The 55,036-nt window shown below is 72.3% G+C and carries 54 protein-coding genes and 1 tRNA gene (1 of these 55 only partly in view); 24 read left to right on the plus strand and 31 right to left on the minus strand.

All coding sequences use genetic code 11. The annotated features are described in order from the left end of the window. Positions 1–226 precede the first annotated feature (226 nt). Positions 227–787, minus strand: coding sequence for a DoxX family protein (locus tag ACZ6NC_RS27485; RefSeq protein WP_465736438.1), 561 nt, complete (start codon positions 785–787; stop codon positions 227–229). A gap of 147 nt (positions 788–934) precedes the next feature. On the opposite strand from ACZ6NC_RS27485, the gene ACZ6NC_RS27490 reads away from it, so the two are divergent. Further along, positions 935–1,252 carry a barstar family protein gene (locus ACZ6NC_RS27490; protein ID WP_465736439.1) on the plus strand — a complete coding sequence of 106 codons (318 nt, stop codon included), beginning with the start codon at positions 935–937 and terminating at the stop codon, positions 1,250–1,252. 22 nt (positions 1,253–1,274) lie between these two features. After that, positions 1,275–1,907 carry a MarC family protein gene (locus tag ACZ6NC_RS27495; protein WP_465736440.1) on the plus strand — a complete coding sequence of 211 codons (633 nt, stop codon included), beginning with the start codon at positions 1,275–1,277 and terminating at the stop codon, positions 1,905–1,907. A 45-nt stretch (positions 1,908–1,952) separates the two neighbouring features. Here the strand turns inward: ACZ6NC_RS27495 and ACZ6NC_RS27500 are convergent, their stop codons facing one another. Beyond that, positions 1,953–2,495 (minus strand): NADPH-dependent FMN reductase, encoded by a 543-nt coding sequence (locus ACZ6NC_RS27500; RefSeq protein ID WP_465736441.1) that lies wholly within the window; start codon positions 2,493–2,495, stop codon positions 1,953–1,955. 66 nt (positions 2,496–2,561) lie between these two features. Continuing rightward, on the minus strand, positions 2,562–2,996 hold the full coding sequence (locus ACZ6NC_RS27505) for an Lrp/AsnC family transcriptional regulator (protein WP_465736442.1): 435 nt from the start codon (positions 2,994–2,996) through the stop codon (positions 2,562–2,564). Between the two features lie 200 nt (positions 2,997–3,196). Here ACZ6NC_RS27505 and ACZ6NC_RS27510 point away from each other — a divergent pair, with 200 nt between their 5' ends. From ACZ6NC_RS27510 to ACZ6NC_RS27520, 3 genes are all read left to right on the plus strand, one after another. Continuing rightward, on the plus strand, positions 3,197–4,027 hold the full coding sequence (locus tag ACZ6NC_RS27510) for a tryptophan 2,3-dioxygenase (RefSeq protein ID WP_465736443.1): 831 nt from the start codon (positions 3,197–3,199) through the stop codon (positions 4,025–4,027). A 128-nt stretch (positions 4,028–4,155) separates the two neighbouring features. Continuing rightward, entirely contained in the window at positions 4,156–5,382 is a 1,227-nt protein-coding gene (gene kynU / locus ACZ6NC_RS27515) for a kynureninase (RefSeq protein WP_465736444.1), read from the plus strand. A 276-nt stretch (positions 5,383–5,658) separates the two neighbouring features. After that, positions 5,659–6,150 (plus strand): F0F1 ATP synthase subunit B family protein, encoded by a 492-nt coding sequence (locus ACZ6NC_RS27520; RefSeq protein WP_465736445.1) that lies wholly within the window; start codon positions 5,659–5,661, stop codon positions 6,148–6,150. A gap of 58 nt (positions 6,151–6,208) precedes the next feature. On the opposite strand, the gene ACZ6NC_RS27525 is transcribed toward ACZ6NC_RS27520, so the two are convergent. Further along, the gene (locus ACZ6NC_RS27525) at positions 6,209–7,153 is read right to left on the minus strand and encodes a hypothetical protein (RefSeq protein WP_465736446.1); all 945 of its coding nucleotides are present in this window, start codon (positions 7,151–7,153) and stop codon (positions 6,209–6,211) included. 64 nt (positions 7,154–7,217) lie between these two features. Between ACZ6NC_RS27525 and ACZ6NC_RS27530 the strand changes: the two genes are divergently transcribed. Then, positions 7,218–7,844 carry a TetR/AcrR family transcriptional regulator gene (locus tag ACZ6NC_RS27530; protein ID WP_465736447.1) on the plus strand — a complete coding sequence of 209 codons (627 nt, stop codon included), beginning with the start codon at positions 7,218–7,220 and terminating at the stop codon, positions 7,842–7,844. Between the two features lie 110 nt (positions 7,845–7,954). Here ACZ6NC_RS27530 and ACZ6NC_RS27535 read toward each other — a convergent pair whose 3' ends face one another. Continuing rightward, on the minus strand, positions 7,955–9,433 hold the full coding sequence (locus ACZ6NC_RS27535) for a choice-of-anchor A family protein (protein ID WP_465736448.1): 1,479 nt from the start codon (positions 9,431–9,433) through the stop codon (positions 7,955–7,957). A gap of 290 nt (positions 9,434–9,723) precedes the next feature. Here ACZ6NC_RS27535 and ACZ6NC_RS27540 point away from each other — a divergent pair, with 290 nt between their 5' ends. The 3 genes from ACZ6NC_RS27540 (at position 9,724) to ACZ6NC_RS27550 (ending at position 11,931) form a co-directional block, all read left to right on the plus strand. After that, the gene (locus tag ACZ6NC_RS27540; protein ID WP_465736449.1) at positions 9,724–10,434 is read left to right on the plus strand and encodes a 4'-phosphopantetheinyl transferase family protein; all 711 of its coding nucleotides are present in this window, start codon (positions 9,724–9,726) and stop codon (positions 10,432–10,434) included. A gap of 149 nt (positions 10,435–10,583) precedes the next feature. After that, entirely contained in the window at positions 10,584–11,066 is a 483-nt protein-coding gene (locus tag ACZ6NC_RS27545; protein WP_465736450.1) for a DUF2269 family protein, read from the plus strand. Positions 11,067–11,100: 34 nt separating this feature from the next. Next, positions 11,101–11,931, plus strand: a complete 831-nt coding sequence (locus tag ACZ6NC_RS27550; protein WP_465736451.1) for a helix-turn-helix domain-containing protein — start codon at positions 11,101–11,103, stop codon at positions 11,929–11,931. A gap of 17 nt (positions 11,932–11,948) precedes the next feature. On the opposite strand, the gene ACZ6NC_RS27555 is transcribed toward ACZ6NC_RS27550, so the two are convergent. Beyond that, a complete protein-coding gene (locus tag ACZ6NC_RS27555) occupies positions 11,949–12,386 on the minus strand; it encodes a hypothetical protein (RefSeq protein WP_465736452.1) in 438 nt (145 codons plus the stop codon). Between the two features lie 174 nt (positions 12,387–12,560). Beyond that, positions 12,561–13,568: an Lrp/AsnC family transcriptional regulator gene (locus ACZ6NC_RS27560; RefSeq protein WP_465736453.1), complete on the minus strand. Its 1,008-nt coding sequence runs from the start codon at positions 13,566–13,568 to the stop codon at positions 12,561–12,563. 126 nt (positions 13,569–13,694) lie between these two features. Here ACZ6NC_RS27560 and ACZ6NC_RS27565 point away from each other — a divergent pair, with 126 nt between their 5' ends. Beyond that, positions 13,695–14,507 carry an inositol monophosphatase family protein gene (locus ACZ6NC_RS27565; protein ID WP_465736454.1) on the plus strand — a complete coding sequence of 271 codons (813 nt, stop codon included), beginning with the start codon at positions 13,695–13,697 and terminating at the stop codon, positions 14,505–14,507. A gap of 52 nt (positions 14,508–14,559) precedes the next feature. On the opposite strand, the gene ACZ6NC_RS27570 is transcribed toward ACZ6NC_RS27565, so the two are convergent. The 6 genes from ACZ6NC_RS27570 to ACZ6NC_RS27595 all read right to left on the minus strand — a co-directional run bounded on the left by ACZ6NC_RS27570 (position 14,560) and on the right by ACZ6NC_RS27595 (position 21,219). After that, a complete protein-coding gene (locus ACZ6NC_RS27570) occupies positions 14,560–15,447 on the minus strand; it encodes an amidohydrolase family protein (protein WP_465736455.1) in 888 nt (295 codons plus the stop codon). Beyond that, complete coding sequence (locus ACZ6NC_RS27575) at positions 15,444–17,078, minus strand: acyl-CoA dehydrogenase family protein (RefSeq protein ID WP_465736456.1); 1,635 nt, start codon at positions 17,076–17,078, stop codon at positions 15,444–15,446. Before ACZ6NC_RS27575 ends, ACZ6NC_RS27570 begins: the two co-directional genes overlap by 4 nt. Beyond that, the gene (locus ACZ6NC_RS27580; protein WP_465736457.1) at positions 17,062–17,691 is read right to left on the minus strand and encodes a TetR/AcrR family transcriptional regulator; all 630 of its coding nucleotides are present in this window, start codon (positions 17,689–17,691) and stop codon (positions 17,062–17,064) included. The genes ACZ6NC_RS27575 and ACZ6NC_RS27580 overlap by 17 nt, the downstream gene beginning before the upstream one ends. Positions 17,692–17,912: 221 nt before the next feature. Then, entirely contained in the window at positions 17,913–19,391 is a 1,479-nt protein-coding gene (locus tag ACZ6NC_RS27585) for a S28 family serine protease (RefSeq protein WP_465736458.1), read from the minus strand. 139 nt (positions 19,392–19,530) lie between these two features. Then, positions 19,531–20,472, minus strand: coding sequence for a S1 family peptidase (locus ACZ6NC_RS27590; RefSeq protein WP_465736459.1), 942 nt, complete (start codon positions 20,470–20,472; stop codon positions 19,531–19,533). 117 nt (positions 20,473–20,589) lie between these two features. Continuing rightward, a complete protein-coding gene (locus ACZ6NC_RS27595; RefSeq protein WP_465736460.1) occupies positions 20,590–21,219 on the minus strand; it encodes a TetR family transcriptional regulator in 630 nt (209 codons plus the stop codon). Between the two features lie 154 nt (positions 21,220–21,373). Here ACZ6NC_RS27595 and ACZ6NC_RS27600 point away from each other — a divergent pair, with 154 nt between their 5' ends. The 3 genes from ACZ6NC_RS27600 to ACZ6NC_RS27610 all read left to right on the plus strand — a co-directional run bounded on the left by ACZ6NC_RS27600 (position 21,374) and on the right by ACZ6NC_RS27610 (position 22,986). Further along, complete coding sequence (locus ACZ6NC_RS27600) at positions 21,374–21,529, plus strand: hypothetical protein (RefSeq protein ID WP_465736461.1); 156 nt, start codon at positions 21,374–21,376, stop codon at positions 21,527–21,529. A 73-nt stretch (positions 21,530–21,602) separates the two neighbouring features. Next, entirely contained in the window at positions 21,603–21,932 is a 330-nt protein-coding gene (locus ACZ6NC_RS27605) for a DUF4190 domain-containing protein (RefSeq protein WP_465736462.1), read from the plus strand. A 145-nt stretch (positions 21,933–22,077) separates the two neighbouring features. After that, the gene (locus ACZ6NC_RS27610; RefSeq protein ID WP_465736463.1) at positions 22,078–22,986 is read left to right on the plus strand and encodes a metallophosphoesterase family protein; all 909 of its coding nucleotides are present in this window, start codon (positions 22,078–22,080) and stop codon (positions 22,984–22,986) included. A 160-nt stretch (positions 22,987–23,146) separates the two neighbouring features. Here the strand turns inward: ACZ6NC_RS27610 and ACZ6NC_RS27615 are convergent, their stop codons facing one another. The 7 genes from ACZ6NC_RS27615 to ACZ6NC_RS27645 all read right to left on the minus strand — a co-directional run bounded on the left by ACZ6NC_RS27615 (position 23,147) and on the right by ACZ6NC_RS27645 (position 33,631). Beyond that, the gene (locus ACZ6NC_RS27615; protein ID WP_465736464.1) at positions 23,147–25,726 is read right to left on the minus strand and encodes an ABC transporter permease; all 2,580 of its coding nucleotides are present in this window, start codon (positions 25,724–25,726) and stop codon (positions 23,147–23,149) included. Then, on the minus strand, positions 25,723–26,478 hold the full coding sequence (locus tag ACZ6NC_RS27620; RefSeq protein WP_465736465.1) for an ABC transporter ATP-binding protein: 756 nt from the start codon (positions 26,476–26,478) through the stop codon (positions 25,723–25,725). Before ACZ6NC_RS27620 ends, ACZ6NC_RS27615 begins: the two co-directional genes overlap by 4 nt. Next, positions 26,475–26,771: an SHOCT domain-containing protein gene (locus tag ACZ6NC_RS27625; protein WP_465736466.1), complete on the minus strand. Its 297-nt coding sequence runs from the start codon at positions 26,769–26,771 to the stop codon at positions 26,475–26,477. Before ACZ6NC_RS27625 ends, ACZ6NC_RS27620 begins: the two co-directional genes overlap by 4 nt. A 289-nt stretch (positions 26,772–27,060) precedes the next feature. After that, complete coding sequence (locus ACZ6NC_RS27630; RefSeq protein ID WP_465736467.1) at positions 27,061–27,738, minus strand: response regulator; 678 nt, start codon at positions 27,736–27,738, stop codon at positions 27,061–27,063. Then, positions 27,735–29,123, minus strand: a complete 1,389-nt coding sequence (locus ACZ6NC_RS27635) for a sensor histidine kinase (RefSeq protein ID WP_465736468.1) — start codon at positions 29,121–29,123, stop codon at positions 27,735–27,737. The genes ACZ6NC_RS27630 and ACZ6NC_RS27635 overlap by 4 nt, the downstream gene beginning before the upstream one ends. A gap of 180 nt (positions 29,124–29,303) precedes the next feature. Beyond that, entirely contained in the window at positions 29,304–31,832 is a 2,529-nt protein-coding gene (locus ACZ6NC_RS27640; RefSeq protein ID WP_465736515.1) for an ATP-dependent Clp protease ATP-binding subunit, read from the minus strand. 440 nt (positions 31,833–32,272) lie between these two features. Further along, complete coding sequence (locus ACZ6NC_RS27645; protein ID WP_465736469.1) at positions 32,273–33,631, minus strand: outer membrane protein assembly factor BamB family protein; 1,359 nt, start codon at positions 33,629–33,631, stop codon at positions 32,273–32,275. Between the two features lie 165 nt (positions 33,632–33,796). Here ACZ6NC_RS27645 and ACZ6NC_RS27650 point away from each other — a divergent pair, with 165 nt between their 5' ends. From ACZ6NC_RS27650 to ACZ6NC_RS27665, 4 genes are all read left to right on the plus strand, one after another. Next, positions 33,797–34,324, plus strand: a complete 528-nt coding sequence (locus ACZ6NC_RS27650; protein ID WP_465736516.1) for a peptidoglycan-binding protein — start codon at positions 33,797–33,799, stop codon at positions 34,322–34,324. A 15-nt stretch (positions 34,325–34,339) separates the two neighbouring features. Next, on the plus strand, positions 34,340–34,609 hold the full coding sequence (locus ACZ6NC_RS27655) for a hypothetical protein (RefSeq protein WP_465736470.1): 270 nt from the start codon (positions 34,340–34,342) through the stop codon (positions 34,607–34,609). Beyond that, entirely contained in the window at positions 34,606–34,938 is a 333-nt protein-coding gene (locus tag ACZ6NC_RS27660) for a hypothetical protein (RefSeq protein WP_465736471.1), read from the plus strand. The genes ACZ6NC_RS27655 and ACZ6NC_RS27660 overlap by 4 nt, the downstream gene beginning before the upstream one ends. 528 nt (positions 34,939–35,466) lie before the next feature. After that, the gene (locus ACZ6NC_RS27665) at positions 35,467–35,775 is read left to right on the plus strand and encodes a hypothetical protein (RefSeq protein ID WP_465736472.1); all 309 of its coding nucleotides are present in this window, start codon (positions 35,467–35,469) and stop codon (positions 35,773–35,775) included. A 69-nt stretch (positions 35,776–35,844) separates the two neighbouring features. On the opposite strand, the gene ACZ6NC_RS27670 is transcribed toward ACZ6NC_RS27665, so the two are convergent. Next, positions 35,845–36,897 (minus strand): transcriptional regulator, encoded by a 1,053-nt coding sequence (locus ACZ6NC_RS27670; RefSeq protein ID WP_465736473.1) that lies wholly within the window; start codon positions 36,895–36,897, stop codon positions 35,845–35,847. Between the two features lie 446 nt (positions 36,898–37,343). Between ACZ6NC_RS27670 and ACZ6NC_RS27675 the strand changes: the two genes are divergently transcribed. Beyond that, on the plus strand, positions 37,344–37,583 hold the full coding sequence (locus ACZ6NC_RS27675) for a hypothetical protein (protein ID WP_465736474.1): 240 nt from the start codon (positions 37,344–37,346) through the stop codon (positions 37,581–37,583). A gap of 250 nt (positions 37,584–37,833) precedes the next feature. Here the strand turns inward: ACZ6NC_RS27675 and ACZ6NC_RS27680 are convergent. Then, positions 37,834–37,905: transfer RNA gene (locus ACZ6NC_RS27680), tRNA-Val, on the minus strand. A gap of 209 nt (positions 37,906–38,114) precedes the next feature. On the opposite strand from ACZ6NC_RS27680, the gene ACZ6NC_RS27685 reads away from it, so the two are divergent. The 3 genes from ACZ6NC_RS27685 (at position 38,115) to ACZ6NC_RS27695 (ending at position 40,316) form a co-directional block, all read left to right on the plus strand. Further along, the gene (locus ACZ6NC_RS27685) at positions 38,115–39,449 is read left to right on the plus strand and encodes a hypothetical protein (protein ID WP_465736475.1); all 1,335 of its coding nucleotides are present in this window, start codon (positions 38,115–38,117) and stop codon (positions 39,447–39,449) included. 154 nt (positions 39,450–39,603) lie between these two features. Next, positions 39,604–40,074 (plus strand): DUF4442 domain-containing protein, encoded by a 471-nt coding sequence (locus ACZ6NC_RS27690; RefSeq protein ID WP_465736476.1) that lies wholly within the window; start codon positions 39,604–39,606, stop codon positions 40,072–40,074. A 20-nt stretch (positions 40,075–40,094) separates the two neighbouring features. Then, positions 40,095–40,316 (plus strand): FmdB family zinc ribbon protein, encoded by a 222-nt coding sequence (locus ACZ6NC_RS27695; RefSeq protein ID WP_329487465.1) that lies wholly within the window; start codon positions 40,095–40,097, stop codon positions 40,314–40,316. 112 nt (positions 40,317–40,428) lie between these two features. Here the strand turns inward: ACZ6NC_RS27695 and ACZ6NC_RS27700 are convergent, their stop codons facing one another. The 3 genes from ACZ6NC_RS27700 to ACZ6NC_RS27710 all read right to left on the minus strand — a co-directional run bounded on the left by ACZ6NC_RS27700 (position 40,429) and on the right by ACZ6NC_RS27710 (position 45,295). Then, on the minus strand, positions 40,429–41,364 hold the full coding sequence (locus tag ACZ6NC_RS27700; RefSeq protein ID WP_465736477.1) for an HAD family hydrolase: 936 nt from the start codon (positions 41,362–41,364) through the stop codon (positions 40,429–40,431). Positions 41,365–41,369: 5 nt separating this feature from the next. Next, a complete protein-coding gene (locus ACZ6NC_RS27705; RefSeq protein WP_465736517.1) occupies positions 41,370–43,943 on the minus strand; it encodes a phosphoribosyltransferase in 2,574 nt (857 codons plus the stop codon). A 140-nt stretch (positions 43,944–44,083) separates the two neighbouring features. Next, complete coding sequence (locus tag ACZ6NC_RS27710; RefSeq protein ID WP_465736478.1) at positions 44,084–45,295, minus strand: HpcH/HpaI aldolase/citrate lyase family protein; 1,212 nt, start codon at positions 45,293–45,295, stop codon at positions 44,084–44,086. A 457-nt stretch (positions 45,296–45,752) separates the two neighbouring features. On the opposite strand from ACZ6NC_RS27710, the gene ACZ6NC_RS27715 reads away from it, so the two are divergent. Next, positions 45,753–46,886, plus strand: a complete 1,134-nt coding sequence (locus tag ACZ6NC_RS27715; protein WP_465736479.1) for a TerD family protein — start codon at positions 45,753–45,755, stop codon at positions 46,884–46,886. A gap of 99 nt (positions 46,887–46,985) precedes the next feature. Here the strand turns inward: ACZ6NC_RS27715 and ACZ6NC_RS27720 are convergent, their stop codons facing one another. Further along, complete coding sequence (locus tag ACZ6NC_RS27720) at positions 46,986–47,726, minus strand: Tellurium resistance (protein ID WP_465736480.1); 741 nt, start codon at positions 47,724–47,726, stop codon at positions 46,986–46,988. Between the two features lie 377 nt (positions 47,727–48,103). Between ACZ6NC_RS27720 and ACZ6NC_RS27725 the strand changes: the two genes are divergently transcribed. Then, positions 48,104–49,369, plus strand: a complete 1,266-nt coding sequence (locus tag ACZ6NC_RS27725) for a DUF2637 domain-containing protein (RefSeq protein WP_465736481.1) — start codon at positions 48,104–48,106, stop codon at positions 49,367–49,369. 109 nt (positions 49,370–49,478) lie between these two features. Here the strand turns inward: ACZ6NC_RS27725 and ACZ6NC_RS27730 are convergent, their stop codons facing one another. The 5 genes from ACZ6NC_RS27730 to ACZ6NC_RS27750 all read right to left on the minus strand — a co-directional run bounded on the left by ACZ6NC_RS27730 (position 49,479) and on the right by ACZ6NC_RS27750 (position 53,346). Next, positions 49,479–50,585 (minus strand): DUF475 domain-containing protein, encoded by a 1,107-nt coding sequence (locus ACZ6NC_RS27730; RefSeq protein WP_465736482.1) that lies wholly within the window; start codon positions 50,583–50,585, stop codon positions 49,479–49,481. Positions 50,586–50,654: 69 nt separating this feature from the next. Next, positions 50,655–51,230, minus strand: coding sequence for a TerD family protein (locus ACZ6NC_RS27735; protein WP_465736483.1), 576 nt, complete (start codon positions 51,228–51,230; stop codon positions 50,655–50,657). A 210-nt stretch (positions 51,231–51,440) separates the two neighbouring features. Next, on the minus strand, positions 51,441–52,016 hold the full coding sequence (locus ACZ6NC_RS27740) for a TerD family protein (RefSeq protein WP_465736484.1): 576 nt from the start codon (positions 52,014–52,016) through the stop codon (positions 51,441–51,443). A 196-nt stretch (positions 52,017–52,212) separates the two neighbouring features. Further along, complete coding sequence (locus ACZ6NC_RS27745) at positions 52,213–52,671, minus strand: peroxiredoxin (RefSeq protein ID WP_465736485.1); 459 nt, start codon at positions 52,669–52,671, stop codon at positions 52,213–52,215. Positions 52,672–52,911: 240 nt separating this feature from the next. Further along, the gene (locus tag ACZ6NC_RS27750; protein WP_396319602.1) at positions 52,912–53,346 is read right to left on the minus strand and encodes a DUF3052 domain-containing protein; all 435 of its coding nucleotides are present in this window, start codon (positions 53,344–53,346) and stop codon (positions 52,912–52,914) included. A gap of 516 nt (positions 53,347–53,862) precedes the next feature. Here ACZ6NC_RS27750 and aceE point away from each other — a divergent pair. Continuing rightward, positions 53,863–55,036, plus strand: partial view of a pyruvate dehydrogenase (acetyl-transferring), homodimeric type gene (gene aceE, locus ACZ6NC_RS27755; protein WP_465736486.1) — the 5' portion only. 1,577 nt of this gene lie beyond the right edge of the window; only the first 1,174 of its 2,751 coding nucleotides appear in the window; its start codon is at positions 53,863–53,865; its stop codon lies off the right edge, out of view.

The following is a 55,036-nucleotide window of genomic DNA, read 5'->3' on the forward strand; positions in this document are numbered from 1 at the left end:
TCCTCCTCTCCCCTCCCCCCCCCCCCCCCCCCCCCCCCCCCCCCCCCCCCCCCCCCCCCCCCCCCCCCCCCCCCCCCCCCCACCGGCCGCCACCGGACGGGGGCGGTTTCAGGCCAACAGCGTCCAGCCGACAGGCCTCATAGCAGCAGGCTTCACGACAGCGGACTTCGCGACAGCGGACTTCGCGACAGCGCGCCCGGGACCGCGGGGCTCGGGACAGGCAGGCTCAGGACAGGCCCGAGCCCTCCTGCTCCTCCGCCTCCACGGCGGCGCGCTCCTCGCTCAGCCGCACCGCGTGCCGACGGCGGGCCACCACGCCGTACGCGGAGGCCGCGCTGGCGGCGAAGGCGAGCAGGCCCACCCACGGGCGGTCGAAGGCGTGGCCGGTCAGGTGGTCCAGCGAGTACCGCCCCGGGCCGGCCAGGCCCAGCGCCAGCCCGGTCGCGCCCAGGAAGGCCGGGTACTCGTAGCCGCCGGACATCACGAAGAAGCCGGCCGGGGCATGCACCGCGACCGCCCCCGCCATGGTGCCGGCCACCACCGCACCGGCCGCCGGCGTGGCCAGCCCGGCCACCAGCAGGGCGCCGCCGCCCGCCTCGCCGAGGCCCGCGGCCAGGGCGCTCTGCCGCGCCGGATGGAAGCCCATCTGCTCCATCGCCTGGGCGGTGACCTCCAGGCCGCCGCCACCGAACCAGCCGAACAGCTTCTGGGTGCCGTGTGCGATCAGCACCCCGCCGACGGCGCCGCGCAGGGCCAGCAGGCCCAGGTCCTTACGGTTCAGACACATGTCGAGTCCTCGTTCCAGCGGAGGGTGATCCGGCTTCCATAGGAGCCGAAAGGGCGGGCCGGCTCGACCCGGGACCGCCATCCGGGCGAATATCGAGAGGGGAGGGAATACCCGGGCGTACAGGGGGCGAGCAGGAATGGAGGGCGGATGACCGTCACCCGGCCGGAGCGGCCCACCTACGTGCTGGACGGCCGCGGGATCACCGACCGCGCCGCCTTCTACACCGCCCTCGGCGCCGCCCTGAACGGGCCCGGGGGCTACTACGGTTCCAACCTCGACGCGCTGGCCGACTGCCTGCGCGGCGGGTTCGGCCCCACTCCCCCGTTCACCCTGCTCTGGCAGGACGCCGGCACCGCCCGCCGGCACCTGACCGGCACCGTCTTCCTCGGCGAGCGGCGGCTCGACTACTTCGACGCGATCCTCGCCACGCTGCGCGCCGAGGGCGTGGCGGTCGAACTGCGATGATCAGCCCGGCCATGCTTGGCGCATGTTCGTCTTCAACCTGAGCAGCGCCTTCATCGCGTTCTTCGCCGTCGTCGGCCCTCCGAAGGTCCTGCTGTCCTTCGCCCGGCTGGCCGGCACCCGCACCACGAAGGAGCTCCGGCGGCTGGCGGCCTGGTCCACGGCGATCTCCGCCGTCATCGGGCTGGTGCTCGCCTACACCGCCGACGCGGTCACCTCGCTCTTCCACATCAGCGACCAGTCGCTGCAACTGGCGGGCGGCGCGATCTTCTTCATCTACGCCGTCGCGCTGGTCCTCGGCATCCACCTCGGCGCCGGCGACGACGAGGACGAGCACCTCGCCAACCCGATGGTGGACGGCATCCGCGAGCTGCTGCTGCCGTACATCGCCAGCCCACTGGCGGTCACCGCGGTGCTGGTCGCCTCGCTCACCAAGGACGACTGGGGGTGGCGCACCACCGTCGCCGGGGCGTACATCGCCGTCGTGGTGATCAACTACTTCTGTGTGGCGGCACTCGCCCCGCTGATGCAGCGCACCCACCGGACCTCGCTCGAGGTGCTCTCCCGGCTGCTCGGCCTGTTGCTGGCGGCGGTCGGCGTGGAGCTGTTCCTCAACGGCCTGGCGGGGCTTGGCCTGCACCTGCCGGACGGGCACTGAGCCCGGCCGGCAGGGATCGGCGGTCCTTCGGCGAACGGCCCGGGGTCAGCCGGCCGCCAGGCGGGCCAGCACCTCGCCGATCCGGTCCCGGACCAGCGGGTCCGTGGCCAGCCCGTCCGGGCCGACGCCCGAGCGGTCCAGCGGAATCCGCACGCAGGCCTCGTCCAGCACGGCGGCGCCGGTGTAGCCGAGCACGGTGCGCAGCGTCGCCTCGGCGCCCTGGCCGCGCCCGGGGGCGGCGGCGTTGATCCAGGCGGCAGGTTTGTCCGAGATCTCGGTGCCGCCGACCGTCCAGTCGAGAAGGTTCTTGAACGAGCCGGGCAGCGTGCCCGCGTACTCGGGAGTACAGATCAGCAGGGCGTCGGCGGCCGCGATGGCGGCCCGCAGGTCGGTGACCGGCCCGGGCAGCGGGTCGGTGTCGTCGTCGGGGTTGAAGTGCGGCAGTCCGGCCAGGCCCGTGTAGTACGTGGCGGTGACGCCCTCGGTGGAGTGCGCGACCGCGGCGGCGGTGCGCAGCACCGTCTCGTTGGTGGAGCCGGCGCGCAGGCTGCCGGAGAGCAGCAGGATGTGACGGTCGTCGTTCGGCATGGCGAGGAACCTACCGTTCCACCGGAGCTGACGTTCCGTCGGGCCGCCGTGCGGGACGGGCCCGGCTCAGGGGGCGACCACCGGGCGCCAGGGCACCGGGCTGGAGAGGATCATCGAGCTGGCCGGCTGCCCGTACGCGCCGAGGCGGTCGATCAGCGCCTCGAAGTCGACCATCGCCGGCACCGCGACCAGCAGCACGCAGCAGGCGCCGCCGGTCACCCGGTGCAGCTGGAGCACCTCCGGCCAGCGGGCCACCTCGGGGTCGCGCAGCACGCAGCGGGGGCCGTAGCACTGCAGCTGGACCAGCGCGGTGATCGGCAGCCCGGCCCGGGCGGGGTCGACATGGGCGTGGTAGCCGCTGATCACCCCGTCGGCCTCCAGCCGGCGCACCCGTTCGGCGACGGCGGGTGCGGAGAGGCTCACCCGGCGGGAGAGTTCGTTGTACGAGAGACGGGCGTCGGCCTGGAGTTCGGCCAGCAGGCGGCGGTCGACGGCGTCCATGGGGGCTCCCGGAGGGTCGTGGTCGGCGGGCATTGTGTGGCCGGATCCAGCCGTTTCGCGATCATAAAGCAGATCGGCGGAAAGACCTCTCGAACGACAAGTCCCGGTGCCGTAGCGGTGCCCGGAGCCCATTCAAGAGCGGGTGGTGGCCGCCGCACAATGGGGCCCCGCAACGGTGCGGGTCTTCAGGAGGGATCGGGATGGGGCACGACGCGGTGGAGAAACCGAACCTGTCATTCGGCCGGGGCGGCGAACCGGGTCACGGCACCCCGTACGCCCGGTACGTGCGGCTGGCCGAGCTGCACAGCCTGCAGAACCCGCGCAGCAAGGTGCCGGCCGAGCTGTCGTTCATCGTCGCCACCCAGGTGATGGAGCTGCTTTTCGGCCTGCTGCGGCACGAATGGACGCTGGCCCAGCAGGCGCTGCGCGAGGACGACCTGCCGGCCGCGCTGGCCGCGCTGCGCCGTGGCACCCACGTCCAGGACGTGCTGGTGGAGTCCTGGGACCTGCTGGCGACCATGACACCGCAGGAGTTCAACGCGTTCCGCTCGGTGTTCGGCGAGGCCTCGGGCTTCCAGTCCTCGGCCTTCCTGCACCTGGAGTTCCTGCTCGGCAACAAGAACGCCGCCCTGCTGCGGATGTACGACGAGGTGCCGGAGACGCACGCCGAGCTGAGCGTGGCGCTGCGCTCCCCCGGCCTCTACGACGACGCGCTGGCGCTGCTCGCCCGGCGCGGGCTGGCCGCGCCGCACGAGCCCTCCGAGCAGCGGCACCGCGCCGACCCGGCGGTGGAGGCGGCCTGGCGGCAGGTCTACACCGACCCCGAGTACGCGGCACTGCAGCCGCTCGCCGAGGCGTTGCTGGACGTCGCCGAGCGGGTGACCCGCTGGCGCCAGCGGCACCTGGCGGCGGTCAAGCGGGCGATGGGCGCCAAGCCGGGCTCGGGCGGCTCCAGCGGCCTGACCTGGCTGCGCAAGGCCGCCGAGCAGGACGTCTTCCCCGAGCTGTGGACCGTCCGGGACGAGCTGTGACCGGGCGGGACGCGAACGGGCAGGATGCGGCCGGGCGGGATGCGAACGGGCGAGCTCCGGACGGACGTGCCGTGACCGGGCGAGATGTGACCAGAGGACTGGACGAGAGAGTGGGCGAGAGGCCGGGCATGATCACGCGCGAGGAGTGCGCGGCGCTGGACGCCGTCGACCCGCTGGCGGCGTTCCGCAAGGAGTTCGCGCTGCCGGAGGGTGTCATCTACCTGGACGGGAACTCGCTCGGCGCGCTGCCGGCCCGCACCCCCGGGCGGGTGCGGCAGGTGGTCGAGGAGGAGTGGGGCCGGGAGCTGATCCGCAGCTGGAACGAGGCCGGCTGGTTCGAGCAGCCCTACCGGCTGGGCCGCCGGATCGCCCCGCTGATCGGGGCCGGGCCGGCGGAGGTGGTGGTCTGCGACACCACCTCGGTCAACCTGTTCAAGGTGCTGACGGCCGCGCTGCGGCTGCGCCCCGGCCGGCGCACGGTGCTCGGCGACGGCGCGGCGTTCCCGACCGACCTCTACATCGCCGAGGGCGTGACCGGGCTGTTCGAGGGCGCGCGCAGCGTCCTGGTCGCGCCGGAGGAGCTGGACCGGCACCTGGACGGGGACGTCGCCGTCGTCGTCCTCTCCCACGTGGACTACCGCACCGGCGAGCTGCTGGACATGCCCGGGATCACCGCCCGGGTGCAGGCCGCGGGCGCCCTGATGATCTGGGACGTCTGCCACTCGGTGGGCGCGCTGCCGGTCGGGCTCGGCGCGAGCGGCGCCGACTTCGCGGTCGGCTGCACCTACAAGTACCTGAACGGCGGCCCCGGTTCGCCGGCCTTCCTGTACGTGGCCGAGCGCCACCTCGCGGCCGGGCCGGAGCAGCCGCTGAGCGGCTGGTTCGGGCACGCCCGCCCGTTCGCCTTCGAGCCCGGGTACGACCCGAAGGCGGGCATCGGCCGGTTCCTGACCAGCTCGCCCTCGCTGCTCGGCCAGGCCGCGCTGGAGTCGTCGCTGGACGTCTGGGAGCGGGCCGACCTGGCCGCGGTGCGGGCGAAGAGCCTGGCGCTGACCGATCTGTTCATCGCCCTGACGGAGGGCCTGGACGGGGTCGAGGTGGCCACCCCGCGCGAGCACGCCCGGCGCGGCAGCCAGGTCGCGCTGCGGCACGCCGACGGCTACCCGGTGGTGCAGGCGCTGATCGCGCGCGGGGTGATCGGGGACTTCCGCGCCCCGGACCTCATGCGGTTCGGCTTCACCCCGCTCTACCTGTCGTACACGGACGTCTGGGACGCGGCGCAGCAGCTTGCCGAGGTGCTGGAGAGCGGCGAGTGGCGGGAGGAACGCTTCTCCCGGCGCGGCGAGGTGACCTGACCCCCGACGACTCCTCCCCTGTCACCGGCGCCGAGCTCACCGTCGACGGCGACTGGACGGCCGGCCCGACCGTCGAGTAGGTCATGGGCCGGTGAGGTCGAGCAGGTGAGTCGATCCGGTGGGCCGGGATCAGTGATCGCGGGCCAGGAGCTCCCGGGCCGGCGATCCACCCACACCCACACCTCCGCACCCCACCCGCGACGGCGGTTTGCCGCCAAAGCGACGGGGCAGGTAGACATTTGAGTGATCGTCATACCATCGGAGGGGTGTATCGACATGGCAATCGGCCCACTGAAGCCCGAACCCGCCGAGGTCCTCGTCGCCCTGGCCTGCTTCTTCCTGATGGTCTGGCTGCTGGGCCGCAAGGTGCTGCCGAGGATCGAGCACGTGCAGGCCGAACGGCGGGATGCGACCGAAGGCCGGCAGCAGCGCGCGGAGGCGATCCGCGACGAGGCGGAGCGGACGTACGCGGCCTACCGGCAGGAGCTGGCGGACGCGCGGCACGAGGCGGCGCTGATCCGGCAGGAGGCGGCCGAGCAGGGTGCGGCGATCATCGCGGCGGCCCGCGAGGAGGGCATCCGGGAGCGCGACCGGCTGGTCGCCGAGGCGGACGCGCAGATCGCCGTCGACCAGGCACTCGCGGCCGTCACCCTCCGCCAGGAGGTCGGCGAGCTGGCCGTCGAGCTGGCGGGACGGGTGGTCGGTGAGTCCGTGGCCGCCGTCGCCGCCGGGCGCGGCACGGTGGAGCGTTTCTTCGACGAGCAGTAAGCCGTGATGCCGGACGGCCCCTCGCCCACCACGGGCGGGGGGCCGTCCGGCGTTGCCGTCAGGGCGAGGTCAACTCCTGGACCAGCTGCCGGTAGACGGCGAAGGCCGGCTTGCGGGTGTAGTCGTCCCGGAGCAGGCCGAAGCGGTCGAAGGCCCCGGCACCCGCACTGTCCGCGTCCCGCAGGCTGAAGAACGCATAGCCCTCGATGGTGAGTTCGGCGGCGAGACCGGCGATCGTCCGGACCACCTCCTCCACCACCTCGGCCTGCCTACGCTCGCTCCGGTCCGGGCCGGTCGGCCAGCCGTGCTCACAGATCCGGACCGGCACGGACGGACCGATGCCGGCCTTGGCGAGGGAGTCCCGCCGGAAGCCGGTGAGCACCGCGGTGACCGCCTCCGCCAGCCGCTGCGGCGGGACGGGCCGGAAGACGTCGGGAAAGAAGTCCAGGCCGACGTAGTCGAGCGCGCGGTGGAAGCGCTCGTCGGCGAGGGCGCCGAGCTCCGGCCAGAAGGTGTCCGCGGGGTCGAAGTTCAGCGCCGCGTTGAAGCCGACGGCGAGGTCGTGGCCGCAGGCCAGCGCCTCCTCCTTGGCCGCGATCACACCCTGCACCAGCGCCTGGCGGACGTTGGGGGTGCTGCCGTCGAGCGCGGGCATGTCGACGTTGGGCTCCTCGCAGATCTGCAGGACGGCGATCCGGTGCCCCTCGGTCCGGACGGTCCGCCGGACGAAGTCCAGCCAGCCGTCCAGGCTCCCGCTCGGCTCGCGGAACTGGAGGACGAGGTCGAGTCGGCGGCCCTCGACCGCATAGCGCTCCGGTTCGGCCGGGGTCTGCACCCCCTCGGGGTGGTGGCGGTAGGCACGCACCAGGAACGCGGGCGCCGCCCCCTGGAGTTCGCGGAGAGCAGTGGCGATCAGGGCCGGGTCGTCGGGACGGACGGGTTCGATCACGCCGGTGTCGTCGCCGAGCAGACCGCCGGGGTAGATGCCGAAGGTGAAGGTCATGACGCCACCGTAACCGATATTTTTGGTGTCACTGCAAATTTAGCGTGACACTATGATTTTGGGCATGGGACTTCGCGCACTCAAGAAGCAGCAGACCCGGACCCTGCTGGCCGACACGGCGATGGGCCTGTTCGCCGAGCGCGGGTTCGAGCAGGTCACCGTGGTCGAGGTGGCCCGGGCGGCCGGGGTCTCGGCCAACACGGTCTTCAACTACTTCCCCACCAAGGAGGACCTCTTCTTCGACCGGCAGGAGGAGGTGGTCGCCCACCTGGCCACGGTGGTGCGGGAGCGCCCGGCGGGCACGTCCGCCGTCGACGCCGTCCGGGCCGACCTGCTGGCCGGGCTCGCGGCGGGCGAGCCGACGTACGGGCTGAGCGCCGAGGCGGCGGTGTTCTGGCGGGTGGTCGCGGAGAGCCCGGCCCTGCGGGCCCGGCTGCTGGAGCTGGGCGAACGCGCCGAGGCGGCGCTCGCGGCGGCGCTGGCCGAGGAGTCGGGGGCCGGCCCGGACGACCCCCTGCCACGGGTGCTCGCCGGCGCCGTCGCGGGGGCGCACCGGGCGGTGATGGCGGAGATCCGGCGCGGCATCGTGGCCGGCGAGCCGGCCGGGACCGTCCGCGCCCGGGTCGAGGCGGCGGTCGGGGAGGCCTTCGGCCTGCTGGGGACGGGGCTGGCGGACTACCCGGCGCGGTGAGCGCCCCCCCACAGCGCGTCAGGCCGCCCGGTCGGGTGACCGGGCGGCCTGACGGCGTCCAGCTGTCACGCGCAGTTGCGGCGGTCAGCTGCGGCGGTCAGCCGTGGCCGTCAGCTGTGGCGTCCGCGTCGGCGGGCGGCCAGGACGGCGAGACCGCCGAGGCCCAGCACGCCGACGCCGGCCAGACCGAGGACGACCGGGGCGTTGCCCGCACCGGTCGTCGGCAGCTCACCGCCGCCGCCGGTCGACGCGCCGGCGGTCGGCCAGTGGCTGGTGGGGCCGTGACTGGTCGGGTGGTGGCTGGTGGGGCCGTGACTCGTCGGGTGGTGGCTGGTGGGGCGGTGGCTGGTCGGGTGGTGGCTGGTGGGGCCGTGACTCGTCGGGTGGTGGCTGGTGGGGCGGTGGCTGGTCGGGTGCGTGGTCGGGCTGGTCGGCGCGGCGCTCGACGAGGTCGGCGCCGGCGACGTCGGGGTCGGTGAGGTGGGGGACGGCGAGGTGGGGGACGGCGAGGTGGGGGACGGCGAGGTCGGGGACGGGCTCGGCGACGTCGGGGACGGGCTCGGCGTCACGTCGCAATCCGGGAGGTCCCCGTCGAACGGGTAGCTGTGGATCTCGTAGCCGCCGGTGCCGGTCTGGATCAGGTTGCCCGCCAGGTACACCCGCCCGTTGAGGCCGGCAAGGGCGATGGTGGTGGTGCCGCCGGCATTGCCCGCCATGACCGAGCCCTGGAACTGCGCGCCGCCGAGGAGGCGCGCGTTGGTGGACGTGGGGAAGTTCCACATCAGCTTGGAGCGCATCTCGGTGGTCTGGTCGCCGGGCAGGCCGGTGCCGGTGTAGGTGTTGATGATCGCGTCGTCCGGCAGGACGTTCACGACCACGGTGGCACCGGCCGGGATGTCGGCGAAGACCAGGCCGATCTGCCGGGTGGCCGAGCCCAGGTTCCGGGTGACGTTGAAGACCTGCTTCATGCTGGTCCCGTCGCCGGTGAAGGTCGCCTCGCTGTTGGTCACCGCGACCGCGCCGGTGGCGGTCGCCTTGGCGACGCAGGCGGAGAGCTCCTCGATCCGGGTGAGCACCGACCGGTAGGGCGCGGCGGCGTCCGGATCCTTGACCGCCCGGCCGGTCGGGTCGATGTTGACGGTGCCGGACAGCGTGCCCGCGTACCGCAGGTTGCCGAAGGCCTGGCCGTTGGAGTCGCTGCCGCCGATGAGGATCCGGTTGCCGGGCTTGACGTCCACCTTGCCGCCGACGGTGACGAAGTCGCTCCCGTTGGGCGGCACCACGCGCGAACCGACGCCCACCACGCCCATGTTGAAGGTGCCGCCGCCCTGGCTCTTGTCGACGGTGAGGTTGCCGAGGGTGACGATCTTGCCCTCGGCCTCGGCGGCCCGGCCGTGCACGGTGTAGTCGCCACCGGTGAAGACGTTGATCGTGGAGTCCCGGCCGGCGAAGTCGCCGTTGTGCGGCGGCGACGGCCAGGTGGCCGGACAGTCGGGCCCGGTGCAGGCGCCGAGCGGCGGCGCCAGCGGTGCGGCCGAACCGACCGTCAGCACGGCGGCCAGCGGCAGTGCGGCGACGACGGTGGCCACCGCCACCCGGACGGCCCGGCGTCTGTGGGCCTCCGGCGCTCTCTTCGTGGCGGTTGTTCGGTGATCCGGCGTACCGGTGCCCTGACCCATCGACACGTTCCTCCGCACAGGGAAAAGGCAGGTCAGACAGCCTGCCGCAACTCGGTTGATCCTGCGTTAATTCCGATTGATTCGGGATAATTAACACTAAATCGGATAATTCATACCCTGTAGACCCTCAGGATCGATCCGAGAACCATCCGTCCGGGCCAGTCACCGCGTGCCGGCTGCGCCGCCGCTAGGTTGGCACCATGACTTCCGAGGACCAGGATCCGCACGCCCCGCTCGCCGCCGTCGCGGCCAGTGCCGACGTGCTGCGGCACCCAGAGGCCGGCGAGCACCTGCTCACCGCGCTGGAGCGCGAGCGCGCCGCCCGGTTCCGGCGCGACTCCGGACGGGCCGACTTCACCGCCGCGCACATCCTGGTCCGGCTCTGCGCCGCCCGGCTGCTCGGCATCCCGGCCGCCGGGCTGACGCTGGCCCAGAACTGCCCCGACTGCGGAAAGGCCGACCACGGCCGCCCGTACCTGCCGGACCACCCGGACGTCCACGTCAGCCTCTCGCACACCAACGGCGTCGTCGCGGCCGCCGCCGGACACCATCCGATCGGCGTGGACGTCGAGCTGGCCACGCGCAGCGGCGCGCTCCTCGACGTCGCCGGGCGGGTGCTCGGCCCGGCGGAGCTGCGGCTGGTCGAGGCGCACCCGGAGCCGGGGGTGGCGTTCCTGCGGCAGTGGGTGCGGAAGGAGTCGCTGATCAAGCTGGGGCGGACCAGCCTGGACGGGCTCGCCGCCGTCGATCTCTCCGCCCTGCCGCTCGACGTCCCGGCGGACCGGCCGCTGCGCAGCCGCTACCAGGACCTGCATCTGCTCGACTGGATCGACGCAGCGCACGGGGCGGCCGTCTCGGCGGTGAGCACCGCGGCGCCGCGGGTCGTGCTGCTGACACCGCCGGCCGGCTGACCGGGCCCGGCAGGAGGCCTGACCCCGACCCGCGGGGCCCCGGATAAGCGGTGTTAGCGTGCCTGCTCGGGGCGCGGAACCCGACGCCCCGGCTGCCCGCGCGGCGTCCCCGGCGCGCAGCCCCCGTTGGATCAAGAGGTGCCCCCGCCATGGCCAAGTTCCTGCTGAGCCTGCACGTCCTCGCCTCGGTGCTGTTCATCGGCCCGGTGGCGGTGGCCGTCAGCATGTTCCCGCGCCAGGCGAAGGCCGCGCTGGCCGGCGGACCGGACCGGGCCGCCGAGGCCGGCACGCTGCGCCTGCTGCACCGGATCACCCAGGTCTACGCGCTGCTGGGGATAGCCGTCCCGGTGATGGGCATCGGCGTCGCCCAGGTGATGGACGTGCTCGGGCAGTCCTGGCTGATCGTCTCGATGGTGCTCACCGCGCTCGCCGCGCTCTCCCTGCTGCTCTTCGTGCTCCCCGCGCAGCAGGCGGCGGTGGACGCGCTCGACCTCGACGGCGGGGCCCCGGAGCACGGCAAGGCCGTCCAGGGCCTGCGGCTGCTGCCGATGACCGCCGGCGTCTTCAACCTGCTCTGGGCGGTGGTCGTGGTGCTGATGATCATCCGGCCGGGTTCGACCACCGGCGCCTGACCGGCCGGAACGGGTCACGCGGTACGGTCCTGCCATGACGACGGCGGGGATCGAGACCGGCACGGGGACGGGCGTGGGCGCGCTGCTGCGCGGCTGGCGCGAGCGGCGGCAGCTCAGCCAGCTGCAACTGGCGCTCCGGGCCGACTCCTCGGCCCGGCACATCAGCTTCATCGAGACCGGGCGTTCCCGCCCCAGCCAGGAGATGGTGCTGCGGCTCGCCGAGCAGCTGGACATCCCCGTGCGCGAACGCAACTCCCTGCTTCTGGCCGCCGGTTACGCCCCGCACTACCCCGAGACGCCACTGGACGACCCGGCGATGGACGCGCTGCGGGCCGGGATGGAACGGCTGCTCGCCTCGCACGACCCGTACCCCGCACTGGTGGTCGACGGCACCTTCCGGGTGCTGGCGGCCAACCGCTCGCTCGGCCTGCTGCTCTCCGGCGTCGCCCCGCACCTGCTGGAGCCGCCGCTCAACGCTATGCGGATCACCCTGCACCCCGAGGGGCTGGCGCCGCGCATCGTCAACCTTCGGCAGTGGCGGCGGCACCTGCTGGAGCGGATGGAGCGTCAGGTCGGTCTGGTCCGCTCCGAACCGCTGCGGGCCCTGCTGGACGAGGTCGGCGCCTACCCCGAGCCGGCCGGAGGTGCGCCCGACGACGGCGTGGAGGACATCACCGAGCTCTTCCCGTTCGCGCTGCCCATGCGGGTGGCGTTCGAGGGCCGGGTGCTGTCGTTCCTCTCCACCATCGCGACCTTCAACACGCCCCTGGACGTGACCGTCTCCGAGCTGGCCATGGAGACGTTCCTCCCGGCCGACGCGGAGACCGTCGCCTTCCTCCAGGCGGCGGTGCCCGCCGATCGTTAGCGGGTGCCCGCCGATCGTCAGCGAGTGCCCCGGTCGAGCCCGCGCAGGGCGGTGAACTGCAGGACGGCGAACAGCGCCACGGCGCCGGCCTGCAACGGGATCCAGACCAGCCCGGCGGTGCTCGGCTCCAGCCAGACCTCCATCGCGACCAGGCTGAGCACCGTCCAGACCACGTTGATGTCGATCACCGCCTGCACGGCGAGGCGGGCCGGCCTGCGACGGGCGGCCAGGACGCCGACCGCCAGCCCGAACACCGCGAGGACGGCACCCAGCTCGACCAGGGTGGAACCGCCGACACCGAGCAGGTCGCCGAGCGGACCGGAGAAGGCCAGGTAGGCGAGGCCGTTGCCGCCGCTGACCACCGCGTCGAGCGCGAGGAAGCGCCGCAGGTTCTGCTGGGCCTGACGGTTGGGGGCGGCGGTGCGGCGGGCGGCGGTGAGGTTGTTCGCGGACATGACGGATCAGCCTCCGGAGGGGGGTCGGGTCCCGGTGCGGTCGGCGCGACCGGGTGCTCCACACTCTGCCCGGCCGGTTCCGGGGCGTCGATTACCTCCGAGGTAATGGCCCAGGTCAGGAGCCGGGTCCGGGCCGGGGCCACAGGCCGGGCTGGGTCAGGGGGCCGACCCGGGTCAGGGCCGTGGCCGCGGGCGCTGCAACGGGACGCCCGCCCGTTTGACCGCGCGGGCGACGATGGCTGTCTCGGCGCGGTCGACGCCGAGCGGGCCGAGCGTCCCGGTCAGGAAGTGGTAGAGGCCGCCGTGGTCCGCGCAGAACAGGGTGGCCATCAGGTTGGCCGGGCCGCTGGTGGCGAAGACCCCGTGCACCCGGGGGTGGCGGGCCAGCGCCGTACCGACCTCGGCGAGCCGGCCCGGCGGGACGTCCAGCCAGAGGTTGGCGTCCACCGCCATGCCGAGCAGCCGTGGGTCGACGGTGGCGTGGGTGCGGAGCAGACCGGCGGCGGTGAGCCGGTGCAGCCGGCGGCGGACGGTCGATTCCGGCGCGCCGACGGCCGCCGCCAGGGCGGCGTGGGACTGCCGGGCGTCGGCGGAGAGTCGGGCGAACAGGGCCCGGTCGAGCGCGTCCAGCGGCGGCCTCTCCCGGGGGCCGTCAGCGGGCGGCGGGGCCGGGGCCGCAGGGGTCAGCGCGGTCACCTCGGCCTCGTCCAGGTAGCCGGCCTGCCACTGCCCCGCGTCGGAGAAGGCGTGCAGCACCGCGTGCGTGGTGGTCTCGGTGACCGCCGCGGTGGCGGGCAGCTGCCCGTACAGCAGCCGGTCCCGGGAGCCGGCGTCGCTCAGCATCACCGCGCCGACCTCCTGGCCGCCGAGCATGACGTCGACGAACGGTACGTCCGGGCGGTCGGCCAGGGCCTGCGCGATGGTGTCGACCTTGCCGCGCAGCACCCGGACCCGTAGCAGCAACGCGCCGACGGCGGCGTCCTCGACATCGGGCATCCGGACCACGCGCAGCAGACCGGCCTGCTGCATCCGGGCCAGTCGGCGGGTGACGGTCCGGGCGGAAACACCGAGCACCTCGGCGATCCGGCCGGTCTCGGCCCGGCCGTCGACCTGCAGGGCGCAGACCAGACGGCGGTCCAACGTGTCCAGCACGGTGTCCGGATCAGCAGTCGAGAGGTCCATGAAGTCCGATCTCCGTCAGTTCTGGTCGCCTCACCGTCCTGTTCGGCAACAACGACGGTACTCCTTGGCCAGGACGGCCGGAAGATCCGGTTTCCGGCCCACGGCGGACAGGACAGGAGAACGGCGATGAACGACGAGGTCCAGGAGCTGAGGGAGCTGCTGCCCGGGGTCGAGGCGGCGGTGCGGGAGGTCGGCGCGCGGCTGACGGCGGTGCGCCCGGCCGAGCCGACCCCCGGGCGGACGGTCGCGGAGGCGATGGCGCACTTCGCCGACCTGGACGGCCCGGCCTCCGCCCACCTGCGGGCCCGGCTGGGCGAACTGCGGCCGCAGGCGGGCTGGGTGACGGACGAACTGGAGGGCGCGGTGCCGGCCGAGGGCGAGTGGTGGCTCTGCGACGCCACCGACGGCGCCGTGCAGTACCTGCTCGGCCAGCAGCAGTGGGCGGTCACCGCCACCCTGGTCCGGGACGGCGTCGCGGTACTGGCCGTGGTGCACGCGCCGGAGCTCGGCGGGCGGACGTACCGCGCGGTGCGGGGCGGCGGCGCCGAGCTGGACGGGCGGCCCGTCGCCCCGCTGGAGCGCGAGCTGCCGGTGGCCGTCGCCGGGACCAGCCAGCCGCCGCTGGTGGCCTCGGACCGGGTGGCGCTGCGCCGCGCGGGCGAGTCGCTGACGGCGGTGCTGGGCTCGGTGCTGGCAGTCCGCAACCTCGGGCCGACCTCGCTGCAGGTCGCCCAGGTCGGCTCCGGGCAGTTGACGCTGTTCTGGGAGTACGGGGCGGACGCGGGCAACCTGCTGCCGGGCGCGCTGATCGCGGCCGAGGCTGGCGCGACGGTGACGGACGCCGCCGGGGCGGCCTGGACGGCCGGCTCCGACAGCTTCCTCGCCGCCGCGCCCGGGCTGCACGGGGACGTGCTGAAGGTGCTGCGTTCGGTCGGGTGACCGCGCTGGCGTCAGCGGCCCGGGCAGGCTGAACCGCGTGGCCGTACCGGGGTCAGCGGCCGGCCAGGCCGAACAGCGTGGCCGCGTTGTCGTGGCAGACCGCGCGCAGCCACTCCTCCCCCAGGCCCAGCCGGTCCAGCGCCTCCAGCTGGTGCACGTACCGGTACGGGATGTTGGGGAAGTCGCTGCCGAGCAGGACGCGGTCCCGGAGGGCGCGCAGGCGCGGCAGTTCGGTGCGGGGGAACGGGTCGTCGGCCTCGACGAAGTCGGTGAACGCCATCGTGGTGTCCAGCCGGACGGACGGGTGCCTCTCGGCGAGGTCGAGGAAGTCGCGGTACTCGGACATGCCGAGGTGGGCGACCACCAGGACCAGCCCCGGGTGTCGGTCCAGCACCTCCCCGATCGGGCCGGGGCCGGTGAACTTGCCCGCCACCGGACCGGATCCGCAGTGGACGACCACCGGGGTGCCGGTCTCCGCGAGCAGCCCCCAGACCTCGTCCAGCCGGCGGTCCGTCGGGTCGTAGCCGCCGACCTGGAGGTGTGCCTTGAACACCCGGGCGCCGTCCTCGACCGCCCGCGCCACGTAGGACGGCGCCTCGGGCTCGGCGAAGAAGGTTGCGGTGTGCAGGCAGTCCGGGGTCCGGGCGGCGAAGTCGGCGGCCCAGGCGTTCAGCCAGGCGGCCATGCCGGGCTTGTGCGGGTACAGCATGGACGTGAACGCCCGGACGCCGAACTCCCTCAGCCGCTCGACGCGTTCGGCCTCGGCCTGGCGGTAGGTGATCGGCCAGGGGCGGTTGATGAGCGGGCCGGCCGCGTCGAAGTACGCCCACACCTTGTCGAGGACGTTCTTCGGCATGAAGTGGGTGTGCACGTCGATCAGGCCGGGCAGGCCGAGGCCCTGCCAGAAGGCGCGGACGTCCGCCGCCTCGTCGTCGCTCATGCGGGCACCGGGCGGGCGCGGTCGATGATCGCCCCGGCGTCGAGGCCGGAGGGCAGGGTGCCGAAGGCGGCGCCGTGGTCGCCGCCGAGGCGGGAGGCGCAGAAGGCATCCGCCACTGCCGGGTTGCCGTGGCGGACCAGCAGCGAGCCCTGGAAGGCCAGCGCCATCGACTCGACCAGCCGGCGCGTCCGGAACTCCATGTCGCTCAGGTCGGCGAGCTGCTTGCGGAGTTCGGCGACGGCGGCATCGAGCCGGCGGTCCGCGCCGGCGGCCGCGTCCAGCTCGCCGAGGAAGGCCTCGACGGTGTCCGGCCGCTTGGCCATGGCGCGCAGCGCGTCCAGGGCGGCGACGTTGCCGGAGCCCTCCCAGATCGAGACCAGCGGCGCCTCCCGGTAGAGCCGGGGCATGCCGGACTCCTCGACGTAGCCGTTGCCGCCCAGGCACTCCAGCGCCTCGGCCGCGTGCGCCGGACCGCGCTTGCAGACCCAGTACTTGGTGACGGCCAGCCCCAGGCGTCGTACCAGTGTCTCGGTCTCGTCCCCGGCGAGGGCCCGGTCAGTGGCTTGGGCCAGCCGCATCGCGACGATCGTGGCCGCCTCGGACTCCACCACCAGGTCGGCGAGCACGTTGCGCATCAACGGCTGGTCGACCAGCGCCCGGCCGAACGCGTGGCGGTGGACGGCGTGGTGGACGGCCCTGGTGGCGCCGAGGCGCATGCCGGAGGCGGCGCCGATGGTGCAGTCGAGGCGGGTCATGTTGACCATCTCGATGATGGTCGGGACGCCCCGGCCCTCCTCGCCGACCAGCCAGCCGACCGCGCCGTCGTACTCGATCTCGGCGGACGCGTTGGACTTGTTGCCCAGCTTGTCCTTGAGCCGCTGGAGGTGGAGGCGGTTGCGGCTGCCGTCCGGGAGGATGCGCGGCAGCATGAAGCAGCTGAGCCCGCCCGGCGCCTGGGCCAGCGTCAGGAAGAGGTCCGACATCGGCGCCGAGGTGAACCACTTGTGCCCGGTCAGCCGGTAGGTGCCGTCCGTGTGCGGGGTGGCGGTGGTGGTGTTGGTGCGGACGTCCGAGCCGCCCTGCTTCTCGGTCATCGACATGCCGGCGATCAGCCCGCGCTTGCCGTGCGGCTCGCGCAGACCGAAGTCGTACTCGGTGGCGGCCAGCAGCGGCTCCAACTCGGCCGCGAGGGCCGGGGTGGCGCGTAGGGCGGGCACGGCGGCGTACGTCATCGAGACCGGGCAGGTGTGGCCGGCCTCGACCTGGCCCCAGACGAAGAACTTGGCCGCGCGGGCGGCGTGCGCGCCCGGTCGGTCGTCACGCCAGGGCGCGGCGTGCAGGCCGTGGCCGACGGCGGTGCGCATCAGCTCGTGCCAGGCGGGGTGGAACTCGACCTCGTCGATCCGGTGGCCGAAGCGGTCGTGGGTGCGCAGCACGGGCGGGTTCTCGTTGGCCAACCGGCCCCACTCTGCGGCCTGTTCGGAGCCGGCCAGCCGGCCCAGTTCGTGCAGCTCCGGCTCGGCCCAGCCGGCGCCGGCCCGGTGCAGGGCGGCGAGCAGGGCCGGGTCGGCGGCGGTGTCGTGTCCGTACGGCAGGGGCACCTGGTTGGTGACCTCATGCGTCGCTGTCATCGCGTCCTCCCAGGGCACGCAGGGTGAAGGAGACCAGGGCGGGGACCACCTCGGGCGGGGTGTCCCCGGTAGCGGGTGTGTGGGCCTCGGCGAGCGGGCCGGCCAGGGCCTCGCCGACCGCGCCGACGATGCCGGCGGCCGTCAGCTCCGGGTCCTGCCCGGGCAGCCGGCCGGCCGCCACGGCAGCGGCGATCTCGGTGGCGATCACGTCGCGGAACGCCCGTCGGAACACCAGGCGTTCGGTGTCCACGACGGCGTCGGCCGGTTCGACCAGCAGCGCGTAGGCGAGCCGCGGCGCGCGCAGGGCGCGGGTGGCGAAGGTCTCGACGACGACGGCGATCCGCTGCTGCGGGGTCTCGCGGCGGGCGACGGCCTCGTTGACGGCGGCGATCTCGCGGGTGACCACCCGGCGGAACAGCTCGACGGACAACTCGGCCTTGTTGGCGAAGTGCTGGTAGAGGCTGCCGGTGGCGATCCCGGCCCGGTCCGCGACGGCCGCCATCGAGCAGCCTCCGTAGCCGCGCTCGGCGAGCAGCAGGACCGCGGCCTGGAGCACCGCCTCGCGTTGGGCGTCCAGGCGGGCTTGTACGGCGGGCGTGCGTCGGTAGGCCACGGAAGTATTGAAGCACCGATTCACTGCTTCGGGGAGGGGGCGCGGGGCGCTGTTTCCCCGGCCGGCCGCGTACCTGCGCGAAGGGGCCACCCGCCGGCGGCATGCCGGGCGGGTGGCCCCTCGTGGATCGTGCGGGCCGCCGCTACAGGCGGTGACGGACCGGCCGCTTGTAGCCGGTGACGGCCCCGCCGCCGCTACAGGCGGTGGTGGCCCGGCCGCCGCTACAGGCGGTGGTGCTCCAGCTTCAGACCCTCCTCGTCCAGCGGACCGAACGGCGGGATCTGGTGCGACTGGGCGAGCGAGCGGGCCGCAGCCGGGTCGGCCAGGCCGGCCCACTCCAGCACCTTCGCGGTCGCCTCGGTCGACTCCGCCGCCGGCAGCTTGCCGATGTTGGAGCCGTGGTTGCCGCCGGGCACGGTGTAGACGTAGCTGTCGTCACTGCCCCAGCCCAGCCGGAACGGCTCGGCGCCCCACGGGTCGTTCTGCCCGTAGACGAAGATGATCCGCTCGGCCGAGTGCTTCACCCAGCGGTCGATGTCGCGCATCGCGGACGGGTCGAAGCGCATCGGGATGCTCTTCGGCACGTAGGTGCGCGGCGAGTACAGCTCCTTGAAGTCGTAGTGCTGCAGACCCTTGAGGTGCGGGACCTCGAAGGTGGGCGAGCCCAGCTGGGTGCCCGCCTGGTAGTAGTACGCGGTGTACTTGGCGAGCGACTGGTCACTGTTGCCGGTGATGCCGGACTGGGCGTCGAACCACGCGTACAGCTGGTCGTCGGTGGCGGCGGCCCCCGGCGGGACGCTGGCGCAGTCCGCCTCGGAGCTGTACTGCCAGAACGCCCAGACCACGTCGAGCACGCCGGCCTCGTACGCCCGGTCGGCGCTGCCGGTGGTGGTGAAGGTCGAACCGGCGGCGGCGTTGTCGGCCACGTAACGGGCCTCCAGCCGGTCACGGCGGACCAGCAGCTCACGCTGCGCGGCGTCCAGCGCGGCACGGCACTCCGGGGTGCCGACGTTCTTGAAGAACTCGGTGTACGCGGAGTCCTCGCGGTTGTCGACGTCGTTCGGCGCGACGTAGGCGACGGTGCCGTCCACGTCCTCCGGGAAGAAGCGGCGGTGGTAGGTGGAGGACATGCCGCCCTTGCTGGCCCCGGTGGAGAGCCACGCACCGTGGTAGATCCGCTTGAGGGCGGTGATGATCCGGTGCGAGTCGGTGGCCGCCTGCTCGATGCCGGCCTTGGTCCAGTCGGCGGGCTCCGGGCGGGACGGCGTGAAGTAGCGGTACTCGATGGAGACCTGGTTGCCGTCGGTCAGCCGGGTCGGCTCCGTGCGCGACGGGTTGGTGCCCAGGGTGTAGCCGTTGGTGTAGAAGACCGTCGGGCGGTCGTAACCCCGGTGCAGCACGCTCAGCCGCTGCTGGAAGGTGCCCAGCCACGGCCGGACGTGGTCGATCGGCTGGGTGTAGGTGAGCAGGAGGTAGCGGTGGTCGGCGTCGGTGGGCTTCTCCTCGGTGACGGTCATCCCGGGGATCGCCGCCAGGCGGTCCTTGATGTCGGCCGAGGCGTCGTCGGCGACCGAGGCCCCGGCGCCGCGGGCATCCGGGCTGCCGGGCTCCCCCTGCGCGAACGCGGGCGTCGCCAGGCCGAGGCCGAGCATGGGTATCAGCAGAACGGCGACCAGCAGCCTTCTGAGCTTGGTGGACATCAACTCTCCATCGGGTCAACGGAACTGTTCGACACTCTCCGGCAGCCGGCGGCCGGCTGCCGGTCGGACGGCCGTCCGGTAGACGGCCGAGTGGGCCACCCGCCGATCGCGGATGGCCCACCGGGGAAAGACGTGCTGGTCAGGGGCGCGGCAGGGTGCAGCCGGGCAGGGTGAGGTCGAGACGGTTGCCGGCCGCGAAGCAGGCCGGGATGCCGTAGGTCTCCTGGGCGTAGTTGATGCCCTTGCGGACGGTCACCACGCCGCTCTGGTCCACCTCGCACGGGTTGTTGTCGGTGCAGCGCTGGCCGTCCTCGTTACCGGTGTTGTTCACGGCGACGACCTGGCCGGTGTTGACGTCGACCACGGGCGAACCGGAGGTACCGCCGATGGTGTTGCAGCTGGAGGTGTAGCGGACCGAGTCCTTCCAGGTCCAGGAACCCTCCTTCAGCCGGTAGACGAAGCCGTCGACCGAGCAGGAGTAGATCTTCTTCCAGTACCCGGAGACCACCTTGATCGAGGTGCCCTGCACCGGGTGGCTCGCCGCGATGGTCAGCGGGGCGATCCCGTAGCGCGACTGGATCGAGGCGTAGGTGGTGTTCAGCTGGTAGATCGACACATCGGTGTCGGTCATGGTCCCGTAGACCACCTTGGTCGCGCGCAGCGTCGCGACCTTGCCACCGGTGGAGTTGAGCAGCGAGAAGGTGCGGCTGGACGCCTGGTCGACCACGACCTCACCCGGACCGGGGAAGCCGCTCTCCAGGCAGTGACCGTTCGAGAGGACGAGCGCCGGGTCCGTGGCGGCCGAGCCGGGGAGCCGGACCAGCGAACCGGAACAGTTGCTGAGCGCCACCGTGCCGGCGAAGTTCACGGCGGCGGCCTTCGCCTGCGTGGTGACGTTCTCGGCGGCAGTGCCTTCGGCGGCGGCGCCTTCGAGGGTGGCGCCTTCGGCGGTGGCTGCTGTGGTCGCGGTGGAGGCTGCGGTGGTCGCGGCGGGGGCTGCGATTGCGGTGGGGGCTCCGGCGAGGGCGGTGGCCCCGGCGAGCAGGAGCGTGGTGAGCATGCCTATGAGCGGCTTCTTCATGAGAGACCTCTCGTCGTGGGGGTGCACCCAAAACTGGCGCGGACATGACGTGATGTCAAGAGTCCACCCACAACGGAGAGGCCGGACAGCCACAGCCCCCGACTACGTCAACTTCCTTCAGCTGCCCTGCCAGTGGCGACGACCGAGGCTGATCAGCCTCAGCTGGAGCCGGGCGGTGGCGGCGATGCGCCGCTCGCGGGCCGGGTCGGCCTCCTGGGCCTCCAGAAAGGCGGCAGCCGTGGAGACCATGTGGTCGACATACAACTCGGCCAGCATCCGCAGGTCCTCCCGGCTCCAGCCCTGCGACACCGGCTGGAGCGCGAGCGCCGCGCCCACCTCCTCGGCGAACCGCCCCAGCTCGGCGTCGATCGCCTCCCGCACCTGCCGCACGCCACCGTGCCGCTCGCGCGAAAGGAAACGCACATGCGCACGGTGTTCGCGGACGTGCTGCTCGATGACGTCCACCGTCCGGTCGATCAGCTCCTCGGCCCCGCCCGCCCCGGCGAGTACCGAGCGGACCATCACATGGAGGCTGGCGAGCGACTCCTCGACCAGCGCCACGCCGAGCGCGGCGAGGTCCGGGAAGTGACGGTAGAACGCGGCCGGCGAGAGCCCGGCAGCGCGGGTGACCTCCCGCACGCCGAGGCTCGCCAGGTTCTGGTCGGCCAGCAGGCCCAGCCCCGCATCCAGCAATGCGCGCCGACTCTGCTGCTTCTGGGCCTGTCTGGCCCCCACGGTGTGACTCACGTCATTCAGTAAACAAGTGTTTGCCGAAATTGGCCAGCCGGGCGTAGAGTGGCCGAGGATTCAGCGAACACTTGTAAACCCAAAGTTTCGCCGAGTGGCACCAGCACCTGTTCGCACCGTTCATCCGCACCGCCTGCTACCGGAAGGGCCCGCCATGATCCTGCTCACCGCCCTGGTCGCCCTGGGCGTCCTCGTCGGCGCCGCCGCCCACACCACGCTCCCGGTCTTCCTCACCGCCTCCGCCGCCATCGCTGCCTGGCTGCTCGCGTTCGGCGCCCGTGAGGGCATCGCCCGCCTGCGGCAGCGCTGAGCCGGCACACCCCCGCTCTTCGGCCTTCTCACCCTCCGGCCCCCGCGCCTCCTCGGAAGGACTCGCCGCCATCATGAGCACCGCTACGCACACCGCCACCGCCACCAGCACCAGCACCACGAGCAGCACGCCGCGCACCGTCCCGGGCGCGACGCGCCGTCACGCCACCGCCGAGGCCGACAACCTGGCTGTCGCCTCCTTCCTGCTCGGCCTGCCCGGCCTGCTGCTCTTCAACATCGTCCTCGGGCCGCTCGCCATCATCCTGGCCACGCTCGCCCTCGTTCGGGGCACCCGCCGCCGCGGGCGCGCCGTCCTGGGCCTGGTGCTCGGCGTCGCCGCCCTGGCCGTCCTCGTCGTCACCACCGCCGCCGACCACGGCGTGCTCTGGCAGATCGGCACCTGAACGGCATCTCCGGCACCGGGGCCGGGCACCCCGCGAACCGCCCGGGCCAGGGCCGGAACCGGGCCACTCGAACGACTGATCCAGCCAATCTGCGGCGCTACGCCCGTCCGTCCCCGTACTGTGGCGCTATCGGCCGGGTGACCGTATGGGGGCTGGAGTGACGACCGAGTACCAGAGTGACGCGCAGTCGGGACGGACGGGAGGGTCCGGAGGCCCCGGACGGGCAGGCCGACTGCTCGCCGTGAGCGACCTCCACGTCTCGTACCAGGAGAACCGGGACCTGGTGGAGAAGCTGGAACCCGACTCCCCCGACGACTGGCTGATCGTCGCCGGTGACATTGCCGAACTCACCACCTCCATCGAGTGGAGCCTGGGCCTGCTCGCCGAACGCTTCGCCCGCGTGATCTGGGCCCCCGGCAACCACGAGCTGTGGACCCACCCCGACGACCCGGTACAACTGCGCGGCGTCGCCCGCTACGAGCACCTGGTGGAACTCTGCCGCCGCCTCGGTGTCGTGACCCCCGAGGACCCGTACCCGGTCTGGGAGGGCGCCGGCGGACCGGTCGCCGTCGCACCGCTGTTCCTGCTGTACGACTACTCCTTCCGTGCGCCGGGGACGACCACTAAGGAGGAGTCCCTGGCCGCCGCCTACAGCAGCGGCGTGGTCTGCGCGGACGAGCGGATGCTCCACCCGGACCCGTTCCCCGACCTCGACTCCTGGTGCCGCGAACGTGTCCGGATCACCGAGGAGCGGCTCGCGGCCCACGACCCGGACCTGCCGCTGGTCCTGGTCAACCACTATCCGCTGGTCCGTCACCCCACCGAGGTCCTCTGGTACCCGGAGTTCGCCCAGTGGTGCGGCACCGAGCTGACGGCCGACTGGCACCGCCGCTTCAACACCGCCGCGATGATCTACGGCCATCTGCACATCCCCCGGGTGACCAACTACGACGGTGTCCGGTTCGAGGAGGTCTCGCTCGGCTACCCGCGCGAGTGGCACCGCCGCGGACTGCCGGACCCGCTGCTGCGGCAGGTGTTCCCGCAGGACGGGTGAAGTCCTGCGGGGCCTGCGGGTCCTGCGGGGCCGGCGGGACCTGCGGGTCCTGCGGGGCCGGCGGGGCCGGCGGGGCCGGCGATCCACCGGCTGAGGCCCACGAGTTGACGCCACTCCGTCCGGTCCGCTGCGCCTTTCTCCGTTTTCTCCGTACTCCGTCTCACTCCGTCGCGATCGCCCGGAGCACGTCCAGCCGCGCCGCCCGCCCTGCCGGACGGAGGCCGGCCACCGCGCCGGCCAGCAGCCCGGCCGCCAGCACCACCGCGAGCTGCCCCGGCGGTATCGCGAACGAGCCCGTCCCCGCGCTGTCCGAGGCGCGCACCAGCGCCCAGCCGAGGAAGGCCCCGAGGCCGAGCCCGCCCACCGTGCCGAAGGCGGCCACCAGCACCGACTCCCAGCGCACCATGCCCCGCAGCTGCGCCCTGGTCTGGCCGACCGCTCGCAGCAAGCCCAGCTCCCTGGTCCGCTCGTGCACGGCCAGCGTCAGCGTGTTGGCGATTCCGAGCAGCGCGATCAGCACCGCCAGCGCCAGCAGCGCGTAGACCACCGACAGCATCATGTCGACCCCTCCGGCGGCGCTCTCCGCGTACTCGTCCCGGTCCTGCACCTTCGGGTTCCCGAACGGGGCCGCGGCCTTCTCGACGGCGGCCTTGCCCGCGCCGAGCGCCACCCCGCTCTTCAGGCCGACGGCCACCATGGTGTCGGCGTCCTGGCCGCGGTGCGGGGCCCAGGCCTGGCGGGTTATCAGGTAGTCCCCGGCCAGCCCGCCGCCCTCGTACAGGGCGCGGATGGTGAACGGGCCGCTCGCGCCGTCCGTGAAGCCGACGGTGACGCTCTGGCCCAGCCGCCAGCCGTGCTGCTCGGCCTCGCTGCGCGAAACCGCCAGGCCGTCCGCGCCCAGGGTGTCGAGGGTGCCGTCGACCCTCCCGAGATCGACGATCCCGGCCAGCCGTGCCGGATCGGTGACGTCCAGCGTCCGCCCGTGGCCGTCGATCCGCGCGACGCCGCGGCCGAGGCCCACCGTCTGCCGGACCTCGGGCAGTTGGGCCAGGGTGTCGGCCAGCTTCGGGCTGACCCCGCTGCCGCCCGCGCCGAACGAGGGCGCGGTGACGGCGAGATCGCCGGCGAAGGACGAGCTCACCGTGGCGTCCAGGGTGGCCTTGATGGAGGCGCCGAACACCGTGAACAGGGTGACCACCGCGACGCCGATCATCAGGGCGCTCGCCGTGGCCGCCGTCCGGCGCGGATTACGGGCCGCGTTGCGCCGGGCCAGGGTGCCCGAGACCCCGCGCAGCCGGGGCAGCGGCGCGCCCAGCGTCCGGACCGCGAAGGCCGCGGCGACCGGGCCGAGCACCACGACGCCGGCCAGGACGGCCAGCGCCCCGACGGCGGTCAGCGTCACCGACGGCCCGTCGGTCGCGCCGACGGCCGCGGCCGGGACGCCGGCCGCGACCAGCAGCGCGCCGAGTGCCACCCGGACCCTGCCGGACCGCCCCTCGGCCGCCCGGTCCACCCCGGTGTCGCGCAACGCCGCCAGCGGCGCGGTGCGCCCGGCCCGGACGGCCGGCAGCAGCGCCGAACCCACCGCCACCACCGTGCCGACCAGCAGCGGCAGGACGACCGCGGCCGTGCTGATCACCATGCCGCCGGTCGGCAGTGAGAAGCCGAGCACCGAGAACAGCGCCTTGAGCCCCGCTGCCACCCCGATCCCGCCGACCAGCCCGCCGAGCGAGGCCAGCGCACCGACGGCCAGCGCCTCCGCCAGCGTCGCCCCGAGCACCTGGCCACGCACCGCGCCGAGCGCCCGCAGCAGGGCGTTCTCCCTCGTCCGCTGGGCGACCACGATGGCGAAGGTGTTGTGGATGGTGAAGGTCGCGACCAGCAGCGCGATCCCGGCGAAGACCAGCAGCAGCGTGGTGAACATGGTCAGGAACCGCCCCGACACCATCGCGGTGCTCTCCTGCGTGGCCGCCGCCCCGGTGACCGCCTCCACCCCGCCCGGCAGCTGCGGGGTGATCCGGGCCACCAGCTCACGCTGCGACAGCCCGCCCGCGGCCCGGAGCTGGATCGAGCCGGCCTGGCCGGCGCCCTTCGGCGTGAGGTAGCGCTCGGCGTCCCCGAAGGTCAGGGCGGTGAAGGTGCTCGGCCCCATCCCGTCGGCGCTGTCCCCGAAGGTCGCGATACCGACGATGGTGACCGTCACCGGGTCGGGGGTGCGCAGCACGGTGATGGAGCCGAGGTGCAGCCCGCCGGTCTTCGCCGCACCGCGGTTGATCACGGCCTCACCGGGCGCGGCGGGCACACGGCCCTCCGCCAGTTTGTACGGGTTGAGCCGGCTGTCACCGAGCCAGTTGCCCGCCAGGGTCGGCGGTCCCTGGCCGCCGATCGGCCTGCCGTCGCTGCCGACCAGCTGGCCCGCGCCCTGAACGGACGCCTCGGCGGCGGCCACCCCGGGGACGGCGCGCAGCCGGTCGACCAGCGCCGTGTCGACGGGTGCCCGGACGCCGCCGGGCGTACCCGGGGAATCCAGGACGTCGGCACTGCGGACCACCACGTCGGTTCCGGCGTTGGCGTCGGCGAACAGGGTGTCGAAGTTGGCCCGCAGGGTGTCGCCGAGCACCATCGTGCCGGTCAGGAAGCTCACCCCGAGCAGGATCGACAGGAAGGTGCCGACCAGGCGCCGTTTGTGTGCGCCCAGCGAGCGCAGGCTGAGCCGGACGGCGGCCGTCGTGGAGGTCATGACCGCCCCCGTTCGAAGGCCTTCATCCGGTCCAGCACCCCGCCTGCGGTGGGCCGCTCCATCCGGTCGACCAGACGGCCGTCGGCGAGGAACAACGCCTCGTCGGCGTGCCCCGCGGCCATCGGGTCGTGGGTGACCATGACGACCGCCTGCCCCATCTCGTTCACGGCGCGGCGCAGCAGCCCGAGCACCTCACCGCCGGTGCGGGAGTCGAGGTTCCCGGTCGGCTCGTCGGCGAAGACCACCTGCGGCCGCCCGGCGAGCGCCCGGGCCACCGCGACGCGCTGCTGCTGGCCGCCGGAGAGCTCGCTCGGGCGGTGGTGCAAGCGGTCGCCGAGGCCGACGACGTCGATCAGCGCGTCCAGCCAGGCCTGGTCGGGCGCGGCGCCGGCCAGGTCCAGCGGGAGGGTGATGTTCTCCCGGACGGTGAGCGTGGGCACCAGGTTGAACGCCTGGAAGACGAAGCCGATCCGCTCCCGGCGCAGCAGGGTGAGGCGCCGGTCGCCGAGCGAGCCCAGCTCGGTGTCACCGATGTAGGCGCTGCCGGCGGTGAGGGTGTCCAGCCCCGCCGCGCAGTGCATCAGGGTGGACTTGCCCGAGCCGGAGGGGCCCATGATCGCGGTGAACCGCCCGGCCGGGAACTCGACCGTGACGTGGTCGAGCGCCCGGACCTCGGTACCGCCGACGCCATAGATCTTGACGGCGTCGGCGACCCGCGCGGCGGTGCCGCGTACGACGTCGAGGGTGGTCACTTCCCGGCACCCCCTCGGTACTGCGCGCCGCCCTGCCCGGCGCCCTGCCCGCGGCGCGTCTCGGTCAGCACGGCCCGCTTGGCGCGGTACTCCTCGGCGTCGATGTCGCCCTCGGCGTAGCGGCGGCCCAGCACGGCCAGCGGGTGGTCCGGACCGGCTCCGCAGCCCCGGCGCCAGACCGTCCGGCGCAGGAGGACGATCACGAGGAACACCACGGCGGCCCAGGCCAGCGGGATCAGCAGGATCCAGGGGCCCGGCCAGTGCCCGTCGTGGTCGGCCAGCAGCGTGTACATGGTGGTTCATCTCCTCGGCGGTGGGCTTCAAGGACCTCGGGACGGTTCCCGAAGTGACTTGAGCGTCCCGCCGGAGGACCTACTCCCGCGTCCTCCGGGGAGCGGCAGTCGGGATACTCCCGCGGGAGTACGGACGGCCGCGCCGCAGGGGTTCGGGGAGTACGGAGCACACCTCGGACACCCGCGCGACACCTCGGGCAACGGGACCCACCTCAAGCACACACCGGGCAGCGCTTCGGGCACCCGGGACGCACCTCGGGCACCCGCGCCGCGTCCGGACCACCCGGCCTCAGCCCAGCCAACCCGGCCGGACCAGCCCCGACTCGTAGGCCAGAACGACGAGTTGCGCCCGGTCCCGCGCGCCGAGCTTCACCATGGCCCGGCTGACGTGCGTCTTCGCGGTCAGCGGGCTGACCACCAGCCGACGGGCGATGTCCTCGTTGGAGAGCCCCATGCCGACCAGCGCCAACACCTCCCGCTCCCGCTCGGTGAGCACGGAGATGTCCGTCAGGCCCGTCACCGCCGCCTCCGGCGCCTTGGAGCGGGCCGCGAACTCGCCGATCAGACGGCGCGTCACTCCCGGTGAGAGCAGTGCGTCGCCCGCGACCGCGACACGGACGGCACGGAGCAGTTCGGCCGGCTCGGTGTCCTTGACCAGGAACCCGGCCGCCCCCGAGCGGAGCGCCTCGAAGACGTACTCGTCCAGCTCGAAGGTGGTCAGCACGACCACCCGCACCTCGGCCAGCGCCGGGTCCGCGGCGATCCTGCGGGTCGCCTCCAGCCCGTCCATCCGGGGCATCCGGATGTCCATCAGGACGACGTCCGGCAGGAGTTCGCGGGCCAGCCGGATCGCGGCCTCGCCGTCGTCCGCCTCACCGACCACGGTGAGGTCGTCCTGCATGTCGAGCAGCGCCCGGAACCCGGCCCGCACCAGCAGCTGGTCGTCCGCCAGCAGTACCCGGATCACGCGCCCTCCCTCTCGCCGGTGGGCCGTGGCCCCTCATCCGTTGACTCCGGCCGCCCGCCGGTGGGCCGTGGCCCCTCACCTGCCGGCTCCGCCCGCTCGACCGTGGGACCCTGCCGCGTCGGCAGCACCGCCCGGACCCGGAACCCGCCCCCCGCCGACGGTGCCACCGGCCCCGCCGTGATGCTGCCGCCGAACGCGGCGACCCGCTCCCGCATCCCGGCCAGCCCGCTGCCCGTCCCGCCCGCGTCACCGAGCGAGGCCGGGCCCGGATCGTCGACGTCGACGACCAGGGCGTCGGGATCGGTCCAGTCCAGCACGACCACCGCCTGCCGGGCGATCGAATGCCTGATCACATTGGTCAGCGCCTCCTGGACGATCCGGAAGGCCGTCAGGTCGACGCCGGCGGACAGTGCACGCCGGGTGCCCGTCTCGTGCACCTCGACCTCCAGCCCGACCCTGTCCGCCTGCTCGGTCAGCTCGTCGAGCCGGTCCAGCCCGGGCGCCGGGCCGCGCGGCGCCGCCGCCCCGGGCGCGCGCAGCGTCCCGAGCACCTGGCGGACCTCGCCCAGCGCCTCCTTGCTGGTCGCCTTGATGGTGGTCAGCGCCGTCCGCGCCTGCTCCGGCCGGCTGTCGATCAGCGCGAGCGCGACCCCGGCCTGGATGTTGATCAGCGAGAGACTGTGCGCCAGGATGTCGTGCAACTCCCGGGCCATCCGCAGCCGTTCCTCGTCGGCCCGGCGCTGTGCCAGCTGCTGCTCGTACTCCCGGTGGGCGGCCATCTGCTCCCGCCGGAACCGCACGATCTCGGCGACCGACACCACCAGCAGCAGCCAGGCGATCAGCCCCAGCTCCTGCCACCAGGTGATCGTCGACGGAGCCGCGCGCTGCCAGTCGGCCGGCACCGCGAAGGTGACCAGCGCATGGACCAGGTAGACCCCGCCGAGCCCGGCCCAGGCGGCCCGGCGGTGCCCGGAGCCAACCGCCGCACAGCAGGCGATCACCCAGCTCAGGAAGACCGGCCCGTACGGGTACCCGGCGGTCAGGTACACCACGGTGACCAGCGAGGTGCCCGCGACCACCGCCACCGGCCGGCGGCGGCGCAACACCAGCAGTGCGGGCCCGAGCACCAGCAGGAAGTACCCGAAGGCGTCCAGCGGGACCCGCCCGCTCTGGTGCCGGCCCGCCGCGGTGGACCCCGCCACCTGGAGCACCGCGACCACGGCCGCAGCGGCCACCGGCCAGCCCGCCTTGGCGGCCCGCACCCACGGCGGGCGCCACGGCTCGGCATGCCCGCCCGGGGGCGTGCCGAACCGGCCCGGCGCGGGGTGCTCCCCCGGCGGCGGCCCGGAACGCGCCGACGGCGGCTGGGGTGTACGCGGCGTCATGCCCGGAAGGCTAGACCCCGCGCGCACCCCGCCGCGTCACCCGAGAGTTGCGGTTCGGGGGGGGCCCCCGGGGGGAAGGACCAAAAAAACCCCCCCCCCCCCCCCCCCCCCCCCCCCCCCCCCCCCTTTCCCCCCCTCCTCTCCCCCCCCCCCCCCCCCCCCCCCCCCCGATCCCGCCTCTCAACCCTCCGCCGCGGCCTTCGCCTCCGCCTCCTCGAAGGTCGCCGAGGACTCCGGCCGGGCCAGCGTCACCACCAGCTCCCCGTCGCTCACGCCCGCGATCAACGTGTCCCCCTCCTGCACAGTGCCGTCCAGCAGCAGGTTGGAGATCCGGTTGTCCAGCTCCGACTGGATGGTCCGGCGCAGCGGCCGGGCCCCGAACTCCGGCTGGTAGCCACGGTTCACCAGCCACTCCTTGGCGTCCTCGGTGACCTCCAGCTGCACGTCCTGCACCTTCAGCCGGCGCCGGCTGCGGTCCAGCATCAGGTCGACCACCTGGAGCAGGTCCTTGCGGGTGAGCGCGTGGAAGACGATCACCTCGTCGATCCGGTTGAGGAACTCCGGGCGGAACTGCGTCCGCAGGTCCCTCATCAGGTCGTCCTTGATCTCGTCGACGTCACCCGAATGGTCGAGGATCCGCTGCGAGCCGATGTTGCTGGTCATGATGACCACGGTGTTGCGGAAGTCGACGGTACGCCCCTGGGCGTCCGTCAGCCGCCCGTCGTCCAGCACCTGGAGCAGCAGGTTGAAGACGTCCGGGTGCGCCTTCTCCACCTCGTCGAAGAGCAGCACGCTGTACGGCTTGCGGCGGACCGCCTCGGTGAGCTGGCCGGCCTCGTCGTAACCGACGTACCCCGGAGGAGAGCCGACCAGGCGGGAGATGGTGTGCTTCTCCTGGAACTCGCTCATGTCGAAGCGGATCATCCGGTCCGGGTCGCCGAACAGCAGCTCCGCCAGCGCCTTGGCCAGCTCGGTCTTGCCGACGCCGGTCGGGCCGAGGAAGAGGAAGGAACCGGTCGGCCGGCCCGGGTCGCCCATCCCGGCCCGGCCACGCCGCACCGCCTGGGCGACCGCCGTCACCGCCTGGTCCTGCCCGATGACCTTCCGGTGGAGGTGCTCCTCCAGCTTGAGCAGGCGCTCGCGCTCGGTCGCGTTCAGCTCGGCGACCGGGATGCCCGTCCGCCGCGAGAGCACCTGCGCGATGTCGTCCGCGGTGACCTCGACGACCTCCTCGCGCCCCTCGGCGATCGCGGCCAGCTCGTCCTCGGTCTGCCGCAGCTCGGTCTTGAGGTTGGCCGCCCGCACGAACTCCTCGTCCGCGACCGCCTCCTCCAACTCCCGGCGTAGTTTGGTGATCCGGTCCTGCACCGGCATCGCCTTGGTGGAGCCGCTCAGACTGCGCAGCCGCACCCGCGCACCGGCCTGGTCGAGCAGGTCGATCGCCTTGTCCGGCAGGAAGCGGTCGCTGACGTACCGGTCGGAGAGGGTCGCGGCGGCGTCCAACGCCTCGTCGGTGAACCGCACCTGGTGGTGCGCCTCGTACGCGTCGCGCAGCCCCTGGAGGATCTCGATCGTCTCCTCGACGGTCGGCTCGGGCACCAGCACCGGCTGGAACCGCCGCTCCAGCGCGGCGTCCTTCTCGATGTGCTGGCGATACTCGTCCAGCGTGGTGGCGCCGACCACGCTCAGCTCGCCGCGGGCCAGGGCCGGCTTGAGGATGTTGCCCGCATCCATCGAACCCTCACCGCCGCCGCCCGCGCCCACCACGGTGTGCAGCTCGTCCAGGAAGAGGATCACGCTCTTCTCGGCCGCCGTGACCTCGTCGATCACGCTCTTCAGCCGCTCCTCGAACTCGCCCCGGTACTTGGAGCCGGCCACCAGCGCGGTGAGGTCGAGGGTGACCACACGCTTGTCCTTGAGGCTCTGCGGCACGTCCCCGGAGACGATCCGCTGCGCCAGCCCCTCGACGATCGCGGTCTTGCCGACGCCCGGCTCGCCGATCAGCACCGGGTTGTTCTTGGTCCGCCGGGAGAGGATCTCGACGGTCTGCTCGATCTCCTCGGCCCGCCCGACCACCGGGTCCAGCCGGCCGGACCTCGCCTCCTCGGTGAGGTCCCGGCCGTACTCGTCCAGGGTCGGCGTCTGGCTCGGATGCTCGCCGGTGCTGCTCCGTTCACCCCCCACCCCGTGCCCGTCCATCACCGTGCGCAGCGCCTCCCGCGAGGGCGCCGCGTTGCGCAGGGCCGTACCCGCGCCCGAACGCTCCTCCTCCAGCAGCGCGCCGAGGATGTGCTCCGGCCCGATGTAGGAGGCGCCCGCGGCCTGCGACCGGGCATGCGCGGCGAGCAGCGCGCGCTTGGCAGAAGGGGTCAGTGCGGGCCGCTCGTCCGCGTCGGCCTCCGCGTTCCCGGTGGGCAGCTCCCGGCTCAGGTCGTCGGCGAGCCGGTCCGGATCGACCCCGGCACGCTCCAGCATCCGGCGCGAAGGCTCCACCCGGGTGGCGGCCCAGACCAGATGCGCGGTGTCGAGATCCCTGCTCCCGTCCTCGGCGGCGCGCCGCGCGGCGAGCGCCAGCAGCTCCTGCGAGGACTCGCTCAGCAACCGCCCGATCGGCACCCGTTGCACCGCGGGCGGGGAGGCCAGCGGGCTCATGCCGAAGAACCGGCTGAGCAGATCGGAGAACGGATCGTTCGACCCGAACGGGGGCATCGTCACGGTGGATCACCTCTCCCAAGCGGTTTGAGCCCCACACAAACACAGGTGCCCGCCACCCGCCTCCCGGGACGATCCGACCGCCGGCCGGCCCGCCAAGCGGCCGCGTCACCCCGTCAGCACCACCTCAACGGCAGCCTCCCCACACCCCCGCACAACGCCAGGGAGCCCCGGAGGCATACGCCTCCGGGGCTCCCTGAAACTGTGGGCGCGGACGGTTTCGAACCGCCGACATCTGCTTTGTAAGCTCGGTCAGGGATTCGAATGCGCCCCGCAAGCTGCGCAGGCCGTGCCAGCGGCAGTCTCCGGCGGCCTCCTTCGGCGTCACGTATCCGTCAGGGTTGCCGTCAGTTGTTTCCGTCAGCGACACCCGAGGCGATCACGGACGTCAACGCTCGGGCCGTCCCGCTGTCCCTGAACCGGGGGCGGGGCGCCCGTCAGACGGGCTGGGTGGCGAAGACGAAGAGACTCCCGGCGCTGCGGACAGCGGCGTACCCGTTCGTCGTAAACTGCGGCATCTCCTGGATCCCGGAGGTCAGCAGCTTCTTGTCGCGGGCGTCGAGCGCGGCTCCGGTGCCGTTCAGGTACACGTAGAGGACACCGTTACCCGGGAGAGCGCGCGGCGTGATGTTCACCTCGTCCGCGGCCTGGCGCCACAGCTCCTTGCCGCTCTCCGTGTTCCAGGCGACCGCGCCCTTGCCGTACTGCACAACGGCGGTCTTGCCGTCCGGGGAGATGGCGAGGCCGTCGTCATCGATGGTGCCGTTGGTGTCGATGCCCGGCCCCTCGGCGAGCCGGCGGCCGCTCTTGACGTCGATCAGCGTCATGACCGCTTCGGAATCGCCGTACGAGGACCATTCGAGTAGGGCCTTGTCGCCCTGATACGGCATCAGCCGCGCACTGGTCGCCTTGGCCGAGGTGATCAGCTTGGCGACGGCGGCCGGCGGCGCGAGGTCCTTGGTGTTCCACGCCTTCTTGCCCGTGCGGATGTCCGTGGCGGTCAGCCACTCGGCGTACGGCTGGAAGGAGATGTCCTTCTGCGAGGAGTAGCCGAGACCGGAACCGACCGCCCCCTTGAGATCGATGGACGAGGCTTCGGTGGTCAGGGTCTCCCCGTCACCGATCGGGATGAACTTGGCGCCGCCGGAGCCGCTGGTGTCCACGAGGTAGCCGTGCCTGACCGGGGTGGACATGTGGGTGTCGCCGTCGAAGGAGGAGCTCCCCAGCTTCTCGCCGGACGGCGCGTACATGGTCAGCACGGTCTGGGTCGAGGCCTTCTTCAGGGCGTCCCCCGGGGTATCGACGCGGTTGCGGATCAGCAGGGCCGGCGATCCGTCCCGCCACTCGCCCACCTGCGCGAGGGCCACCGTCGGGGTGGACCCGCCGCTCTTCTCGGGGAGGGCGAAGTCGAACTTCTTGCGCAGCGTGCCTGTCTTGGCGTCGAGGAGCCGGGCGGTGAAGGTGCTCGTGCCCGACTGCCCGTCGCGGTAGCCGGTGACGATGACGGCGTCCCCGACCGTGCAGACGTCGCGCTGCGACGAGTCCTTCTCGGACGCCTTGCCCGCGCAGTTCCCCGCCTCATCGTCCGTCAGACTCCAGGCCGGCTGCGCTGCCAGCCCGGGCACCGGCTTACCCTGGTAGACCGAGCCCTTCGGCGTCGCGGGCGCGGAGTCCGCTGCCTTTCCCGTCTCCCCGCCGCCGGCCTTGGCACCGGCGTCCGCCCCTCCGGAGCACCCGGTCACGAGACCCGCGGACAGCACCAGTCCGAGCGCCACCGTCATTCGTATGCGATTCAACTTCCGCGCCCGTCTTCCCTCTTGAGTGATCACGCCCAATAGACCACCTTACTTCGATCATGACCCGCCCCTGCCCGGCAGCGCCCGCAGGCCGACCGAGATCGTCGAGCACAAGACCCGCAGCTCAACTCATTCTGAAACGAGCAGGCCCGCTACCAGAACACCATCGCCGGCGCGGCGTACGGCTACGGCGCCCACGGCCCGCAGGTGCGCGAGGTCGGCGAGGCCCTGGTCGCCCGCGGCTTCGGCGCGTACTACCAGGTCGGACCGGACGAGGACTGGCGGGACGCCGACACCCTCAACTACCGGGCCTACCAGCGCAGCCTCGGCTACTCGGGCACGGACGCGGACGGGGTGCCCGGCGAGTCCTCCCTGCGAGAGCTGCTCGGGCACCTGCCCAACGAGACCGTCATCCCCCTGGCCCACATCATCGCCGCGGCCCGCACCGATCCGGACGCCGAGCAAGGCCACCAGACCTACGGCGCCGAGGCCCGCATCGTCGAGCAGGCCCTGGCCGACGAGGGCCTCCTCGAACGCCGGTGGGTCGACGGCAGCTTCGGGACCAGGACCGTCGCCGCGTACCGCTCCTACCAGCGCAGCCTCGGCTACGGCGGTTCGGACGCCGACGGCATCCCCGGCCTCGTCAGCCTCACCGAGCTCGGCCGCCGCCGAGGCTTCACCGTCACCAACTGACTGGAGACCACCACCATGACCGACTCCGCCCGCCGCACCGCACGGACTGCCTTCGCCACGGTGCTCGGCGTCGCCGCGGCCCTGCCGCTCCTCGTCCAGACGGCCGGCCTTCCGTCCGCCCTGCCCGGCCTCGGCACCCTGCTGACCGTGGCCGCCGCGGTCACCCGTCTGATGGCCCTGCCCGTGGTCAACTCCTGGCTCCCCGGCTGGCTCCAGATGACCGCGCCGAAGGCCGCCCTGCCGGACCCGCGCGACCCGGACCCGTCCGCCCGGGGTGGCCTGTGACCGTACCCTCCGACCCGGCGACCGCACTGGAACTCGAACGCCTGCGTGGCGTCGTCGGCGAGGGGTTCGCCGAGGTCAAGGGCGGGATCGCCCTGCTCGTCCAACGGTCCGACCAGGTCGAACGGGCCATCGGCGAACACCGCACCGAGCTGAGTGACCTGAACGAGCGTCTGGCCGAACTCGAACACGCCCGCGAGGCAGACGTCGCCCTCGGCCAGGAGGACAGACTCCGCCGACTCGAAGCCGGCCGCTGGCCTCTCCCCACCATCGGCGCCCTGACCGGCCTCGCAGCGCTCGCCGGCACCCTGATCCCCCTGTTCGTCCGCTGAACCACCGCGCCCCCTTGCCCGGCCACGGCCGGGCAAGGGGGCGCTTCGCTGCGTTCAGGGGAGGCGAGGCCGGCCGTCCGTTACAGGATCGTTATCTTGCTCATTGTGCGCCAATTCCCAATAAAGGATATCGTTAATTGGCGCATATCAACGCGGCTCTGACCTGGGATGATGCGCGTCCATCTATTAATTTATACTATTCTGCACATTAGCAAAGACTTGCATTTGTCGAAGTCGGTTCACCATTTACATGACCGCGACAAGTCTATCGACCAAACCCTCGCAGACCTACCCTGACCTGGCAATACGGGGGCCGAGAAATGCCTGCAGGGAGTCAACTGAGGCTTTGGGTGTACATCGACAATGCACTGGTTCGCATACTGCCAAATTGAGCCCGGAAAGGGCTGGCTGTGCTGTACTGATCCGCGACATAGGAACAGCCGGGGCCGGAGTTTTGAAGGACGCCCGACCCCGGCCTGTGTCGCCGAATCGCATTCAAGTCACTGAAGCTGACAGCGAGGTATCAGCATGGCAGACGGCCACCGCGCCAGCCAACAGATCACCACCATGAGCCACGGTCTCACCCGGCTGGAGGCTGGCTTACGGGACTCCCGCGAGACGGAGCGGACCTTGATGGCCAGGATCGCTCGGCTGGAGGAGCGCCTCACTGACCAGCAGGCTGAGATCAACCGCCTGAAGGGATCCCTTGCGTCGACCCTGGCGTCCTTCAGCGTCGATCTGAGGGCGAGCCTGGCGAGCGTCAACCTGAAGATCGTCACGTTGGGCCTCGCGTCCGGAATCGGAAGCGGTGGACTTCTCCACTTCATCAGCGGCTAGCAACTCGGGCCGCGTTGGCCCGGCTGATGAGCCTCGCGCTCATCAGCCGGGTGCCGCTTCCGGTAGGAACTACCCCTGAGCAAGGGCTTCGCCGAGCACCGCGTGCGTGCGACCAGTGAGCTGCTGGTTCAGCAACTCAGCCCGCGATCGGATCAGGCCTTCACGGTAGCCGCTCGGCAGTCGGCCCCACACGCCCGACGCCATCTCAGCAGCCCCGGCCTGGTCGCCGTCAACCCGTAGGCAGGCAGCGGTGTCCATTGCCAGCAGCGCCCGTGCCATCACCGATGGGGAATCCGTGAGGTTGAGGGCCTCTTCCTGGGCGACGTAGGCGTGGCCAGAGTCGCCGAGCAGCGTGTACGCCTGCGAGAGGTGCACGAAGTGCTTCTGTTCGGGGTAGCCGAACCACGTGTCGGCCGCCTCGGCGCCGTCAAGGCGCTCCGCGAGGGTGCGGACGTCGTCGACCGCTCGCCAGGCGCTTTCGTGGTTGCCGGATGCCGCGAGAGCTCGGGCGGTGACCGCCGCCGCTAGGGCGCTGGCTGCCGTCGGACCGTCGCCGGCCTCAAACCGCGCACGTTCGGCGATCCGCGCCGCCGCCTCAGGTGCACCGTAGTTGAGCGGCACCATCGCGTGCCGGGCCAGGACCCAGGCGATCATCCGCTGATCCCCCGACTCCCGCGCGGCCCGCTCGGCGGTGGCGAACCACTGGAATGCGCCGCGCTGGTCGCCTCGGTCGTGCTGGACGATGGCGACCAGGCCCGTGATCCCGGCGGCCGTCCAGGCCAGATCCGCCCTGGCGTGCGGAGGATGCGGGCGGTTGAGAACGTCCCGGAGGAGGTCGAGGTCAGACAGCATCTCGGCAAGGACCCTCTCCGGCGGCCGCCCTCGATAGCCGCCACGGTGCCGCTCGAAGGCTGCCTCCAGGTATGCAAGATCGCCGTCCCCGGATGGTGTGAGCGCCGACTCGATCCCTTCGCGAGCCTGGGCAATGCCAGGCAGCACCACGACGCCGGCTGCTGCCGCGACCCCTACCCCGATGAACTTCCGACGGTTCACCTTGTCCTCCGTGCCGTGCTCGCGCCGATGCCGCCGAGATCGGGCTACGGCCTCGGCCACCTGGTCCACGGGAGGACCGTAGGCGTCAGCGATGCCCTGGAGCGAGGGCTGGCGCGGAATCCTCTTCTCCGTTTCCCAGTTCTTAACCGTGTCCGGGCTGCACTACTCACCTGTCTCTTCTCCGACTGCGGCAGCCTGTTCCTCCCGCGTCAGCCCAGCTCGCTCGCGGCTCTCACGCAGTAGCTCGCCGATCCCGTTCGGGGTGACGGTCACAGACTCCCCCTCGTTCGTAGGTGACGAGGCCTCAATTGTGGCCTACAAATCGGCCCCCTTCGTGGCCCCTCTCCTACGGCATGCCCACGGCGTTGACTGGCTACAGCCGCTCCTCAGGAAAGAGCCGGACAACCGGCCCTGGGGCCTGCTGAGTGGCTGCTGGCGGCCCTGCCAATGCGTCCCCCGACAGGGCAGGGCCGCCACACCAACTCACGTCCGCGAGAGATCTGGAGCGCTTCCCCATGACCACCGCCGACCGACCGCGGCACCCCCGGAGCCTCAACGGCGCCGCCGAGCTTGCGCGCGTCGACCCCGGTAACGGCCGCCGACCGCCGCGCCAGGTGTCGCAGGAGAACGCCGCCGCGACCCGGGCCCGCATTCTGCAGGACGAGCACCGCAGTGACGGCGGGCAGTGCGTGAGGTGCGACACGCCGTGGCCCTGCACCATCGCGGCCGACGCGTTGTACGGGGGCGCCTCGTGATCGCCAAGCCTCCCCGGTGCCTACGCGCCCTCAGTCGCTTCGGCGAAGGGGGGCGCGTTCTGCTTCCCCCGCACAGTCTGACCTGCAGAAACAGCATGATCATTTAGGAGAGATTTAGGAGATGATCTTGCGTAGTCGGACTGTATATCGCCAGGGAGAGGGCGTAGGAAGATCGTATAGATGCAGAAGACCCAGGTAGGGAGACCTTCCCTAACCTGGGCCTTTACCGCTATTCCTGCTTTTCAGACTGTGGGCGCGGACGGTTTCGAACCGCCGACATCTGCTTTGTAAGAGCAGCGCTCTACCGCTGAGCTACGCGCCCCCGGCCGTGGCCCGCATCGGGCGACGACGACTGCCTAGGGTACCTGGTCCGGGAGGTGGTGTGGTGCAGGTGGTCGGGGAGTGGGACGGGTGGGGTGCCGGTGGGGCGGGGTGATCGGGAAGAATGGGCGGTGGATCAGCGGTCGGAGCAGGGAGCGCGCAGTGAGGGTGGCCGGCGGGAGCAGGCGGGGGCGGCGGCCGGGGAGTGTGGTGGCCGAGGCGCTGGTGTTGCCGCTCGTGGTGGCGGGTGCGCTGGGGGCGACCGGGGCGGCGGCGTTCGGCAGTACCGGTGGCGGGCGGGGCGGCGGCTGGTGGGGGCGGCGTGGCGGCGAGGGTGTGCGGGCGGATGCCAAGGCGGCCCGGGACGCGGCGCAGCAGGCGTTCTACGAGTTGGACTCGACCCAGCGCGAGGTGCGGCTGGCCGTGGAGACGGTGCGCGCGGCGGAGGACGGTGCGACGGTCCGGCAGGCGGCGGCGGACTTCGAGGCGATCTCCGGCCGGGTGGACCAGGTGACCGTGAACTACCTGGCGGCGTTGGACGCGCACGACCTGGACGCGGAGGAGCTGGAGTCCGGGGCGGCGGCGCGGGCTCGGCGCCAGTTGGAGGACGTGAAGGGGCAGCTCGGGCAGGCGCTGGCGGAGCTGAACGGGTTCCTGCAGCGGCTGCAGCCGGTGTTGCAGCACGCCGAGTCGCAGCTGATGCGGGTGACGCCGGCGGTGGAGCAGGCGAAGCGGGCGCTGCTCGCGGCGACCAACGCGCTGGAGGCGGTGCGCGGGGCGGGCCTGAAAGCGGACGATCTGGCGGCCCGGCTGGCCGAGCTGGCGCCGGAGCTGGGCCGGCTGAACGAGGGCGCGGCCCGGCACGGGGTGGCGGCGACGTTGCAGCGTGCGGAGCAGGTGAAGGAGCGGGCCGAGGCGGTCGCGGCGGATGCCTCGCACCTGCCGGAGCGGGCGCGGGAGATCGACCGGCGGGTGGCCAGCCTGCGGACCAGGATCCAGGCGTTGGAGACCAAGGCCGCCACGGTGGAGCCGGCGCTGAGCGAGTTGCGCCGGCGGTTCTCCACCTCGTGCTGGCAGGACCTCCAGCGGGTGCCGGACCAGGTGGCGGAGGCCGGGCGCGCGGCGGAGCAGAAGCTCATGGAGGCGGCGCGGGCGCGCGACGAGCAGCGCTGGGCGGACGCGACGGGCGCGATCGGTACGGTGCGCGCCCTGCTGGACACCGCGGACGGCTCGGTGGTCGCCGTGAACGAGCGGCTGCGGCAGCTGAACGAGGTGCAACACGACCCGAACCGGGAGATCGAGCGCACCCGCTTCGCGCTGCGCGACGCCCAGCGGCTGGCGATGGCGGGGCGGCAGGCGCCGGACCCGCGGCACGCGGCTCCGCTGGACGCGGCGGTCGGGCGGCTGGACCGGGCGGTGGCGGAGCTGGAGACGGCCGGCCGGCACCCCGACTACTGGCACTTCCTGACCGAGCTGGCCGGGGTGCGGGAGTCGGCAGCGAAGGTGGTCGAGCTGATCCGCGAGGACATCGGCGGCCACCGGTAGCGCCCAGGGGGACCACCGTCAGCAGGGCAAGGACAGCACAAGGACAGCGCAAGGACAGGAAGAGGACAGGGCAAGAGCAGGGCAAGGGCAGGGAGAGGAATCACGCACCAGGAGGTAGTTACCCGTGAGTAACTTTGTCGGCTAGAGTCGCGCCATGGCTCGTAAGCGCAACATCTCCGCCCGCACGTTCCGGCGCGGGATCAACCTCTGGCCGCCATTCCTCTTCGCCGGGATCAAGGTGCTGGCCGTCTCGGACGACTTCCGGCGGACGAAGGTCCGACTCCGGCTCGGGCGGCTGAACCGCAACTACGTGGGCACGCACTTCGGCGGGTCGATCTTCGCGATGACCGACCCGTTCTGGATGCTGCTGGTCATGCAGAACCTCGGGCGCGACTACGTGGTCTGGGACGCCGCTGCCGAGATCAGCTTCGTATCGCCCGGGCGCGGCGACATCTTCGCCGAGTTCGTGCTCACCGAGGACCGGCTGGCCGAGATACGCGAACTCACCCAGGACGGCAAGAAGGCCCTGGTCTGGTTCGACACCGAGGTCCTGGCGGCGGACGGCTCCGTGGTCGCCCGGGTGCGCAAGCAGCTCTACGTACGGGAGAAGCGCCGCACCGCCTGAACCGGGCTACCCTGCGGGGTATGCCACGCTACGACTTCCGCTGCCGCTCCTGCGGCGCCACCTTCGAACTCCGCCGCACGATGGCGCAGGCCAACGACCCGGCGGTCTGCCCGCAGGGACACGAGGACACCGTGAAGCTGCTGTCGGCCGTCGCCGTCACCGGCGGGGCCTCCGGCGGCGCCGCGCAGCAGGCCCCGTCCGGAGGCGGGGGCGGCTGCTGCGGCGGCGGTTGCTGCGGCTGACGCCGCCACCGAGGGCACCGGCACCGGATGCGCGAACACCGGACGCACAGACACCGGACGCACAGACACCGGACGCACGGACACCGGGCGCACCCCGCGCCGGGCCAAGCAGTCAGCCCACGACGACCGGGCCGCTCACCGGGCCCACCGCGTCCACCGGGCCCACCGGGCCCACCGCGTCCACCGGGCCCACCGCGTCCACCGGGCCGACCGCGTCCACCGCGCCCCGGACCCGGGCCAGGAACTGACGGACGATCTCCTCCCCAGCCGCCACGCCCACCTGGTCGAGGGCGGTCACGCCGGGGGCCGTCCAACCGCTGTCGGCGAGTTCGCCGTGCCCGGGGCGCCAGGCGGCGTCGGCGGCGAGCAGCAGGTCGGCGTCGAGCAGCGAGTCGCCGGCCGCCAGGACGGTGGCCCCGCCGACCCGCCGCTCGACCTCGGCCAGCGCGGCGCTCTTGCTGAGCGGCGCCGGCACCGCGTACACCTTGCGGCCCTGCAGCGAGACGGCCCAGCCGCGCTCGGCGCACCAGCCGGTGAGTTCGTCCAGCCAGCCGGCCGGCAGCTCGGCGCGCTCCACGACCAGGTAGGCGAAGAGGTCGTCGGCGACCCGCCGCTTGTGCGTCCACTCCGGGTCGGCGCAGAGCGCCAGGTGCTCGACCACCTCGGCCAGCGGCGCCGAGGCGGTGGCCAGGCGGCCGGCCACCTCGGTCTGCCAGTCCTCGTCCGGAACGCCGTCCACGAGCAGCCGGCCGCCGTTGCTGCAGATCGCGTAGGACGGGATCCAACCGGGCGTCGGGCCGGGCAGGTTGACCCGTTCGTACTGGGTCCTGGTCCGGGTGGTGGCGGGGACGAGGAGGGCCTCGCGGGCCAGCTCCACCAGCAGTGCGGCGGCCTGCTCGGTCATGAACGAGAGCGCCTTGCCGTCGTGCACCTCGACCGAGAGCAGCCGCGGGGCGAGCCGGTCGGGCACGTCCAGGGCGAGGGCGCGGTTGGAGTAGATCAGGGTGCGGTCGAGGTCGCTCGCGACCAGGTAACCACTGGGACTCATCGGGCTCAGGACTCCTTCACCAGGACGGCCGTGCCGGAGGCACCGGTCGCTCCCCGACTGTAGCGGGGGTGGATCAGGCCCACGCAGGAGTACGGCAGGTCGTCCACCTCCTCGACGGGGACGCCGCGCTGGGCGGCGAGCAGGCGGACGTGGTCGAGGTCGGCGCCGGTGCCGCGGCGGGCCAGTACCCGCCAGGGGACGCGGCGCAGCATGACCCGGGTGGTCTCGCCGACGCCGGGCTTGACCAGGTTGACGTTGTCGATGCCGTACTCGGCGCTGATCCGCTCGACGGCGGCCCAGCCGGCCCAGTCCGGCGTACGGTCCTCGGCGGCGAGCCTGGCCGCGGCGCCGACAGCCTCCTCCCGGACTTCGGCGAAGTGGTCGGCGACGGTGTCCAGGAAGGCCTCGGAGACGTCCCCGCCGGCCAGGTCGGTGTAGTGCTTGGCGCCGTGGAAGTCGTCCGGGCCGATCAGGTCGGCGCGCAGCACGGTGCGCGAAATCAGGCCGGATACGGTCGAGTTGAGGCAGGCGGACGGGATCAGGAAGTCGTCCCGGGTGCCGTAGGTGCGCACGCAGCGGCCGGGGTCGGCGAGGACGGCCAGCTCGGGGTTGAACGCGGATCCGGCCAGGGCCCCGGCGAGTTCGCGGGTGATCGCGCCCTTGCCGGTCCAGCCGTCGACGAACACCACGTCGGGGGCGTGGTGGTGGGCGTCCAGGTAGCGCAGGGCGACGGGGTCGATGCCGCGGCCGCGGACGATCGAGACGGCGTAGTGCGGGGTGTCCAGGCCGTGCGCGAAGGCGAGCCAGCGACGGATCAGGACGCCGACCGGCGTACCGGCGCGGGCCAGTGAGGCGAGCACCAGACTGCGGCCGCGTTCGCGCACCAGCGTCTCGGCGACGGTGCCGACGGCGAGCGCGATCCGGCGGGCGGAGACCCGCAGGGCCTGGTGGAACAGCTCCTGGTAGGCGGGGCTGGGCTGGTACTCGACCGGCAGCGACTCGGCGTAGTGGGCGCCGCCGTTCTGGACGGCCTCCTCGCGCTCCTCGGTGGGGGCCTCCAGCGGGACGTCGGAGAGGTCCTTGAGCAGCCAGGCCACCTCATCGGGGCGGTAGGAGGAGAACTCCGGGCCGTACAGCGGCCGGGGCAGGCGGCCCGGCCGGTGCGAAGGCCGGTGAGAGGGCCGGTGCGAGGGCTGGTGCGAGGGCTGGTGCGAGGGCAGGACGGCGAGCACCACCCGGTCGGTGACCTGGCGCAGCTGCGTCAGCAGGGCCCGCTCGCCCTCGTGCAGGGCGGGGGTGTCGGCGACGTCGTCGACCACCAGGACGATGGCGCCGAAGCGGCGGGCCGGGTCGGTGCCGGGGGCGACGTTGTAGGCGAAGCGCTCGCGCGGGGCGGAGTCACTCGGGTCGTCGTGGGCGGGGAAGGCCAGCCGGGTGCGGATAGCGTAGCCGGGGTCGTCGACCGCGAGGACGGGCGAGCGGGTGGTGGTGGAGTAGCGGACCCGCTCGTCGCCACCGGGCAGGAGCTCCGCGAGTGCGCCGGCCAGGCGCAGCGGCGCGTACATCAGCTCCTCGAAGCCGAGGACGAGCACCCGCCCGCCGTCCCCGACAGGCTCCAGCGCCGCGGCCAGCCGGGAGGCCAGTTGCGGCAGCGCGGCGTCGAGTTGCCCGCGGTGCTCGGCGGTGAAGCCGTGCCGGCCGCCGTCCGGGAGGCCCTCGGGCCAGTCCAGGGCGGCCCGGACCAGCGGGGCGGCCTCGGCGGGCGGCAGCTCCGGCGCCGGGCCGACCTCGGCGATCAGGCGTTCGGCGCGGTCCAGGATGTCGGCGGGCAGCTCGACGCCGCCGCTGGCGGCGGCCACCAGGTCGAGCCGGGTGCCGAGTTCGGCGGCGGTGTCGGCGAGCCGGCGGCGGTCGGCCTCGTCACGCAGGTCGACCAGGGCCACCACGACGTAGTGGCCGCGCGGGTTGCGGCCGTGCAGGTCGCGGATGGTGTTCAGCACGGTGTTGCCGGTGGAGAACTCGTCGTCGACCAGCACGAGCGGGCCGTCCCCGGCGAGCAGCGCGGGGTCGGCGGGCAGCAGCAGGTGGGAGGTGGCGTGCGAGTGCTCCTCCTCGAAGCCGCCGACCGGGGTCACCCCGTCCACCGGCCGGCGGGTGGAGTGCAGGTAGGGGGCGTCCAGGCCGTCGGCGACGCTGTGGCCGAGCCCGGTCGCGGTCTCGGCGTAGCCGAGGACGACGGCGTGCGCGGCCGCGTCCTCGCCGAGCAGCTCGCGCACCCGGCGGCCGAGGTCGAGGCCGGCGCCGTGGACGACGGACGGGCGCTGCGGGACGTGCTTGCCGAGCACGGTGGAGACCAGCAGGTGGGCGCGCTTGCGGTTCTCGCGCAGGGCCAGGCCGACCAGTTCGGGGAGCCGGTCGGAGCCGGTCAGGCCGACGCCGGCCCGGTCGGCCACCCAGCGGCCGGTCCACTCTTGCTGTGCTGTCACTACTGGTCCTGCCTTCGATGGTGCGGAGTCGTGCGGGTTGCTGCGGGGCGGTACCGGGTCGTGCGGGTCGGTGCAGAGCAGCGGTCGAGTCATGCGGGGCGGTACCGGGTCGTGCGGGTCGGTGCAGAGCAGCGGTCGAGTCATGCGGGGCGGTACCGGGTCGTGCGGGTCGTTGCGAAGTCGTACAGGTCGGCGCGCGTCGTTCCGCGCGCGCCGGTCGGCCGGCCCGGGCCTCAGCCGCAGAGGCAGGCCGAGAGCAGCTCCGCGAAGCTGACGTCCTCCCGGGCCACCCCGAACACCTCGGCGCGCAGCAGCACCCGCTCCGCCCAGGCCCGGTGCGGCTTGGCCTCGTTCATCTTGTTGGTGTACGCCGAGCGCAGCACGCCGCCACCGCCGCGCTCCTGGTCGAGGATGTCCCGGGCGTCGGAGTACTCCTCGTGGGTGACCACGGAGAGGGCGTGCACGGCGGGGACGTGGCTGGGGTGGATGCAGGTCTTGCCGAGCAGGCCGTTGGCCCGGTCGAGCTCGAACTCGCGGATCAGGCCGTCGAGGTCGTGCTCGATGATCCGCTGCCGGACCGCCTCCCCGGAGGGCTCGGCCTCGGCGAACGGGGTGCGGCGCAGCTGCGGCTTGAACATCCGCTCCTGGACGGGGAAGTACTCCCAGACCGGCCCGGTCACGGTGAACCCGGTGCCGTCGGCCCGGCCGAGCACGTTGACCACGTCCCCGATCACCGCCGCGACAAGGGCGACGTCGTACGCGGTGAGGTCGGGCGAGCGGCGCAGGCCGTACGCGGAGCAGAGGTCGGTGACGCCGAGGCGGACGGCGAGGACGCGCTCGCGGTACTTGTCGAGCAGCCGGGCGATGCCGAAGAGCTGCTCGCGCCGGGTCTCCAGGTGGGCCAGCTCGGGGGACTCCAGGACGGGCATGGCGAACAGCCGCCGGCCGGTGGCGGCCTCGGCGGCGGAGAGCGCCTCCAGGTACGCGCCGCCGTTCTCGTCGGTGAACTTCGGCAGCACGAAACCGGTGAGCAGTCCGACCGCCGGGCCGAGCCGGTCGGCGAGGTCGGTGATCTGGGAGGCCGCGCGCACTCTGATGAAGAGAAGGGGCAGATCCTGTGTGCAATCGGTGGAGATCTGAGCAGCCTCGGGGGCCGCCGAGGCCCCGCCGGACAGCTCGCCGAGCTGCGCGACCAGGTTGGCCTCGGCGGCGGTCACCTCGTGGTCGGCGATCGAGTCCTCCAGGCAGAGCACCATCGAGACCACGCCCCGGGCCGCCTGCTTGCGGATGTCCGCACCCAGCGTGGGCCTGGTGGCCGGGCTGTACAGGGTCGCGCCGAGTGCGGTGGCGAGCACGGCCGCTTCGCTCTCCGGGGAGAAGGCCCGGGGCTGTTCGAGGAAGAGCCGGCCGCGTACGTCGTCGGCGAGGTGGCCGAAATGGCGCAAGGTGCTCTCCTCAGGGGTTGCGGCCGCCCGTTGGGGCGGGTGCGAAGGGCTCGGGGTGTACGGCAGGCTGCTCGGGCGGGTACGCGGTGCGGTGCTCGGGTACGCCCGGGGCGGTCAGGCGCGGGGCGGGCGGCGGATCAGGCGTGGATACGGGGTGCCGAGGTCGGAGCGGGGCGGTCGGACCCCGTCCCGGAGTGCGGGGCCTCACCGTGGTTAACCGGCCCGCCGGGCGCTGTGGTTCCCGGCCCCGCGCGTCTGATTACCCCCTGCCGAACCCCCCGGGGCCCTCTGGCCGCCTATCGTACGGACGACTTCCGGCCGAATGCAGCTCGGAAACATCGAATTCTCGGAAGGTTACCCTCCGCTTCACAAAGCGCAAGCGTTGGCAAAGTCCCACCGTTTCGCCACCTTCGGTCACGTTGTCCGAAGGGGTGGCGAACAGGCAGGATGGTCGGCTATGACGCACGTGATGGCCAAGGGCGCCAACATCGCACTGCCGGTGGCGGCGGTCCGCGCCGTGCTGCGCTGGAGCGCCACGCCCGGTGCGCCGGACGTGGACGCTTCCGCACTACTGCTCGGCGCCGACGGCAGGGTCCGTTCGGATGCCGACTTCGTCTTCTACAACCAGCCGCGCCACCCCTCGGGGCTGGTGCGCCACCTGCCCAAGCAGCAGACCGCCGCCGGCGCCGAGATCGCCGACACGATCGAGGCCGAGCTCGGCAAGCTGCCGCCCGAGGTGGACCGGGTGGTGCTGGCCGGCTCCTCCGAGGGCGGTTCGTTCCGCTCGGTGACCGGGCTGCGGGTGCTGCTCTTCGACGCCGCCGGCGGGGACGGCGCACCCGCGCTCGCCGAGTTCTCGATCCCGGAGGCCGACGAGGTCACCGCGCTGGTCGCGGGCGAGCTCTACCGGCGGGCCGGGTCCTGGAAGTTCCGGGCCGTCGGCCAGGGGTACGCCTCCGGGCTGATCGGCCTGGCGACCGACTTCGGCATCACCGTCGAGGACGACGCCGGCAACTCCGGGTTCTCGGACTCGGTCGCCGCGGCCGCCCCCGCGGTGGACCCGCGCACCGCCGTACCGGACCCTCGCCCGGCCGTGCGGGCCGAACCCGGCACGTTCACCCTGGCCCCGGCAGTCCCCCAGCCGCCGACGACGGCCCCGGCCGTGCCCGCCAACACTCCCCCGCCGCCGACGGCCCCGCCCACCATGCCGCCGACCGCCCCGCAGGCCCCTCCGAGCCCGCAGCCGGCGTACGGCTACCCCCAGCCGGGCCCGCAGCAGCCCGCGCCGCACCAGCAGGGCGGCTACGGCTACCCGCCGCAGGCGCCACGGCCCGCGTACGGCTACCCGCAGCAGCAGCCCTACCCACAGCCCCACCAGGCCCCGAACCACCAGGCCCCGAACCAGCCCGCACCCAACCAGCCGCCCCCCGGCTACGGCTACCCGCAGCAGCAGCCCCAGCAGGCCGGCGGCTACGGCTACCCCCCGCCGAACACCGGCCCTCAGCCCCAGCAGGCGCAGCCCCAGCAGCCCCCGGCCACCGCCGAGGAGTTCGCGCTGCCGCCGCAGGGCCCGCAGTTCCAGCCGCGCTGAGCCGGCCCGGCCCGGGGCCACCACCCCGGGCCGGGCCGACACAACCCCCAGCCGGCCCCGCCCGCTCCCGTCTGCCCCGGCCTGCTCCCGCCGCCCCGCCTACTCCGGCGCCGAAGCGTTCTTGTACCCCCGCTGCCACTGCATCCCGAAGCCGTACAGCCGGTCGATGTCCGCCTGGAACCCGTTGACGTACCGCACCTCGCGCCGGACGGTCAGCGTGTTGTCCCCGGTGTTCTCGATCAGCACCACCGCGCAGGAGCGCGCCGCCGCCGCCCGCTCCTCCAGCTTGATCTCGATCCTCGGGCCGGTCTGCGGCACGATCGTCACCACCGCGTTGGCCTGCTCGAACGCGGGCGTGCCGTCGTAGATGTAGACGAAGATGAGCAGCCGCTTGAACTGGTCCTTCTTCTCCAGGTTGACGTACATCGTCTCGCCGGACGGCGCCCCGTACTGGTCGTCCCCGCTGAGCTTGACGTAGGGCGCGCGCTGAAGGTCGCCGAAGTAACCGCCGAGCGGCTGGACCACGCCCCGGCTGCCGTCGGAGAGTTCGTACAGGCAGGCCAGGTCGAGGTCGACGTTGAGCTGCGCGGCCTGGTGGGAGTCCGGCTCCATCGGGCTGAGGATGCGCGGGCTGAGCCAGCGCTTGAGGGTGTCCCGGCCGGACGGTCGCGGAGCTCCTATCCGGGTGGTCCAGTGCAGGTTGACGTAGAGGTAGCCGGTGGTGGCCGCGGCCCCGGTGATCGCGTGCTGCGGGGTCGACTTGGTGAGCGTGACCTTGTGCTGCCCGCCCGGGTCGAGGGTGTTCCGCTCCCCGCGCAGGTACTCCCAAATCGAGGCCATTCCAGTCCTCCCCCTGGTCCCGCCAGTCGATCTGACGGTCCACCGCTCCATGATCGGGCATCAGCCCGCCCGCCGGAAAGCCGGACCTCCCACCCGCCGGACTCCCTACCCAGCCCCATACCCCGAACACCGGCCGGCACCACGGACGGCCGGCAACGGCGGGTCGGTTGGCGGGGGGAAGCCCGCCTCCCGTAACATGCCGCCCCTTCGGACGCGATATCGTCTAGCCGCACAGGTGTCCCGCCCGCCCCTTGCCCGGGTTGTGGCGGACGCGCCGGCAGCAACGACGCACCGTCAGGCCCGGTCCCGGGGACGGAACCTGACCGCCTGTGTCCACTGTGACCTGTCCCCTGCGGAAACCCGAGGCCCGACCCGCAATGAACCTGACCTCCATACAGCTGGTCTGGACCGTCATCGGCGGCGCAGCCCTGCTGTTCACCGCCATCCTGGTGGCGACGCTGCGCTTCAAGAACACCGGCAGGACCGAGGAGTCGGGCGACTCCTGGGAGCGCAGCGAGGAGCGCCGCCGGCGCAAGGAGATGATCTACGGGATCTCCTCCTACGTCCTGCTGTTCTGCTGCGCCGGCGTCGCGGCCGCGCTGTCGTTCCACGGCCTGGTGGGCTTCGGCAAGGAGAACCTGGGCCTGTCCAACGGCTGGGAGTACCTCGTCCCGTTCGGTCTGGACGGCGCGGCGATGTTCTGCTCGGTGCTTGCCGTGCGCGAGGCCAGCCACGGTGACGCGGCGCTCGGTTCGCGCCTGCTGGTCTGGGTCTTCGCGATCGCCTCGGCGTGGTTCAACTGGGTGCACGCCCCGCGTGGCGTGTCGCACGACGGTGCGCCGCAGTTCTTCTCCGGTATGTCGATCTCGGCCGCGATCCTGTTCGACCGGGCGCTGAAGCAGACCCGTAAGGCGGCGCTGCGCGAGCAGGGCCTCGTCCCGCGTCCGCTGCCGCAGATCCGCATCGTCCGCTGGCTGCGCGCCCCCCGCGAGACCTACGCCGCCTGGTCGCTGATGCTGCTGGAGAACGTCCGCAGCCTGGACGAGGCGGTCGAGGAGGTGCGCGAGGAGCGCCAGGCGAAGATGGACGCCAAGGTCCGCGCCCGCAGCGCCGACCGTCGCGAGCGTGCCGAGCTCAAGGCCATCTCGCGTCAGGGCGGCATGCTCGCCCGGGCCCGCGGCGGCCGCCAGGTGCCCGCGCTCACGGCTGCCGGCGACGGCCCGAGCGCTTCGGAGCCTGCCCTAGCCGCTGACGCCGACGCCACCACCGAGAGCACTTCGTCCGCACTGGGGCACACCCCGATGAGCGCCCTGGACGCCGGCCGCCGCCCGCGCGCCGCCGTCGGCTCCTCGTCGACCGGCTCGTCCTCCTCGCTCGACTCCTCCGCGTACGGCTCGTCCTCCTCCTACGGCTCGTCTTCTTCCTACGGGTCGTCCTCCTCGTACGGCTCGTCCTCGTCCTACGACTCGACCTCCTCCTACGGTTCCTCCGACGAGCCGTCCTACCGCAGCACCGGCAGCGGCAGCTCCTCGTCATACCGCAGCTCGGCCATCGACCTGACGGCCGACGACGACACCCTGTCGATGCCCAAGCTGGACTCGCTGGAGCGCAAGCTGCGCGCCATCGAGCAGCAGTTGGGCTAGCACCGCGGGGCAGAGCCCCCGAGCACGCCGAACGGCCGCCCCCTTCACGGCGAAGGGGGCGGCCGTTCCGTTTCCGCCCGAGCGCCACCGGGGCGCTGCGGGCGGGCTGCTACTTGCCGGTGCTCACCAGCTCCCGCTCCTCGCCTCCGTCGCCGTCGGCGGACTCGCGCCGGTTGCGCAGGATCGACGAGCCGAGGGCGAGGCCGATGAAGGCGACACCGATCAGGCCGGTGACCATCTCCGGGATGTGGTACTCGATGCCGACCATCAGGATCACCGCGAGCGCGCCGATCGCGTAGTGCGCGCCGTGCTCCAGGTAGACGTAGTCGTCCAGAGTGCCCTTGCGGACCAGGAAGACGGTCAGCGAGCGGATGTACATCGCGCCGATGCCGAGGCCCAGGGTGATCTGGAAGATGTCGCTGGAAATCGCGAACGCGCCGACGACGCCGTCGAAGGAGAAGGACGCGTCCAGCACCTCCAGGTACATGAAGAGGAAGAACGCGGCCTTTCCGCCCACCTGGACGATGGACTTGCCGCTCTTCTCGGCGGCCTCCTCCTCTTCGGCCTCTTCCTCCAGGCCCGCCTCGAAGACCGAGGAGAGCCCGTTCACGACGAGGTAGGTGACCAGGCCGAGCACACCCGCGAGCAGGACCGTCTCGGCGTGCTCACCGGCGAAGAAGTTGGACGCCAGCAGCAGCGTGACCAGCGCGACGACCGTGGAGAAGGCCTCCAGCTTGCCGACCTTCTCCAGCGGACGCTCGATCCAGGCCAGCCAGTTGTAGTCCTTCTCCTCGAAGATGAAGTCGAGGAAGATCATCAGCAGGAAGACGCCACCGAAGGCCGCGATGGCCGGGTTGGCAGCCTCCAGGTACTGGGCGTACGTCATCCCCTCGTACGTCTTGTCCGAGTGGAGCGCGAGGTCGATGACCGTCGCCGGGTTGAGGTGCGCGGTGAGGCCGACCACCAGCAGCGGGAAGATCAGCCGCATACCGAAGACGGCGATCAGCACACCGACGGTGAGGAAGATCTTCTGCCAGTACGGGTTCATCCGCTTCAACACCGTGGCGTTGACCACCGCGTTGTCGAACGACAGGGAGATCTCCAGGATGGAGAGGATCAGCACAATGCCGAATCCCTCGGCTCCCCAGAGCAGGCCGGCTGCGATCAGCCCGATGACGGTGATCGCGAATGACCAGCCGAATGTGCGGAGGAACACGGGACTTGGTTACCTTTCGAGTTCATGGCGCCGCCTGCGGCCGAAGCGCAGCAGGCGAGTTTCGCGCCTTTACTGTACGTTTACGCCGAAATCGAGGGCAATACCGCGCAGGCCCGAGGCGTACCCCTGGCCCACTGCCCGGAACTTCCACTCCCCCGCGTAGCGGTACAGCTCGCCGAAGATCATCGCGGTCTCGTTGGACGCGTCCTCGGAGAGGTCGTAGCGCGCGATCTCCTGTCCGTCCACGGAGTTGACCACGCGGATGTAGGCGTTGCGCACCTGACCGAAGTTCTGGAGCCGCGACTCGGCGTCGTAGATCGACACCGGGAAGACCACCTTGTCCACCTGCGGCGGGACGAGGTCCAGGTTGACCAGCACGACCTCGTCGTCGCCCTCGCCGTCGCCGGTGAGGTTGTCGCCCTGGTGCTCGACCGAGCCCTCGGGGCTCTTCAGGTTGTTGTAGAAGATGAAGTACTCGTCGCCGAGCACCCGCCCTCCCGAGCAGAGCAGCGCGCTGGCATCGAGGTCGAACGGCGCCCCGGTGGTCGAGCGGGCATCCCAGCCGAGGCCGATCTGCACCTGCGTCAGATTCGGCGCGGCCTTGGTGAGCGAGACGTTTCCACCCTTGGCGAGCGTGACACTCATGGCTGTCCTTCCTCCCTTTGCCTCCCGGGGCGCATCTCAGGTCTATTCCCCCGTGGCCCCGCCCGGCCTCTTCCGGCCGGCTGAACTTCCTGAACTCCTATCCTTCCAGTGCGTCCGGGCAACGCGAAGCCGGGGCGGGCGCCGACGTCTCGCATCGGCGGCCGCCCCGGCCGGTGGTGCTCCGTCAGGCCGCCAGGGCCCGCCCCGGGCTCAGACGTTGACGCCGAAGTCCTGGGCGATTCCGCGCAGGCCGGAGGCGTAGCCCTGGCCGATGGCGCGGAACTTCCACTCGGCACCGTTGCGGTAGAGCTCGCCGAAGACCATCGCGGTCTCGGTCGAGGCGTCCTCGGAGAGGTCGTACCGGGCCAGCTCCTTGTTGTCGGCCTGGTTCACCACCCGGATGAACGCGTTGCGGACCTGGCCGAAGTTCTGCGTCCGGTTCTCGGCGTCGTAGATGGACACCGGGAAGACGATCTTGGACACGTCCGCCGGAACGGTGGCCAGGCTGACCTTGATCTGCTCGTCGTCGCCCTCGCCCTCACCGGTCAGGTTGTCGCCGGTGTGCTCGACCGAGCCGTCGGGGCTCTTCAGGTTGTTGAAGAAGACGAAGTTGCCGTCCGTGCCGACCTTGCCCTGGTCGTTGCAGAGCAGGGCGCTGGCGTCCAGGTCGAAGTCCGTGCCGGTGGTGGTACGGACGTCCCAGCCGAGGCCGACGACCACGGCGGTCAGGCCGGGGGCCTCCTTGGTGAGCGAGACATTGCCGCCCTTGCTCAGGCTGACACCCACTTGTCCTCCAAGAATCGGGAGGCACGCCGTGGTGCCCCCGTGGTGCGGTCCAAGGCGTCGGCGGCGGTTGCCCCCGGGCCTCTGACCAGCCAACGGACCGATCGTAGTGCCGGGTTCCCGTCCTGGGCAGGGAACGGGCCCGGCGTGGCTGTTCGAATTCTCGGCCGGACCGGGCGCGCAGGGGCGGAGAGCAGGCTCAGAGCGAGCCGAGGACCTTCAGGTACTCCTGCTCGTCACGGGCGTCCGGCAGGTCGTTGACGACGCTCCAGCGGACCACGCCGGCCTTGTCGATCACGAAGGTGCCGCGGACCGCGCAGCCCTTCTCCTCGTTGAAGACGCCGTAGGCGCGGGAGACCTCGCCGTGCGGCCAGAAGTCGGAGAGGAGCGGGTAGTCCAGGCCCTCCTGGTCGGCGAAGACGCGCTGGGTGAACGGCGAGTCGTTGGAGACGCCGAGCACCTGGACGTCGTCGTTCTGCAGCCGCGGCAGCTCCTTCTGGATCGCGCAGACCTCGCCGGTGCAGACGCCGGTGAAGGAGAACGGGTAGAAGACCAGGACGACGTTCTTCTCGCCCCGGAAGTCGGAGAGCTTGACCAGCTCGCCGTGCTGGTTCTTCAGCTCGAAGTCCGGAGCCTCGGTGCCGACCTCGATGGCCATGGTGGGACCTTTCTGACGCGACGGGGCCGCGCGGCGGGCGCGGCGAGCGACATCCTCGCATCCGTTTGCACCGATTCGGCCGAACGGGTGAGGCCGCCGGCATCCGGGGCGGTCACTTTCGCCCTGGGCGAACGCACTCACCGGCAGGGGCTCCAGTCGCGACGGGGATACGACCGGGCCCCGCTGGAGCTTCCTCCAGCGGGGCCCGGTCCTGGTTCGCGGCTCAGCTCCGCGGGGCGCTCAGCGCTTGCCCGCCTTGGTCGCCTTGGTCGCCAGGCGGGTGGCGGCCCAGTCCTTGGCGATCGCGATCGAGCTGGTCTGAGAGAGGCCGGCGGTCCGCGCCGCATCGGCGATATCCGAGGCCTCGATGTGACCGTCGCGGCCGGTCTTGGGCGTGAGCAGCCAGATCAGGCCGCCCTCGGCCAGGTACTCCAGGGCGTCGACGAGGGCGTCGGTCAGATCCCCGTCGTCGTCGCGGTGCCACAGCAGGACGGCGTCGGCGACGTCGTCGTAGTCCTCGTCGACGAGATCCGTCCCGGTGAGCTCCTCGATGCCTTCGCGGAGTTCCTGGTCAGTGTCGTCGTCGTACCCCAGCTCCTGGATGATCTGGTCCTTCTCGAAACCGAGACGGTGCGCCGGGTTGGACTTGTCCGCGGGGTCCGCGGTCGCGCTCACGGGAATAACCTCCAGTATTCGGCCCGGCATCCATGCCGAGGCTGTGGCCGTAGTCCACACGGGCGCGGCGGTTCGCGCAAGTACCCGACCCCCGATCCCCTCCAAAGGTTGACGTGTCGCACGGGAACACGCCGGTCGAGGTGTCGCGAATCACACCGATTTGCCCTTCTCTGTGTGAGGCAAGGATGCTTCGGGTGGTCCCGGTCCACAGGCCGTACGCGTGCCCGAGATGCGAACGGCATTCGGGTCCGCGCGAGCGCGGGCGTAGAGTCTCCTGTTGGCCCTCACCCCGACCGCCCGCCATCGGACGGTCGGGCAACCAGGTCGGACCACCTCTTTTCGTAACACCCGGTGGTGCGCGGCGCAGGCAACAGCGCCTGATCCGCACGCCGCCAGACCGTACCGCCCACCAGGCGGAATGGTTACCGATCGGTAGAGATGACGGATCTCCGAGCGCGGTAGCACGATGGAGGCGGCGCGACACACCTCAGTTTCGACCGACAGTGAAGGAACAGCGTGGCTTCCGGATCCGATCGCAACCCGATCATCATTGGCGGCCTTCCGAGTCAGGTCCCGGACTTCGATCCCGAGGAGACCGCGGAATGGCTGGAGTCGCTTGACGCGGCCATCGACGAGCGGGGGCGCGAGCGCGCCCGCTACCTGATGCTCCGCCTGATCGAGCGCGCCCGCGAGAAGCGTGTCGCCGTGCCCGAGATGCGCAGCACGGACTACGTCAACACCATCGCCACCAAGGACGAGCCCTTCTTCCCCGGTAACGAGGAGATCGAGCGCAAGGTCCTCAACGCCACCCGTTGGAACGCGGCCGTCATGGTTTCGCGCGCCCAGCGCCCGGGCATCGGCGTGGGCGGCCACATCGCCACCTTCGCCTCCTCCGCGTCGCTCTACGACGTCGGCTTCAACTACTTCTTCCGTGGCAAGGACGCCGAGGGCGAGTCCGGCGACCAGATCTTCTTCCAGGGTCACGCCTCCCCCGGCATCTACGCCCGCGCGTTCCTCCTGGACCGACTGACCGAGCAGCAGCTCGACGCCTTCCGCCAGGAGAAGTCGAAGGCCCCGTACGGCCTCTCCAGCTACCCGCACCCGCGGCTGATGCCGGACTTCTGGGAGTTCCCGACCGTCTCGATGGGCCTCGGCCCGCTCGGCGCGATCTACCAGGCCCGGATGAACCGCTACCTGGAGCACCGGGGCATCAAGGACACCTCCGACTCGCACGTCTACGCCTTCCTCGGCGACGGCGAGATGGACGAGCCGGAGTCGCTGGGCCAGCTGTCGCTCGCCGCGCGCGAGAGCCTGGACAACCTGACCTTCGTGGTCAACTGCAACCTGCAGCGTCTGGACGGCCCGGTCCGCGGCAACGGCAAGATCATCCAGGAGCTGGAGTCGCAGTTCCGCGGCGCCGGCTGGAACGTGATCAAGCTCGTCTGGGACCGCAGCTGGGACCCGCTGCTCGCGCAGGACCGCGACGGCGTCCTGGTGAACAAGCTGAACACCACGGTGGACGGCCAGTTCCAGACCTACGCCACCGAGACCGGCGCGTACATCCGCGAGAACTTCTTCGGCGGTGACCTGCGGCTGCGCAAGATGGTCGAGAACATGACCGACCAGCAGATCCAGCACCTGGGCCGCGGCGGTCACGACCACGCCAAGGTGTACGCGGCGTTCAAGGCCG

The organism is Kitasatospora sp. NPDC041988 (genome assembly GCF_055588525.1).

Bases quoted from the DNA above. Each gene is read 5' to 3' on its own strand.
- ACZ6NC_RS27485 (WP_465736438.1), bottom strand. From the start codon at position 787: ATGTGTCTGAACCGTAAGGACCTGGGCCTGCTGGCCCTGCGCGGCGCC.
- ACZ6NC_RS27490 (WP_465736439.1), top strand. From the start codon at position 935: ATGACCGTCACCCGGCCGGAGCGGCCCACCTACGTGCTGGACGGCCGC.
- ACZ6NC_RS27495 (WP_465736440.1), top strand. From the start codon at position 1,275: ATGTTCGTCTTCAACCTGAGCAGCGCCTTCATCGCGTTCTTCGCCGTC.
- ACZ6NC_RS27500 (WP_465736441.1), bottom strand. From the start codon at position 2,495: ATGCCGAACGACGACCGTCACATCCTGCTGCTCTCCGGCAGCCTGCGC.
- ACZ6NC_RS27505 (WP_465736442.1), bottom strand. From the start codon at position 2,996: ATGGACGCCGTCGACCGCCGCCTGCTGGCCGAACTCCAGGCCGACGCC.
- ACZ6NC_RS27510 (WP_465736443.1), top strand. From the start codon at position 3,197: ATGGGGCACGACGCGGTGGAGAAACCGAACCTGTCATTCGGCCGGGGC.
- kynU (WP_465736444.1), top strand. From the start codon at position 4,156: ATGATCACGCGCGAGGAGTGCGCGGCGCTGGACGCCGTCGACCCGCTG.
- ACZ6NC_RS27520 (WP_465736445.1), top strand. From the start codon at position 5,659: ATGGCAATCGGCCCACTGAAGCCCGAACCCGCCGAGGTCCTCGTCGCC.
- ACZ6NC_RS27525 (WP_465736446.1), bottom strand. From the start codon at position 7,153: ATGACCTTCACCTTCGGCATCTACCCCGGCGGTCTGCTCGGCGACGAC.
- ACZ6NC_RS27530 (WP_465736447.1), top strand. From the start codon at position 7,218: ATGGGACTTCGCGCACTCAAGAAGCAGCAGACCCGGACCCTGCTGGCC.
- ACZ6NC_RS27540 (WP_465736449.1), top strand. From the start codon at position 9,724: ATGACTTCCGAGGACCAGGATCCGCACGCCCCGCTCGCCGCCGTCGCG.
- ACZ6NC_RS27545 (WP_465736450.1), top strand. From the start codon at position 10,584: ATGGCCAAGTTCCTGCTGAGCCTGCACGTCCTCGCCTCGGTGCTGTTC.
- ACZ6NC_RS27550 (WP_465736451.1), top strand. From the start codon at position 11,101: ATGACGACGGCGGGGATCGAGACCGGCACGGGGACGGGCGTGGGCGCG.
- ACZ6NC_RS27555 (WP_465736452.1), bottom strand. From the start codon at position 12,386: ATGTCCGCGAACAACCTCACCGCCGCCCGCCGCACCGCCGCCCCCAAC.
- ACZ6NC_RS27560 (WP_465736453.1), bottom strand. From the start codon at position 13,568: ATGGACCTCTCGACTGCTGATCCGGACACCGTGCTGGACACGTTGGAC.
- ACZ6NC_RS27565 (WP_465736454.1), top strand. From the start codon at position 13,695: ATGAACGACGAGGTCCAGGAGCTGAGGGAGCTGCTGCCCGGGGTCGAG.
- ACZ6NC_RS27570 (WP_465736455.1), bottom strand. From the start codon at position 15,447: ATGAGCGACGACGAGGCGGCGGACGTCCGCGCCTTCTGGCAGGGCCTC.
- ACZ6NC_RS27575 (WP_465736456.1), bottom strand. From the start codon at position 17,078: ATGACAGCGACGCATGAGGTCACCAACCAGGTGCCCCTGCCGTACGGA.
- ACZ6NC_RS27585 (WP_465736458.1), bottom strand. From the start codon at position 19,391: ATGTCCACCAAGCTCAGAAGGCTGCTGGTCGCCGTTCTGCTGATACCC.
- ACZ6NC_RS27590 (WP_465736459.1), bottom strand. From the start codon at position 20,472: ATGAAGAAGCCGCTCATAGGCATGCTCACCACGCTCCTGCTCGCCGGG.
- ACZ6NC_RS27600 (WP_465736461.1), top strand. From the start codon at position 21,374: ATGATCCTGCTCACCGCCCTGGTCGCCCTGGGCGTCCTCGTCGGCGCC.
- ACZ6NC_RS27605 (WP_465736462.1), top strand. From the start codon at position 21,603: ATGAGCACCGCTACGCACACCGCCACCGCCACCAGCACCAGCACCACG.
- ACZ6NC_RS27610 (WP_465736463.1), top strand. From the start codon at position 22,078: ATGGGGGCTGGAGTGACGACCGAGTACCAGAGTGACGCGCAGTCGGGA.
- ACZ6NC_RS27615 (WP_465736464.1), bottom strand. From the start codon at position 25,726: ATGACCTCCACGACGGCCGCCGTCCGGCTCAGCCTGCGCTCGCTGGGC.
- ACZ6NC_RS27625 (WP_465736466.1), bottom strand. From the start codon at position 26,771: ATGTACACGCTGCTGGCCGACCACGACGGGCACTGGCCGGGCCCCTGG.
- ACZ6NC_RS27635 (WP_465736468.1), bottom strand. From the start codon at position 29,123: ATGACGCCGCGTACACCCCAGCCGCCGTCGGCGCGTTCCGGGCCGCCG.
- ACZ6NC_RS27640 (WP_465736515.1), bottom strand. From the start codon at position 31,832: ATGCCCCCGTTCGGGTCGAACGATCCGTTCTCCGATCTGCTCAGCCGG.
- ACZ6NC_RS27655 (WP_465736470.1), top strand. From the start codon at position 34,340: ATGACCGACTCCGCCCGCCGCACCGCACGGACTGCCTTCGCCACGGTG.
- ACZ6NC_RS27665 (WP_465736472.1), top strand. From the start codon at position 35,467: ATGGCAGACGGCCACCGCGCCAGCCAACAGATCACCACCATGAGCCAC.
- ACZ6NC_RS27675 (WP_465736474.1), top strand. From the start codon at position 37,344: ATGACCACCGCCGACCGACCGCGGCACCCCCGGAGCCTCAACGGCGCC.
- ACZ6NC_RS27690 (WP_465736476.1), top strand. From the start codon at position 39,604: ATGGCTCGTAAGCGCAACATCTCCGCCCGCACGTTCCGGCGCGGGATC.
- ACZ6NC_RS27695 (WP_329487465.1), top strand. From the start codon at position 40,095: ATGCCACGCTACGACTTCCGCTGCCGCTCCTGCGGCGCCACCTTCGAA.
- ACZ6NC_RS27700 (WP_465736477.1), bottom strand. From the start codon at position 41,364: ATGAGTCCCAGTGGTTACCTGGTCGCGAGCGACCTCGACCGCACCCTG.
- ACZ6NC_RS27705 (WP_465736517.1), bottom strand. From the start codon at position 43,943: ATGACTCGACCGCTGCTCTGCACCGACCCGCACGACCCGGTACCGCCC.
- ACZ6NC_RS27715 (WP_465736479.1), top strand. From the start codon at position 45,753: ATGACGCACGTGATGGCCAAGGGCGCCAACATCGCACTGCCGGTGGCG.
- ACZ6NC_RS27720 (WP_465736480.1), bottom strand. From the start codon at position 47,726: ATGGCCTCGATTTGGGAGTACCTGCGCGGGGAGCGGAACACCCTCGAC.
- ACZ6NC_RS27725 (WP_465736481.1), top strand. From the start codon at position 48,104: ATGAACCTGACCTCCATACAGCTGGTCTGGACCGTCATCGGCGGCGCA.
- ACZ6NC_RS27735 (WP_465736483.1), bottom strand. From the start codon at position 51,230: ATGAGTGTCACGCTCGCCAAGGGTGGAAACGTCTCGCTCACCAAGGCC.
- ACZ6NC_RS27745 (WP_465736485.1), bottom strand. From the start codon at position 52,671: ATGGCCATCGAGGTCGGCACCGAGGCTCCGGACTTCGAGCTGAAGAAC.